Source organism: Pseudoxanthomonas sp. J35 (genome assembly GCF_000513995.1).
Classification (GTDB): Bacteria; Pseudomonadota; Gammaproteobacteria; order Xanthomonadales; family Xanthomonadaceae; genus Pseudoxanthomonas.
Map to the genome: position 1 here is coordinate 1 of NZ_AZVB01000003.1, position 55,861 is coordinate 55,861.

Genomic DNA, 55,861 nt, shown 5'->3' on the forward strand with positions numbered 1-55,861 from the left:
GCGGCTTGACCATATAACCTCAAGTGGCCTTGGACTCGACGATCACGTCGATAGCCATCCGCCGCTCCCTACATCACAAGTCCCTATGCGAGACGGTGCGGTACCTGTCACAGGCCACCTGCACGCTCCAACCGTCTCCCTGGTGAAATTAGCGTTGTGGAACCACCCGATCCCATCCCGAACTCGGAAGTGAAACGCAACAGCGCCGATGGTAGTGTGGGCTTCCCATGCGAGAGTAGGTCATCGCCAGGGGCTTTACCCCGAACCCCCAGCCCGCAAGGCTGGGGGTTCTTCTTTGCGCGGAAGAAAAGCGTGGCACGGCGGCCGGGGGGGGGCTGAGGTACACAGGCCTCGCCCCACGCCCCACACCCCACGCAAGTGCGTGATGCACAACGCGGCCGACGGCCTGCAGGCGACGCGAATCTTCGGGGAAAACCCGCATCCACGGCGCGCGCATGCCCTTCGCACTATCCCCGCTCCGGAAAATGTCGAACAATCGACGGTCCGTTCGATGGGGGTAATGCATGAAAACTGCCGTACGTGTGTTGGCCTGCTGCGTGGCGCTGGCCTGTGCCGTCCCGGGCCTGGCCGCCGAAGTCAGCGAGCAGGCCAGGGCGCTGCATGAGCGCCTGCTGGTCCTGGACACCCATCTGGATACGCCGGCGAACCTGCCGCGCCCCGGCTGGAACGTCCTCGACGACCACACCGCCGAACGCGACTTCTCGCAGGTCGACCTGCCGCGCATGCGCAAGGGTGGCCTGGACGGCGGCTTCTGGGCGATCTACACCGGCCAGGGCGACCGTTCGCCGGAGGCCAACCTCGCCGCGCGCGACCACGGGCTGGTGCGCCTGGCGGCGATCCGCGAGATGGTCGCCGCGAATCCGCAGCACTTCGAGCTGGCGCTGACCGCCGACGATGCGCAGCGCATCGCGGCGGCCGGCAAGCGCGTGGTCTACATCAGCATGGAGAACGCCACGCCGCTGGCCACCGATCCGGGCCTGCTGACCGCGTACTACCGTCTTGGCCTGCGCATGCTGGGCATCACCCACCTGCGCAACAACGAATTCGGCGACTCGGCGAACACGCCGCCGGAGTGGAACGGCCTGAGCCCGGCGGGCAAGGCGCTGGTCGCCGAGGCCAACCGCCTGGGCATCGTGCTCGACGCCTCGCACGCCAGCGACCTGGTGTTCGACGACCTGCTGCAACTGTCGCGCGCGCCGATCGTGCTCTCGCACAGCGGTGCCGACGCGATCTACGAACATCCGCGCAACATCGACGACGAACGCCTGCGCAAGCTGGCGGCCAAGGGCGGCGTCATCCAGGTCAACGCCTACGGCGGATACCTGAAGGACACCAGCACCACGCCGGAGCGCAGCAAGGCGCTGGAGGCGCTGGAAGAGAAGTACGGCGACCAGGAACACATGGATGCGGCCACCGTCGCCCGCTTCCTGGCAGAGCGCGACGCGATCGACGCGCGCTTCCCGCCGGTGCGCGCGGACTTCGACGACTTCCTCAAGCACCTGCTGCACATCATCGAAGTGGCCGGTCCGGAGCACGTCGGCATCGGCGCCGACTGGGACGGCGGCGGCGGCGTCGACGGGATGGAAGACATCACCGACCTGCCGCGGATCACCCAGGCCCTGCTCGATGCCGGTTACGACGAACAGCAGATCGCCGGCATCTGGGGCGGCAACGTACTGCGGGTGCTGCGCGAGGCCGAGCGGGTCGCGGCCTCCCTGGACGGCGGTGCGAAGAAGGACGTCCCGGCGCACGCGCACTGAAATCGCGCTGCGCTGCCGGCAATCGCCCAGGAGAAAGGGCCGGCGCCTCGCGGCGACCGGCCCTTTCATTGCTCCACGGCCCGGAGCGGGTTACGGCGTGGCCGGAGCCGCTGCCTTGTCCGCCATCATCGTGTCGCGGGCCGCCTTGAACGCGTTGCCTTCGCGCCAGTTCGGCCAGCGGTCGCCGGCGGCCAGGTCGCGGCCCACGCCGTACAGCGCGGTGAGGTCCTCGACGATGCCGTCGTAGCGCCAGCCCTCGTGGATCTCGTCGCTGGGCTGGTGGTAGCGCTTGGCGTACTCGGCGCTGGCGGCCTTGCCGGCGGCGGTGCCGCCCTCGACCAGGTCGCTGCCGCCGCTGGCGTAAAGCGCCGGCACGCCGGCCTTGGCGAAGTTGAAGTGGTCGCTGCGGAAGTAGTAGCCGGCGGCGGTATTGCCTTCCTCCTTCAGCACGCGGCCCTGCTGGTCGGCGTAGACCTTCAGCATGTCGTCCAGCTCGGAGCTGCCCAGGCCGGTAACCACCAGGTCCTTGGAGCGGCCGGCGACGCTCATCGCGTCGAGGTTGATCACGCCGGCGATCTTGTCCAGCGGGAAGGTCGGATGGGCGACGTAGTACTTGGAACCGAGCAGGCCCGATTCCTCCAGCGTCACCGCGACGAACACCACCGAACGCTCCGGCTTCGGATCCTGGTTGGCGAAAGCCTCGGCGATCTCGAGGATGCCGGCCACGCCGGTCGCGTTGTCGACGGCGCCGTTGTAGATCTGGTCGCCTTCGCCTTCGTGCTTGCCCAGGTGGTCCCAGTGGGCCATGTACAGCACCGCTTCATCGGCGCGGCCGGCGCCCGGCAGCACGCCGATCACGTTGCGCGAGGTCTTGCGCGCGGTAGTGCTGGCCAGGTCGACCGAAAGCGTGGCGTCGAGCGGGACCGGCCTGAAGCCCGGCTTGTTGGCCTGCTTGTAGGCGTCTTCGAGCGAGATGCCCGCGCCGGCGAACAGCTTGCGCGCCGCGTCGGCGGTCAACCAGCCCTGCACCGGGATGCGCGGCTCCGGATCGTCGCTGGCCGGCAGGTCGTACTGCGCGCCGGACCAGGAGTTCTTCACCACGTCCCAGCCGTAGCTGGCGCCGGCGTCGTCGTGCACGATCAGCGCGGCCTTGGCGCCGCGGCGCGCGGCCTCCTCGAACTTGTAGGTCCAGCGCCCGTAGTAGGTCATCTTCTTGCCGTCGAACAGCTTCGGATCGTCGACATGGAAGCCCGGGTCGTTGACGAACATGACCACGGTCTTGCCGGTCCAGTCCTCGTCGCCGTAATCGTCCCAGCCGCGCTCCGGCGCCTTCACGCCGTAGCCGACGAACACGACCGGGCTGTCCTTGACGCTGACCAGCGATTCGCCGGTGCGGGTGCCGACCACCATGTCGGTGCCGAAGCCCAGCTCCACCGGCTCGCCGCCGATGGTCAGGACCAGCTTCGTATTCGGATCGGCCGTGGTTTCCACCATCGGCACTTCCTGGAAGAAGCTGTCGCCGTTGCCCGGCTGCAGGCCGATGCGCTGCATCTGCGCGCGCAGGTATTCGACCGTGCGTTCCTCGCCGGCCGACCCGGGGCCGCGGCCCTCGAACTCGTCGGAAGCGAGCCTGCCGACCAGCTCGGCGAAATCACCGGCATCGATCGCGGGCTGGAACTCGTGGTTGCTGGCCGGCAGCGAGCTGCTGGCCGCTTCGGGCGCGGCCGCGGCGGCGGGCGCGTCGGCTTCCTTCTTGCAGCCGGCCAGCGCGATTGCGCCGGCTGCAAGGCCGATCAGGATCTTGCGGGACATCGGGACTCCATAGTTGACGGCGGACGTCCCGATTCTAGCCAAGCCCCGCCGCTCAGTCCTTGGGCGCGGTATCGGTTTCGAACCGCACCGGCTCGGCACCCTTCACCTCGCCGATGCGGGCGGTACGGTGCACGTACAGGCTGACCTCGCGGCCGAACTCCAGCTTGCCTTCCACCACCGCGTCCGGACCGATCACCACGCGCGGCTTGCGCCGGGTGCTGTTGAACCAGCCCTGCGGGCGTTCGATCACGATGCCGCCGCGCACATGCGAGCCGATGCCCACGGTGACGTCGCCGTTCACGGTCTCGATCCCGCCGCTGAGCTGGGTGCGGACCAGGCCGATGCCGCCGTTCACGGTCTCGATGCCGCCGCCGATGACGCTGCCCTGGTCGACGAACACGCTGCCGTTCACGGTCTCGATGCCCTTTCCGACCTGGACGTTGCGGCCGACGCGGATCCCGCCGTTCACGGTTTCCAGGCTGCGGACGATCGCGCCGTCGCCCACGGTAATGCTGCCGTTGACGGTGGAGGCGTCGTCGGCGCGGGTGTTCTCGGCGATGCGGACCGCGCCGTTCACCGTTTCCAGGTCACCGTAGGTGCTGCCGGCGGTGGTCTCGATGCTGCCGTTGACCTTGCTGATGTCGTCCGCCGCGGTCGCCGCCAGCGGGCAGGCCAGGGCCAGCGCCAGGACAAGGCGGGTGGAGATACGTTCGTTCATGGTGGGCGCCTGTTTCCGGGACCAGACAGCATACGATCACCGTTGGCTACAATCCGCCACTGTCTGAAGTCATTGGGATGACCGGGCGTGCCCCCATGCCGTGAGCACCAGCCGCGCTGGCCAGCCGTTCCTGCCGGATTCCGGGTGCGGGCGGCGCTGGCGCTGGGGCTGGCCGCCGGACTTGGCCTGGCGCTGCCGGCGGAGGCCCCGGCGCAGTCGCAGAAGGCCACCGAGCAGCAGCTGCGCAAGGCCCGCGCCGAGCTGGAACAGATCGCCCGCGAACGCCGCAAGCTGGAAAGCCAGCGTGGCGAGGCCGCGCGCAAGCTGCGCGAGGCCGAGGAGCGCCTGGGTCGTTCCAGCCGCGCCCTCGCCGAAACCGAGGCCCAACTGCGCAGCCAGCGCGAAGCCCTGGCGGCGCTGGAACAGCAGCGCAGGACGCTGCAGGCCGACCTGGGCAAGCGCCGCGAACGCCTGGCCACCCTGTTGCGCAGTGCCTACACCCAGGGCGCCCAGGCGCCGCTGAAGCTGCTGCTGGCGCAGGACCGGATCACCGACGCGCAACGCGCCATGGCGTACTACCGCTACGCCCAGCGCAGCCAGACCACCGAGGTCCGCGAGCTGACCGCCGCGCTGGAGGCACTGGCCGCCAACGAGGCGGAAATCGCCGCGCGCACGCAGGAACTGGAAGCGCTGCAGGCGCGCCAGCAGGAAGAGCTGGCCGCGATCCGCCGCGACCGCGGCGCGCGCGCCGCGCTGGTAAGCGACCTGGAGCAGCGCTACGGCGACCGCGAGTCGCGGGAGAAAGCCCTGGGCCAGGACGTGAAATCGCTCGAGACCCTGCTCGCCAACCTGCGCGCGGCTGCCGCCCGCGCCGCCGCCGAGCGCCGTGCCGCCGCCGCCCGCGAGGCGCAGGAAAAGCGCGACGCCGCCAAGGCCGGTACGGCCACGCCCGGCAAGGTCCCGCCGAAAGTGGCCTCGGTGGCGCCGCCGCCGAAGGTCGGCGGCCTCGGCTGGCCGGCCACCGGCGAACTGCTGGCGCGCTACGGCGGGCGCCTGCCGGACGGGCGCACCAGCAACGGCGTGCTGATCGGCGCCGCGCTCGGCAGCCCGGTCACCGCGGTGGCCGATGGCACCGTGGTGTTCTCCGAGTGGATGACCGGCTACGGCCTGATCCTGATCATCGACCACGGCAACGGCTACATGAGCCTGTATGCGCACAACGAAAGCCTGCTCCGCGACGCCGGCGCGCGCGTGCGCCGCGGCGAGGCGGTGGCGAAGGTCGGCAGTTCCGGCGGCCACGGCCGCCCGGCGCTGTACTTCGAACTGCGACGCAACGGCCAGCCGGTCGACCCCTCGACCTGGCTGCAGCGGCGCTGAAGCGGGCGTCGCGCGCGGCGGGCCGGGTTCAAGCGGCATTGGGCCGGCCTTGACGCATAATCGGGACAAACGCGCCCAGAGCGCTCCCGGAGTCCTGCATGCGTCGTCTTCCGCTCCTGCTGTCGCCGGCCCTGGCGCTGGCCCTGCTGCCGGCCGCGTCCGTCCTTGCCCGGCAGCCTGAGCCCGGACAGCCCCCGGCACCGGCGGAAGAGCCGGCGCAGGTGCCTGCGGACGAGGCCGTGCCCGGCGACGGCGCGCCGGGCGCCGCCGCCGGAGCCCCGGCTGGCGAGCCGCCGGCCACGGCTCCCGCCGAGGCGCCGGTCCCGGCCAGCGACGATCCCGATGCGAACGAATCCGCCGCGGCGGCCAGCTCGCGCGTGCCGCTGGCGGAGATCCGCCGCTACGTGGCGGTCTACAACGCGGTCAAGGAGGTGTACGTCGACCCGGTCGAGGACCGCGAGCTGATGCAGTCGGCGATCCGCGGCCTGCTGATGGACCTGGACCCGCACAGCGCCTACCTCGACAAGGCTGCCGCCGAATCCTTCGACGAGCAGACCAGCGGCGCCTACGACGGCATCGGCGTGGAACTGCTGCAGCAGCAGGACAACACCCTCAAGGTGATCGCACCGATCGACGAGACCCCGGCCGCACGCGCCGGCATCCTCGCCGGCGACACCATCATCGCCATCGACGGCAAGCCGATCGCCGAGGTCGAGGGCATGGAACCGCTGCGCGGCGCGCCCGGCAGCAAGGTCACCATCACCCTGGTGCGCGAAGGCCGCGACAAGCCGTTCGACGTGACCCTGCAGCGCGAGACCATCAAGGTCACCAGCGTGCGCAGCCGCATGCTCGAACCGGGTTACGGCTACGTGCGCATCAGCACCTTCCAGGCCGACACCGGCGCCGATTTCCAGAAGCACGTCGACCAGCTGCAGGCCAAGGCCGGCGGCAACCTGCGCGGCCTGGTCCTGGACCTGCGCAGCAATCCCGGCGGCCTGCTCACCGCCGCGGTGCAGGTGGCCGACGACCTGCTCGATCGTGGCGGCATCGTCAGCACGCGCGGCCGCATCCCGATCAGCGACACACGCTTCGACGCGACCCCGGGCGATCGCCTCAAGGGCGCGCCGGTGGTAGTGCTGGTCGACGCCGGTTCGGCCAGCGCGGCCGAGGTGCTGGCCGGCGCGCTGCGCGACAACGGACGCGCGCGCATCGTCGGCAGCCGCACCTTCGGCAAGGGCTCGGTGCAGACCGTGCTGCCGCTGGACAACGGCGATTCGGTGAAGCTGACCACCGCGCGCTACTACACGCCCAGCGGACGCTCGATCCAGGCCAGCGGCATCGTCCCGGATACCGAGCTGGCGCCGGATCCGGCGCTGGTGCAGGCGCCCGACGTGCCGGCGAGCATCGCCAGCATCAGCGAGGCCAAGCTGCCGGGCCACCTGCGCGGCGACGACGAGGACGCGCCCGACTACCGGCCCGGCCTGCCGCTGCCCGGCGACCAGCCGATCACCGCCGCGCTGGCGGAACTGAAGAAGCTGGCCAAGGGCGCGCCGGTGGCGGCGTCGAAGGCGCGCGCGCAGGCGCGCTGAACCCGGCTGCGGGCGCCGCGGTCGTGGCGGCCGGAGGAAGCGGATGCGTGGTCGCCGGGTGGCGGGCGTTCGTCCGCTACCTGCCGGCAGAAACAACCGGCCTCAGCGCGGCGGCTTGGCCGGCAGCGGGAACGGGGTGACGACCTTTTCGCCGGTGGCCGCATCGCGGATCGCCGACTGGCCTTTGCGCTCCACTTCCTCGACCCGGACGATGCTCTGCATCGGCAGGTGCAGCATCTTCGTGTTGCCGAACTCGTCGCGCAGCCGCTCCTCGGTCGGGTCGACCACCAGACCTTCGTGCAGGTCGAACACCAGCTCGCCGACCTCGGTGAATCCCCACAGCGAACTGCCGGCCACGTGCCGGGCGTAGAGCTCGTACACCTTGCCGTGGTTGAGGAAGGTCACCTTGTACAGCGGCTTGGCCATGGGCAGGACGATCTCCGGAGGGGACGCAAAGATGGGGCACGGCCGCCCCGAATCCAAGGGCAGGCCTCAGTAGCCACGTTGCCGCCGCAGGCGCCGGGCGATGCCGGCGCGCACCACCAGGGCGAACACCACCCCGAACAGGAAGCCGGCCACGTGCGCCGCCCAGGCTACCGCGCCGAAGGCCGGGCCGATGTAGGCGAACAGCACCTGCAGCGCCGCCCAGATCCCGATCAGCAGGAAGGCCGGGGCGCGGACGAACTCCAGGAACAGCCCCAGCGGCAGTACCACCCCCAACCGGGCAGACGGGAACAGCGCCAGATAGGCGCCGATCACCGCCGAAACCGCGCCGCTGGCGCCGATCACCACCTGGTCCGGGTTGCCGATCGCCATCACCGCGGCCAGGTTGGCCACCGCCCCGCCGAGCAGGAACAGCAGCAGGAAGCGCCAGGCCCCCATGGTCCGCTCGGCCGGCAGGCCGAAGATCAGCAGGAACACCAGGTTGCCCAGCAGGTGGGCCCAGTCGGCGTGCAGGAACAGGGCGGTGAACAGGCGCGAGACGCTGCCGTCCTGCAGCGCCGCCAGCCAGGCGACCCCGCCGCCCAGGCCCCGTCCCAGGGCTCCCCAGGCCAGCCAGAGGGCGTGCCGGGCCTCGTCCGGGCGGCCCAGCGACCACAGGAAGGCCAGCCACAGGGCGGCGAACAGCAGGGGGGTGGCCCAGCGCGGGGAAGGTTTGCGTCGTGACGGCAGCGATACAAACATGCCGCCAATATCGCCGATCAGCGGCAAGCTTGTCCGCTGCAGTGCGGCAACTTTTACTGCACTGCAGCGTTATTTCTGGGTTAAAAGCATGCTTATATTCCAGTACGGCGTCGTATGTCGGGGGAAAGGGCTCCGATGATGGGGGCCCGGAAGGGCGATCCGCCGACGCTGGCGACAACAACAAACACGTATCCCGGAGAGAGAGCGCAACATGCATTACGCCCACAGCTTCACCCGCTTTTCCGTGCTGGCCCTCGGCATCGCCGGTGCGCTGGCATGCGGCCACGCCCACGCCGCCGCCTTCCAGCTGAAGGAAAACAGCGCCAAGGGCCTGGGCCGCGCGTTCGCCGGTTCCACCACCGCCCCCGGCGACGCCTCGGTCGTGGCCACCAACCCCGCCTCGATGCGCCTGCTCGACGGCCGCCAGCTGCAGGCCGACCTGAGCGCGATCAGCTTCTCGGCCGAGTTCGAGAAGTTCGGCGCCCGCCACGTCGGCGCCACCGGTCCCGGCACCGGCACCCCGGTCTCCGGCGGCAACGGCGGCGACGCCGGCATGATCGCCCCGGTCCCGGCGGCGTACTTCCACGTGCCGTTCGGCGCCGAGGACAACATGCACTTCGGCATGTCGCTGACCGCCCCGTTCGGCTTCAAGACCGAATACGACAGCGACTGGGTCGGCCGCTATCACGGCATCAAGACCGACCTGAAGGTGGTCGACCTGGGCGCGGCCTTCTCGTACGACGTCAATCCGTACGTCTCGTTCGGCGCCAGCGTGTTCGTCGAGCACCTGACCATCGAGCTGAGCAGCGCGATCGACTTCGGCACCGCGATCTACGCCCGTCCGGGCGGCGCGCAGCTGGGCTTCCGCCCGGGCAACGCCGACGGCACCATGACCATCGAAGGCGACAACAACGCCTGGGGCTTCCTGCTGGGCACGACGCTGACCCCGGTCGAAGGCACCAACCTGGCCTTCACCTACCGCTCCAAGGTCGAGCACAAGATCACCGGCGGCAAGGCCAACTTCGACGTCCCGGCCAATGCCGCGGCCGTGCTGGGCCTGGTCGCTCCGGGCCAGTACGTCGACACCAGCGGTCGCGCCACCCTGACCCTGCCGGCGGTGTTCCACTTCAGCATCACCCATGCGGTCAACGACCGCTGGTCGGTCATGGCCGACCTGTCGCGCACCGCATGGAGCCCGGCCTTCGACCAGGTCACCGTCGACTTCGCCTCCAACCAGCCCGACGCGGTGCTGGAGTTCAACTACAACGACACCACCTTCGGCTCGATCGGCACCGAGTACAAGCTGTCCGACACGGTGACCCTGCGTGCCGGCGTGGCCTACGACGAGACCCCGACCAGCTACGCGCACCGCGACGTCCGCGTCCCGGACGTGACCCGCAAGTGGTTGTCGTTCGGCCTGGGCTGGACCCCGTCGGAGAAGGTCGAATACAACTTCGGCTATACCCATCTGTTCACCAACGATCCGGCGGTGAACCTGGTGTCGCCGACCGGCAGCACGCTGCAGGGTCGTTACGACGTCGGTGGCGACATCCTGGCGGCTTCGATCAACTACAAGTTCTGATCGGATCCCCAGCGCACCACGGAAAAGCCCCGCTCCGGCGGGGCTTTTTCTTGCGCCGTCGGCGGCGTCCGGCGTGCACGCCGCGCGTGCGTGACGGATGCAGCGTCAGTACGGCAGCCCGGCGACGTCCAGCTCGATCGACCACACCGAGCCGGCCCCGGTGAGGTACAGCGTGCGCCGGTCCTCGCCGCCGAAGGTGGCGTTGGTGAGGTTGGCATCGACCACGATCGTCGCCAGTGCCTCGCCCTGCGGCGAGACCACGCGCACGCGCCGGCGCGTGTGCTCGGTGAGATAGATGTTGCCGAGGCAGTCCACGGCCAGGCCGTCGGGAATCACCGCATCGCTGACCAGGGCGCGATGGCTGCCGTCGGGCCTGCCGTCCACCAGCGGATACGCACGCAGCACGCCGTTCTCTTCCCCGCCGGCTACGTAGAGGGTGCGGCCATCCGGCGACAGGGCGATGCCATTGGGGTTGCGCAGCGTGTCGTCGACCACCGAGACCACGCCGTCGGTGCCGACGCGGTAGACGCGGGTGCGTTCCTGCCCGCCCGGCGCGGCCGCGCGCTGGAAGTCCGGATCGGTGAACCAGATCGTGCCGTCGGCGCTGGCGACCAGGTCGTTGGGCGAGTTGAACGGCTGGCCTTCGAATTCGCCGACGATGCGGATGCGCGAACCGTCGACCAGGTCGAAGCGGGAGAGCTCCTTGCGGTCGTGGGTGGCGGCCAGCAGCGCGCCATCGTCGCCCAGGGCCAGGCCGTTGCTGCCGCTGGGGTCGATCGCCGTCTCCAGGCGGCCGTCGGCGGTGAGCCGGCGGATCCTCGAGGGGAAGCCCTCGTCGAAGGTGAAATCGGAGAAGTACAGCGTGCCGCCGGTCCACACCGGGCCCTCGTACAGGCCCTTGCTGCCATCGCCATCGGCTGCGGCGATGCGGGTGGCGACCAGTTCGCCGCGTGGCGCGGTGCCGGGTTCGGCCGGGCATTGCGGATGGGTGGCAGGTGCCGTGCCGGTGGTGGCTGGCGCTTCCGGGGCCGCAGGGGCAGCCGGGGCGGCGGGTTCCTCGGGCGCGCGCTGGCAGGCGCACAGCAGGAGGGTGGCAAGCGCGGCGGACAGCACGGTGCGGGACGACGGCGTCATCAGGGGCTCCCGGTATGGACCGGGCCATCCTAGCGCGCCGCGCCGTGCGCGGCCGGGCGGCCTCAGCCAGCCAGCAGCGTGCGCAGGGTGGCCTTGAGCCGCCGGCCTTCGCGGTGGAAGTAGGCGCGCTCGTCGCGCCAGTCCGGGAAGCGCGCCTCGACCTCGGCCCAGAACGCCGGCGAATGGTTGGCCTGCAGCAGGTGGCACAGCTCGTGCACCAGCACGTACTCGAAGGCCGAAGGCCGGGCCAGGACCAGCGCCAGGTCCAGGGCGAGGCTGCCGTCCGGCGCCAGCGAACCCCACTGCGAGGACATCACCTTCAAGCGCAGCTGGCGCGGCGCGCGCGGCAGCCCGGCCAGGTAACGCGGCAGCCAGCGGCCGACGTCGGCGCGCGCCTCGGCCTCGTAGAACGCGCGCAGCGCACGGCGCAGGCTGGCGTCGGTGGTGCGTGCGGTGAGCTGGACATGGATGCTGGCGTCATCGCGGGCGATGCGCAGGCAGCGGCCCTCGCTCCAGTGCACGGGAACCTCGCCGCCTCGCAGCGGCAGTGAGGCGGTTTCGTAGGGCACCAGCGCGACCGCGCTGCCGTCCGCCGGCAGGTGGCGATCCAGCTGCAAGGCCAGCCAGTCGCGGTGTTCGTGCAGGAAGCGGTCGCCGGACACCAGGCTGGCGCGCATCGGCAGGGTCAGCCGTGCGCCGCGTTCGTCCACGCTCAGGCGCAGCCGGCGTGCGCGCGGATCGCGCACGCGCTGCACCTCGATGCGGCGGCCGTCGTCGAGCTGCAGTTCCAGCGTGTCGCGCTGCACGCGTTGCGGCGTGCGGGCGAACAGGCGGGAGAGCGGCGAAGGCATGCGCAGATTCTAGGCGCAAAGCGCCTCCGCGCCGTGCCTCCGCGCGAACTGGCCGCGCCGGCCCGGCTCAACGGTTCCGGGAGGGCGGCTGCGGCGCCGGATGCGCGGCAACCTTCGGGAACATGTGCGAGAACCGCAGTGCATTCCGGTCGGGGATCGGTGGGACGGAGGCGCCGACGGGATGCTCGCGGAGGGCGGCTTCGCGGTGCCAGAGGCCCAGCAGGCGCTCGCACTGCCCGGCCAGGCCTTCCGGGTAGCGCGTCCTGGCGAACGCTTCGTCGTCTCAGCGCGCGATGAACTGGCGACCGGAGCGGGTGATGATCGGGGGGGAATACAGCGCCGGGATGACATGGACCGAAGCGTCGGCGGCGGGCGACTGTGGTTCCGAGCCGTGCGCGGGCGATGCGAAAGCGGCGGCGAGCACGACGGACAGCGACAGCGTCTTCATCGGTGCCTCCCTGGCAGGGTGTGGCCCCAGCCTAGTCCCTGCCCGCGGTGGCCGCAAACAAGGCCGTTCCCGGCGAGCGGCCTTGCGTATTCAGCCCTCGGCCCTGCTCAGCTTCAGCGCCGACTCCAGCACCAGGAACAGGCGGCGCACCTCGCCGGCCAGCAGCGCGAAGCGCGCGTCGAGTTCCTGGCGCAGGTCGTCGCGCTCGGTGCTCTCCAGCTGGTCGACCGCGCCTTCGAGGAACTTCAGCTTGCGCACGCCCAGGTCCTCGCCGAGGACGAAGGAGACGTGGTCGTCGAGGTTCAGCGCCAGCTTGGTCACCTGCTTGCCGGACTCCAGGTGCTTGGCGATCTCGTCGCTGATCAGTTCCTGGTTCTGCGCCTTCACCACCGCGCCGCCGTCCATCGCGTCCTTCAGCTCGCACTCCTCGCCCAGCGACAGGCCTTCCGGCAGCGGCTCGCCGGCGATCCAGCCGGTCAGCACGCTGCGCGGCGCCACTTCCGCGTTCGGCGGGATCGCCGGGAAGCTGCCCATCGCGCGGCGGATTTCCGAGGCCACCGCCTCGGCGGTCTTGCGCGAGGAGGTGTCGACGGCGAGGAAACCGTGCTCCAGGTCCAGCAGCGCGTCGGTGCGCGAGCTCTTCACGAAGGCGCGCGGCAGCAGCTCGTGCAGCAGGTCGTCCTTGAGCCGCTTGCGCGCCTTGCCGCCGAGCTTGCGGCCTTCCTTCTCCTCGATCTCGGCGACCTTCTGCGCGAGCAGGTCGTTGACCACCGAGCCGGGCAGGAGCTTGTTCTCGCTGCCGACGGCCAGCCAGATCGAGTTGCCGATGCGGTGCGACAGCGCCTCGTCGCCGCGGCCGAACGGGGAGATGAAGCCGCTGGAGGACAGCTCCAGCGGACCGACCGGCCTGAGCGCGGCCTCCGGGAGCAGTTCGTCGAGCCGGGAGAAATCGTGGGCGGGGGGGAAGCGGAAGAAGGTCAGGTTGCGGAAGAACATTCGGTATCCAGGATCGAAAGCGGGGCAGGCGCCGCACGGCGCCGTGCATCAGGTCAGGAAGCGGTCGCAGGGTTCGCGACGCGCGGTCAGGCGGGCGTGGGCGGCTCGTCCTCGTGCGGCGTGCCGGCCAGCCAGGCGTGGGCATCGGCGCGCGCGGCGCCTTCGCGGTGGCCCAGGCCGAGGAAGTCGAACAGCTTCGGGTCGGCCAGCTGCGAGGGACGGATGTCGCCCAGCGCCCTGGCGATCGTCTCGACGCGCCCGGGCGACTCGCGTTCCCACTGCTGCAGCATCAGCCCGACCTGCTTGCGCTGCAGGTTCTCCTGGCTGCCGCACAGGTTGCACGGGATGATCGGGAACTGGCGCGCGGCCGCGTACTCGACGATGTCCGCCTCGCGCACGTAGGCCAGCGGCCGGATCACCACGTGGCGGCCGTCGTCGGACAGCAGCTTCGGCGGCATGCCCGACAGCTTGGCGTGGTGGAACAGGTTCAGGAAGAAGGTGGCGACCATGTCGTCGCGGTGGTGGCCCAGGGCGATCTTGGTGAAGCCGTGCTCGGCCGCGTACGCGTACAGCGCGCCGCGGCGCATGCGCGAGCACAGCGAGCACATGGTCTTCCCTTCCGGCACCACCCGGCTGACCACCGAATAGGTGTCCTGCTCGATGATGTGGAACGGCACGCCGATCGAGGACAGGTAGTCCGGCAGCACGTGTTCGGGGAAGCCCGGCTGCTTCTGGTCCAGGTTCACCGCGACCAGCTCGAACGGTACCGGCGCCTTGCGCTGCAGCTGCAGCAGGATGTCGAGCAGGGTGTAGCTGTCCTTGCCCCCGGACAGGCAGACCATGACCTTGTCGCCGGCCTCGATCATGCCGAAGTTGGCGATGGCCTGGCCGACCTGGCGGCGCAGGCGCTTGGCCAGCTTGGTCTGTTCGCGGTGGGCCACGCGCGGATCGACGCGGCGGGTCGGGGGTTCGGGGAGGGGCAGGACGGCGGCGTTCATTGTCGCGCCATTCTACCGGGGGGCGTCCGCGGGTGCCGGGCGGGCCACCCCGCCGCGACCGGCGAAAGCGCGCGCGGGGCCGGTGTAAGCTTTGCGCGTGGATACCCTCGAGCCCAGCGCCATCGCCGCCCGCATCGCCGAGTTGCGCCGCGAGCACCGCGCGCTGGACGAACGCATCGACCAGCTGGCGGCCAATCCGGTCGACGAACTGGAAGCCAAGCGCCTGAAGCGGCGCAAGCTGCAGATCAAGGACTGCATCGCCCGCCTGGAAAGCATGCTGATCCCGGACCAGCCGGCCTGAGCGGCCGGCTGCGGCCGGAACGGGAGCTAGGCAGGCAGGCTGGGGCGCCACGCATGGCGCCCTCCCGCAGCGAAGCCACGACCTGCCGGAGGGCGGGTCAGGCCTCCGGGGACGTCTCGGTCGCTTCCGGCCGCGCCGCCTCGGGGCTGACGCGTTCGATCGTGTGCCGCAGTTCGCGGCCGAGGATCATCTTCGCGTCCTTGGCCCACACGTTCAGCCGCTCGTCGAACAGCAGCTTGCTGTTCTGGTCCGGCCACACCAGCTTCATCTCGCGCAGCTTCTGGATGAAGCCGCGGAACAGGCTCCTGTCGAAGAACTCCGGCGCGGCCTCGGCGTAGAGCAGGCTCAGGCGCTGCGCGGCCAGCTGGCACAGGCTTTCCAGCTCGGCGGCGCCGAGCGTGCCAGGACCGTTCTTCACCAGCACCGAGATGGCGATGTAGTAGCGCTCGAACGCCTGCTGCAGGGTGTGGCCGATCGCGCGCAGGCGGAACACCTCGTCGCTCTGGCCCTGCTTGCGCTGCAGGATGCCGTCTTCATCGTCGTTGACCTGCTGCAGCAGCCCCTCGCGCACGAACACGTCGGTGATCCGCTCCAGGCGCCCGGCGAACTCCTCCTCGGTCCACGGCAGGAACAGCTCGGCCTGCAGGAACGGGTACACGGTGCGGCCCAGGCGCACCAGGGTGCGCCGGCTCATGCGCCGGTTGTGCTGGAAGCACACCGCGATCCACGACGAGGCGGTGAACAGGTGCGCGACGTTGTTGCGGAAATACGACAGCAGCACCGCGGTGTCGTCGTCCACGCTCAGCACGTCGCCCAGCGGGTGCGGGATGCGCCGCAGCACGCCGATCTCCTCGCCGTGGGCGACGATCTCCTCCGGCGTGTGCGGGGTGACGGTGAAGCGCGCCGAGTACGGGATCTCCGACAGCAGGGTCTTGGACAGGGCGATCTGTGCCAGCAGGTCGGCCTCGCCCATTGCGTGCTTGGGCGTGGACAGGATCGCCAGCGCCAGCAGGTTGATCGGATTGACGTCGGCGGCGCTGTTGACGTGCACCTGGATCTTCTGCGCCAGCGCGTCGACGGTATCGGCCAGCCAGCCCGGCTTCTCGTCCTCCGGCAGCGGGCGGCCGTCCCAGGACGGCGCGTGCTCGGCCAGCACCTTGCCCAGCTCGATCGGCTCGCCGAAGTTCACCACCACCTGGCCGTAGTTGCTGCGCAGCACCTTGGGGATGCCCATCAGCAGCTGCCAGATCGATTCCTTCTCCTTGGGCTTGCCGGACAGCTCGTCGAGGTAGCTGTTGCCCTCCATCAGCTTCTCGTAGCCGATGTACACCGGCTGGAACAGCACCGGGCGGGTCGGCTGGCGCAGGTAGGCGCGCACGGTCATGGCGATCATGCCGCCCTTGGGCTGCAGCAGCCGGCCGGTGCGCGAGCGCCCGCCCTCGATGAAGTATTCCAGCGAGTAGCCGCCGGACACCAGCTGCGCCACGTACTCGGTGAACACCGCCGAATACAGCGGGTTGCCACGGAAGCTGCGGCGCATGAAGAACGCGCCGCCCTTGCGCAGGATGGTGCCGACCACCGGCAGGTTGAGGTTGATGCCGGCGGCGATGTGCGGCGGCACGATGCCGCGTTCGTACAGCAGGTACGACAGCAGCAGGTAGTCCATGTGGCTGCGGTGGCAGGGCACGTAGACCACTTCGTGGCCGGGCGCGACCTCCTTCAGGCGGTCCAGGTGGTGGACCAGCACGCCGCGGTAGATCTTGTTCCAGACGGGAGTGAGGATGAAGCTGGCCGAGCGCACCACCGGGTGCGAGTAGTCGGCGGCGATTTCCCAGGCGTAGGCGTGGGCCTTCTTCCAGGCCTCGGCGGGCCGGGTGTTGTCGCGCCTGGCCTGGTCGGCGATCGCCTCGCGCACGGTGTCGGCGGCCAGCACCTTGTCGACCAGCAGGCGCCGGGTCGACAGGTCCGGGCCGATGACCGCGGCGCGGATCCGGCGGAAGTGCGCGCGCAGCACGCGCTGCAGCTTGCGCACGGTGCGCTCCGGCGACAGGCCCTCGTCCACGCTCTCGCGCAGCGAGACCGGTTCGGCGAAGCGGACCAGGGTGTCGCGGCCGTTGATCAGGATCGCCAGCAGGCGGCGGAAGCGGCCGACCAGCGCCCAGTTCTCCGAGAACAGCACCGAGAACCAGCCGCTCTGCCGCTCCGGTGCGCGGCCGACGAAGATCGACACCGGCACCAGCCGCACGTCCAGCGCCGGGTCGGCGCGGTGTGCCTGCAACAGGCGGGCCATCGAATCGGAATGGGTGCGTTTGGCCGGGCGCTGGTCCGGGATCAGCGGCGCGGCGTTGCGCCGCGACAGCGCCACGTAGGCGCGCTTGCGCCCGGTCGGGTCGCGCGGCAGCGGCACCAGCGGCGAGGGCAGGCCGGCCTCGCGGCAGGCCTTGTCCAGGATCAGCGCGTTGGACAGGCCGTAGCTCTCGAGCACGTAGCAGATCGGCCGCGGGTCTCCGGTGTACTCGCCCAGGTCGGCCGGTTCCAGCTTCAGGTCCAGCCAGGGACTGGCCAGCCAGCCCATGAAGCGGGCCCACAGCGGGCGCCGCGCCGGGGGCGTCGGGCGCTGCGCGGGGGGTGTCGGCACCACGGCTTCGGCGCCCGCGCCGGCGGGGGTCTTGGCCGCCCCGCTGTCCGCCGGCGGGTGGCCTTCGGACTCGGGGAACGGCAGGGGATTCTGTTCTGGCATGGCGGGATTATCGCCCAGCGGCCGGCCCGTCCGGTGGCTGGGCCGGCGGCGGCGCCGGCAGGCCGGGCAGGGCGGCGCCCACGGCGGGTGCTCCGGCCGGTTCGGCCAGCAGCGAGGCGGCGTGTTCGAGGTAGTCGGTCAGGTACCAGCGGCCGTTGCGGCGGGTCAGGCTGACCGTGGTGTCGATCTCGGCGCCGGCCAGCGGGTAGTGCACCCGCACCGTGGCGTGCTCGCCGTCCTCCTCGACCAGGCCGGTGCGCAGGTCGGCCAGGCTCTGGTCCAGGTCCAGGCCGTAGTCGGCCAGCACTTCCTTGAGGGCGGCGGCGAACGGCCCCAGCCGGCGCAGGCTCTCCTCCATCCCGGCCGCGACCAGTGCCTCGTCGCCGGGCAGGCCGGTGGCGCGGGCGGCGGCGGCGAGCCGGTCGATGGCGGCATGGCCGCGGTCGCGGCTGCCCAGCGGGGCGGTGGTCGACCACGCCGACAGGGCGGCCACCACCTGCACGTAGTGGGCGCGCTCCTCGTCGCTGTAGTCGCCCGGGGTCTTGATGTACTGGGTGCCGAACAGGGCCAGGCTGCGCGCGGCGTCGCGCAGCGCCGCGTCCTGGCCGGCGAGCTGGCGGTCGAAGGCCAGGCGCAGCTCCTGCTCCGAGCCGGGCGCCGACAGGGCCGCCAGCATCGGCCCGAGCTGCTCGTCCAGCGGCAGCTCGGTCAGCGGCCAGCGGCTGCGGCCCTCGGTCCAGGCCCGGGCGAGGCCGGCGTGCTCCTCCGCCGGCAGGGCATCGCGGGCGAAGGCCTGCAGGTCGTTGCGGCGCACGTGCTCGGCCAGCAGCTTCACCGCACCGGCCGGTTCGCTGGCCGCGCCGGGCAGTTCCTCCGGCACCGGCTCGCGCCGGCATCCGCCCAGCAGCAGCGCCAGCAGCAACGGCGGAGCCCACAACAAGGCGGCGTGCCGGTGCAGGCGATGCGGTCGGGACATGGGTGGCCTCCGGTGGTCCGCGCCGAGTGTGGCGGCAGCCGCGGGGCCCGGGCAAGGCGGGGGGGCAATAAAAAAGGGAGGCCCGAAGCCTCCCTCAAGCCGGCCGGGGGCCGGTGGACATCGTGTTGTGGCACGGTTCCGGCACTGCCGGATGGCGGCCATCCTAGCGTCGCCGCGAACCTTCGGCAACACTTGAAATTTCACAATGTAACTGGTTGATCCTAAACGCCGAGTGCCTGGGCGATCTCGCGCTGCATCGCCGCCGCCGCCGCCGCCGGGTCTGGCGCCTGGCGGATCGGGCGGCCGACCACGATGGCGTCGGCGCCGTCGCGGAAGGCCTGGGCCACGCCGACGCTCCGCTTCTGGTCGTCGCCGGCCGGGCCGCCGGGGCGGATGCCGGGGCAGACGATCGAGAAGCCCGGGCCGGTGGCGGCGCGGATCGGCGCGGCTTCGAGGCCTGAGGCGATCACGCCGTCGATGCCGGCGGCCTGCGCCGCGAGCGCACGTTCAACGACGATCTTTTCCGGTTCGCCGGAGATGCCCATCGAACGCAGGTCGTTGCCGTCCATCGAGGTCAGCACGGTGACCGCCAGCAGGCGCATGTCGCCGGTGTTGGCTTCGGCGGCGGCCTGCATCATCGCCGGGTGCCAGCCGTGGATCGTGCAGTAGCTGACCGGCCAGCGGCCGAGGCCGCGGATGACCCCGGCCACGGTGGCCGGGATGTCGAAGAACTTCAGGTCGACGAACACGCGCTTGCCGCGGTTGGCCAGCGTGTCCAGCACCTGGAAGTACTCGCCCGAGGCCAGCAGCTCCATGCCGATCTTGTAGAAGCGCACGGAGTCGCCGAAGCGGTCGATCCATTCCAGCGCCTCGGCGCGGCCGGGCACGTCCAGGGCGAAGATCAGGCGCTCCTCCGGCGCCAGCGGCAGCGGCGGGCGGCTCATGGCGCCACGTCCAGGGCGGCGCGCTTGGCCGCGCGACGGGTTTCGCGGGGCAGCTTCCAGCTGTTGCCGAACGCCGCCGGCTCCCAGCTGCCGTAGGTCGGGTTGGGCAGCATCCACCAGCGCTCGCCGAACCAGTCGTCGTATTCCTCCAGCAGGCGCTGGCGGCCTTCGAAGGTGTTGGCGTCGATGTGGACGAAGTCGCCGAGCTGGTCGCCGAACTGCATCAGCACCCTGTACTTGCGCCCGGCCAGGCGGCGGCGGCAGTCCTTCTCGCTGCCGTGCTGCTCGCAGCCTTCCACCACCGTGCCCAGGCCCAGGAACACGCTGTCGTCGGCGACCGGCAGGCCGACCGCACGCAGGTTGTCCAGGGTGGCCTGCTTCAGGTGCACGGCGCGGTTGGAGATGTAGACCATGGTGACCCCCCGTTCGCTGGCGGCGCGGGCGAACTCCAGCACGCCCGGCACCGGCCTGGCCTTGCGTTCCTCGACCCAGGCGTCCCAGGTCGGGTCGCTGTACTCGAGGCCGTCGCGGACCAGGCGCGCCTGGTAGGGCGAGTTGTCCAGCACGGTCTCGTCGATGTCCAGGACGACGGCGGGCTTGAGGCCGTGGCCGGCATTGTCGCGCTCGGACGGGACCAGCGCGTCCCAGTGCGGTTCGGCCAGGGCGCGGTCCAGCAGCGCCGCGGCGGCACGGTACGTCTGCATGGCGGCGGCCTGGTACTCGGCCGTGCGCTGCACCCACAGCACAGCGTTGAGGTTGTCGTCGGCCGGGACGGCCGCTTCTGCGGTCGCGGCCACCGGGGTGGCGGCCGGCGCGACCGGGCGCACGGGCTGGCAGGCGGCCAGCAGGGCCACGGCCAGCGCGGCGCAGGACAGGGGAAGACGCATGGAGCGCGGTCTCGCGGGAGTTACGAAGGCCCGCAAGTTTACCGGGTCGGGCGGCCGGGGCCGCGCCGGCGCGCTCACGGCGCGGCCGGGATCCGCAGCAGCAGGTCGGTCGGGCCCACGTCCACGCCGGCCTGGCTGAACAGCGTGGTGGCCTGGCCGCGGTGGTGGGTCTGGTGGTTGAAGAAGTGCAGCAGCAGGTGGGCCAGGCGCTTGCGGTGGGGATCGCCGCGCATGGTGCTGTAGGCGATGGTGCGGTCGAGGTCGGCCGCGTCGAGCTGGCCGATCCAGTCGACGATCCGCGCGTCCAGCGCCTGGCGCCGGGTCCACCACCCCTCCAGGTCCGCGCACGGTTGCGCATCGAGGCTGGCCGGCATCGGCGCGTCGTGCATCGGCCGCAGCGCGCTCCAGCGGCCGGTTTCGTCGGCGGCGGCGAAGCGCTTGAGCCAGATGGTGTCCGCCACGACCAGGTGGTTGAGGGTGCCGAGGATCGAGCCGAAGAACGCGCCACGCGGCGCGGCCAGCTCTTCCGCCGGCATGCCCGAGGCGGCGCGGTGGAGGTTGCCGTTCATCCACTGGTTGTAGCAGGCGTGCAGGACGAAGTGGTCGAGCATGGTCAGCCTCCGGGCGTTTCGAACAGCAGCAGCGGGTCATCCGAATGCGGCGCGACGACGGTGCCGGCCTCGCGCATCCCCAGCCGGTGCAGCAGGCCGGTGGAACGCGCGTTGCCAGGCGAGACGATCGCCAGCACCCGGCCGATGCCGCGCACGCGCGCATCCTCCAGCATCGCTTCGGCCGCCTCGCGGGCATAGCCGCGGCCGTACCAGGCCGGCAGGTAGGCGAAACCGATGTCGGGCGCCGGCAGCCAGTCGCGTTGCAGCAGGCCGCAGATGCCGATCGCAGCGCCGGTCCCGCGCAGTTCCACCGCATGCAGCCCGGAGCCGTCGCGCGCGTAGCTGGCCAGCGGCCCGCTGCGCAACCAGCCGTTGGCCTGGTGCTCGTCGCGCACGCCGCGGTCGCCGATGCAACGCAGGAAGTCGGGCTGGTTGAGCAGATCGACGATGAAGCCGGCATCGGCCGGGGTGAGCCGGCGGATCCGCAGGCGCGGGGCGAGCAGTTCCGCGCCCTCCATCCTCAATCCCCCAGCAGCGCCTGGATCGCGGCGAAGCCGGCGTTGGCGCGCTCCTTCTTCGCCACCGCGTCGGCCACCGGGTCGGCGCCGTCGCGCTGCAGCTCGCTGGCCGGCAGCTCGTCGAGGAAGCGGCTGGGCTTGAGCCGGACCTTCTCGCGGAAGCGCCGGGTCTCGCGGCTGTAGCTGAGCCACAGGCGCTGCTTGGCGCGGGTGATGCCGACGTACATCAGCCGGCGCTCCTCCTCCAGCGAGCCTTCCTCCAGCGCCGCGTCGTGCGGCAGGGTGCCGTCCTCGCAGCCGATGATGAAGACGTAGCCGAACTCCAGGCCCTTGGCCGCGTGCAGGCTCATCAGCCGCACCTGGTTGCCGCCGTCGTCCTTGTCGTTGCGCGAGAGCAGCGCCAGCTGCGCGGCGAGGTCGCCGGCGCTGGCGCCGCGCGGGCCGCCTTCGAACCATTCGGCCAGCTCGTCCAGGTTGGCCTTGCGGCGCTGGAACGAGGCCTCGTCCTTGCACTGCGCGCGCAGTTCGGTGAGCAGGCCGGACTTCTCGGCCAGGCGCCGTACCAGGTCGGCCGCGCTCAGCTTCGTCGCGTGTTCGCGCAGGTCGGCGATGGCGTCGTTGAATGCGCCCAGGCCGTTGGCCGCGCGCGGCGGCAGCTGCGCCAGCGCGCCCATCGACTGGGCTGCGCGCGACAGCGGCATGTGCTTGCTGGAGGCCAGTTCGGCCAGCCGCGCCAGCGAGGTGGCGCCGACTTCGCGCCTGGGCGACTGCACCGCGCGCAGGAAGGCCGCGTCGTCGTCCGGGTTGGCGATCACCCGCAGCCAGGACAGCGCATCCTTCACTTCCTGCCGTTCCAGGAAGGCGGTGCCGCCGGTGAGGTGGTAGGGAACGCGCAGCAGCTGCAGCGTCTTCTCCAGCGGCCGCGACTGGTGGTTGCTGCGGAACAGGATGCAGAAGTCGCTCCACGGCACCTGCTTGGCTTCATGGAGGAAGGAGATCTCGGCGGCGACCCTCTCCGCCTCGTGCTCGCTGTCGCGGCATTCCCACACGCGGATGCGCTCGCCGTCGGCCTGGTCGGACCACAGGGTCTTGAGGTGCTTGTGCGGGTTGCGTGCGATCAGCGCGTTGGCCGCGCGCAGCACGCGGTTGGAGCAGCGGTAGTTCTGCTCCAGCTTGATGACCTGCAGGTTCGGGTAGTCCCGTGCCATCTGGTCGAGGTTCTCCGGGTTGGCGCCGCGCCAGGCGTAGATGCTCTGGTCGTCGTCGCCCACGCAGGTGAAGTTGCCCTTCGGCCCGGCGATGGCCTTGAGCAGGCGGTACTGGGCGTCGTTGGTGTCCTGGCATTCGTCGACCAGCAGGTAGCCGATGCGCTCGCGCCAGGCGACCACGACCTCCGGGTTCTCCTCGAGGATCTGCACCGGCAGGCGGATCAGGTCGTCGAAGTCGACCGCGTTGAACGCGGCCAGCCGCGCCTGGTAGCGCGCATAGAGCTTCGCCGCCTCCATCTCGCGGGTGGAGCGGGCCAGGGCCAGCGCCTGTTCCGGGGACAGGCCGGAGTTCTTGGCGCGCGAGATCAGGTTCTTAGCGTCCTCGATCGCGTCGGGCTTGGCGCCGGGCATCAGGTCCTTGACCTGGGCGGCGCTGTCGTCGGGGTCGAAGATCGAGAAGCCGCGCTTGAGGCCGGCGGCGGCGTGCTCGATCTGCAGGAACTTCAGGCCCAGGGCGTGGAAGGTGCAGATGGTCAGCTCGCCGGCGGCCTCGCCCCTGATGCGCTTGGCCACGCGCTCGCGCATTTCCTTCGCCGACTTGTTGGTGAAGGTGATCGCGGCGATGCGCCGCGCCGGATAGCGGCCGGTGCCGACCAGGTGGGCGATCTTCTCGACGATGACGCGGGTCTTGCCGCTGCCGGCGCCGGCCAGCACCAGCAGCGGGCCTTCGTCGTGCAGGACCGCGGCGCGTTGGGGAGGATTGAGCAAGGTCGCGTTGGGGATGGAGCAGGGGCCGCGCATTCTACCGCCCCGGCCGGACCGGGCCGGGCACCGGCAGGCCATGACCCCTGGCCTGCGACGTTCCGGCCCGGCCCGACGTATGGTTCAGGCACCTTCGCGCGCGGAGAACCCGACATGGACAGCCCGGCCCCGGACGCCTCAGGGACATCGCCCCTCCGACCCCGGCTTCGCCTGGCCCTCGCCGCAGCCCTGCTCGCGGCCGGCGCGGCCGCCACGGCGGCGCCTTCCGGCGCGGTGCGCCTGCTGCAATGGGAAGGCCCGGTCGACCGGCCGGTGTTCGGGTCGTACGTCGGCGAGCCGGACATCGCCCCGGAACTGCTGACCGAGGGTTTCCTTGCCGCCCACCCGGACATCCGCTGGCGCCGCGAAGGGCTGCACGCCTTCCACCACAAACGCTACGACGAAGCGCTGGACTACTTCCGCCGCGCCGCCAGCTACGCCGACAAGGCCTCGATGGCGATGCTGGCGGAAATGCACTGGGAGGGCCTGGGCGTGGCGCGCGACCGGCCCATCGCCTATGCCTGGATGGACCTGGCTGCCGAGCGCATGTACCCGAACTTCACCATCCTGCGCGAACGCTACTGGCGCGAGCTGTCGAAGGAGGAGCAGGAGGCGGCGATCGAGCGCGGCCAGGCGCTGCTGGCCGGGTTCGGCGACGCGGCGGCCAAGCCGCGCCTGGCGCGGATCCTGCGCACGGAAGGGCGCAAGGTCACCGGCAGCCGCACCGGTTCGGTCGGCTTCGTCCGGATCGTGCCGATGACCGGGCCGATGGCCGGCAAGGGCCAGGTGATGCGCGCCGACGACTACTACCGCCGCGACTACTGGGAGCCGCAGCGCTACTGGGCCTGGCAGGACGAGGTGTGGAAGGCGCCGCGCAGGGAGAACGTCGACGTGGGCGACGTCGAGCAGGTGCCGGCGAAGCCGTGAGCCGGGACGCGCCCGCGCCCGGGACGGAACGCGCGCCGCGCCGGCGCCGCGCGCAGGCCTGGCCGGCGCTCCTGCTGCTGCCGCTGCCGCTGCTGGCGGGCGAGCTGCCGTCCCGCTGGCACTCCTCGGCCTTCACCGCGGCCCCGGGCGCGGTGATCACACCCGAAGCCGCGCAGGCCCAGGGCGACCTGCAGGGCGACGAACCGCTGGCCCGCTACCTGATCCTGCGCTTCATGCAGGGCCATCCGGACCTGTTCTGGCGCCTGCGCGGGCGTGGCTACCTGGAACAGGGCGACTACGCCCGCGCCCGCGAATGCTTCGAGCGCGCCGCCAGATTCGCCGACAAGCCCTCGCAGGCGATGCTCGGCGAGATGTACTGGAACGGCCAGGGCGTGGCCGTGGACCGCGCGCTGGGCTATGCGTGGATGGACCTGGCCGCCGAGCGCATGTACGAGGACTTCCTGCTGCTGCGCGAGCGCTACTGGTCGCAGCTCGACGCGACCGCGCGCGAGGACGCCCTGGCCCGCGGCCAGCCGCTGCTGCGCCGCTATGGCGACGTCAAGGCCAGGCCGCGCCTGGCCAAGGCAATGAAACGGATGCGCCCGCGCGGGATCGATGCCGCCGGCTTCTTCGGCAACCTGCCGATCCTGCCCACGGTCGATGGCCGACCGGGCACGATCACCCTGCGCGGCACCGAATGCTTCGACGACACCTATTGGGAACCGGAGGCGTACTTCGCCTGGCAGGACGCGGTGTGGGAACGCCGCCACGCGGACGCCACGCCCCCGGCCACGCCGCCGGAAAAGTGAGCGTGGGAGGCCGGCGTGCACGGCGCCCGGGCCTGTTGCAGACTGCCCGTGGCCGCGGCGAACCGGGGGCTGGCGGGCGCCGGCGGCAGACCCGCGCGCCGCAGGGGACGGCAAGCGGCGCGGCAAGGAGCGGTTCGACAAGGAGGAACGGGAATGGACGTACGTCGTATGTCCCGCACGCGCATGTCGCGCGGGATCGTGTCGTTGTTGCTTGTGTTGCTGCCGGCTGCATCGCTGCAGGCCGAACCCTCGAGGGCGGAGCGCCGCTTCGCCGAACTGTCCGGGACCTCCGGGTTCCAGGCCTACCACCCCGACCTGCGCTTCCGCCAGCTGGGCATCGAGGCCTATGCCCGCGGCGACCACGGGGAGGCGCTGCGCCGTTTCCTGCGCGCGGCGCGCTTCGCCGACAAGCCCTCCCAGGCGATGGTGGCCGAGGCGTACTGGCACGGCCGCGGCGTCGAGGCGGACCGTGCCCTGGGCTACGTCTGGATGGACCTGGCTGCCGAGCGCGGCTACCCGGATTTCATCCAGTTCCGCGAGCGCTACTGGGCGGCGCTGACCGGCGCCGAGCGCGAGCGCGCGCTGGCGATCGGCCCGGCCGTGTTCGACGAGTACGCCGACGCGGTGGCGCAGCCGCGCATGGCCGCCTGGCTGTTGCGCGGCCGCTCGAAGGCCGCCGGCAGCCGCACCGGCTTCGTCGGCTCGCTCGTGGTCCAGGTGATGGACGGCGACGCCCCGGGCGGGGTACGCACCTACAACGGCCGCGACTACTACGCCGAGGAGTACTGGAAGCCGCGCGAGTACTGGCGCCTGCAGGACGAGATCTGGCGCGCGCCGGTGCGCGAGCGGGTGGACGTGGGCGATCCGGAGACGGTGCCGCCGCCGGAGCAATAGGGCGCCGGCGCGGCATGGGCTTCCGCCACCGCGGTGTGGGTGGCGGAAGCGTCTGGCCGTAGAATCCGCCGATGGCCAAGCTCTACTTCTACTACTCGGCGATGAACGCCGGGAAGACCACCACCCTGCTGCAGTCCGCGTACAACTACCAGGAACGCGGCATGCGCACCCTGATCCTCACCCCGCGTTTCGACGACCGCGGCGGTCGCGGCGGGGTGGTCGCTTCGCGCATCGGCCTGCGCGCCGAAGGCACGCCGTTCGATCGCGACACCGACCTGGAACGGCTGGTCGAATCCGACGTGCTCGCACACGGCAAGCTCGGCTGCGTGCTGGTCGACGAGGCGCAGTTCCTCAGCCGCAGCCAGGTGTGGCAGCTGAGCGAGGTGGTCGACCGCCTGCGCATCCCGGTGTTGTGCTACGGCCTGCGCACCGACTTCCGCGGCGAGCTGTTCGAGGGCAGCCGGTACCTGCTGGCCTGGGCCGACGAGCTGGAGGAGATCAAGACGATCTGCCACAGCGGCAAGAAGGCGACGATGAACGTGCGCGTGGACGCGCAGGGCCGCGCCGTGCAGGACGGCCCGCAGGTGGAGATCGGCGGCAACGAACGCTACGTCTCGGTGAGCCGCCAGGAATTCAAGAAGGTCATGCGCGGCGAAGGCACGATCGAGCCGATGCAGGCGCCGCTGCTGTAGGCGCGGCGGCGGCTCAGTACAGCACCCGCTCGCCCGGCGGCGGTGGGTTCCACTGGTACAGCCAGGTCTCGGTGAGCGCGCGGCCTTCGTGGCGCAGGTACAGGCGCAGGTCGATCTGGGTGGTGGAATCGTCCGGAGGGACCACGTCGAACATGGCGCGGTAGCCCTCGATCGCATGCAGCGGCCGCGCGGAGATGGTTTCCAGCGTGCCGCGGCTGCTTTCCACCACCGCTTCGACCACGGCGTTGCGCCTGCCCAGCTCCGCCAGCTCGCCGCCGGCGAAATCCACCGCGAAGCGCCAGGAGAAACGCTCGCGCTTCCTGCCGATCACCCCGCCCAGGCCGGTGCGGGTGGCCACGGTCTTCGCCAGCGCCGGCTGCACCGGCGGCTGTTCGCCCCAGAACAGGCGGTAGCCGAACAGCAGCTCCTGGCCCGGCTGCGGCTTCGCTTCCGGGTTCCAGAAGGCGACGATGTTGTCGAAGGTCTCGTCGACGGTGGGTATCTCCACCAGCTGCACCGAGCCGCGGCCCCAGCCGTGCTTGGGTTCCACCCACAGGCTCGGGCGCTTCTCGTAGAACACGCCGTCGTCCTGGTAGTGGTCGAAGTTGCGATCGCGCTGCAGCAGGCCGAAGCCGCGCGGGTTGTCGTCGGCGAAGGCGTTGAAGCGCAGGTGCGCCGGGTTGCCCAGCGGCCGCCAGATCCATTCGCCGGCGCCGGTGTGCATGGCCAGGCCGTCGCTGTCGTGGATCTCCGCGCGCCAGTCCCAGTCCATGCGCCGGTCGTTCTCGCCGACCTGGAACATGCTCGTCGCCGGGGCGATGCCGAGGCGTTCGATTTCCCTGCGCGGGTACAGCGCCGCGTCCACGTCCATCACCAGCGGCTCGCCCCTGGTGATGGCGAAGCGGTAGGCGCCGGCGACGCTGGGCGAATCCAGCAGCGCGTACACCACCACCGTTTCCGAACCCGGCGCCGGGCGTTCCAGCCAGAAGGCGACGAAGTCGGGGAACTCCTCCGGCCGCGGCATGCCGGTGTCGATCGCCAGGCCGCGCGCGGACAGGCCATACTGCATGCTCGAACCGACCGCGCGGAAATAGCTGGCGCCGAGGAACGCGGCCCAGTCGCGGCGGGTGTCGTCGGGCGAATTGAGGCGGAAGCCGGCGAAGCCCAGGTCCTTCGGCAGGCGCCTGCCGTCCAGGCCGCTGCGGCCGTAGTCGAACATGCCCGGGTCGTAGGCCAGCTCCTGCGCCTGCCCGCCGGCGACCTCGAACATTCGCACCGGGCGCTTGAAGAACAGGCCCAGGTGGAAGAACTTGGCCTGGAACTTCGAGCCGGGCAGGTCGCCCCACAGCGCGTGGTCCTGGCGGAAGCCGATCGACTGGTACTGGTCCCAGTCCAGCGCCGCCACCGCCGGGGGCAGCTTCTCGCTGCGCGGCACGAACGGCTGGGCGGCCATGGCCCGCGCGTGGCCCTTGAGCCAGGCGTAGTCGAACGGATGGCGCTGGCCGAGCGGGACCGGCGCGGCGAAGGCTTGCAGCAGCGGCAGGGGCAGGCCGGCGGCGGCGAAGGCCGCGGCGGCGCGGGTCAGGAACTGGCGTCGTTGCATGATGCGGATCGACGGCGTGGGGAGCGCGCCATCTTAAGCAAAGCCCTCAGCGCGAGGCGGTGGCGCGCAGGCTGCCGTTCAGCCGGCCGTCGCACGCGGCCGCCATCCGTGCCACCTCGCGGACCAGGCTGCCCCCCTCGGGCCGGGCGCCACGCAGTTCCCGGTCCAGCGCCTGCAGTTGCCGGCCGGCGCCCGGATCGCCCTCGCCGCACGCGACCTCGGCGGCCAGTGCCCGCGCTTGCCAGCGCAGCCTTGCCAGGGCCGGGGCGGCCGGCAGTTCGGCGGCGATGCGGCCCAGGCGCGAGGCAGTGCCTGCGTCCACGCCGGACCCGTCCGGCTGCACCCGGGCCAGCGCCAGGCGCGCGCGCAGGGTGCGCGGATCGTCCGGTCCGTAGCCGACGCGGGTCAGCTGCGCGGCGCGCTGCAGCCACGGGCGCGCCGCTTCGGCCTGGCCGGCTTCCAGCAACAGTTCGCCCATGCGCCGGTCCAGGTCGCCGACCGCGGGGTGGCTGGCACCCAGGCGCGCGGCGCGGACCTGGCGGGCCTCGGCCAGCGTCTTCCGCGCCGCGTCCAGGTCGCCGTGCGCGCGCTGGGCTTCGGCCAGGTCAGCCAGGCCGTAGCCGAGCAGGTGGCGACCATCGGGCTGGCGCCAGATCTCCACGGCCCGGGTGAAGTCCGCCAGTGCGGTTTCGGTATCGCCGTGCTCCAGCGCCAGCCGGCCCAGCGCGACCAGGCTCAGCGCGGTCTCGCGGTGGGCCGGGCCGAGCAGCGCCTCGGTCGGCCCGTGCTGCTGCTCGAGGAGCCGGGCCGCCTCGTCCAGCCGGCCCAGCTGCATGCAGGCCAGGCCGAGCTGGCGCTGCACCGCCAGCGTGGAGGGATGCAGCGGGCCATGCAGCTCCTGGGACAACGCCAGGGCCCGGCGCAGCACCTGTTCGGCCTCGACGGCATCCTCCCGGTCCATGTACAGCACGCCGAGGCTGCGCTGGATGTCGACCAGCAGCGGATGGCGGTCGCCCAGCCGCTCGCGCAGCCGGCGCTGCGCGGCGAGGAACTGGTCGATCGCCGCGCCGGTGCGCGCCGCGTCGGCTTCCAGCGCGGCCAGGTCGATCATCGCCTCGGCGACGCCGACGTCGTCGTCGAGCACGCCGCGGCGCAGGGCGATGGCGCGTTCGAACCACTGCCGCGCCGCGATCGGCTCGCCGAGCATGCGCCTGCAGCGGCCGTACTGGACGTAGAACTCGGCGGCCTCGCGCGCCAGCGCGTCCTGCCGGCGCTGCGCCTCGGTGGCCAGTGGCTGCATCCGCGCCACGCAGTCCTGCGAACGGCTGAGCAGGCGCAGCACGCGGCCGTGCTGGCTGGCCGCATCCAGGCGCAGGCCCGCCGGCGCGCCAGGATCGCCGGCCAGCAGCGCCTGCTGGCGTTCGGACAGGGCCAGCGCCTCGCGGTAGTCGCCCAGGCCGATGTACACCCGCGCCAGCACGCCGAGCAGTTCGGCGCGGGCGCGCGGCTGGCGTTCCAGTTCGCTTTCGCTGCGCCGCGCCCCGGCCGAGAGCAGTTCGCGCATGGCCAGGCCCTGGCTGCGCTGGGCGCCGCCGGCATGGTCGAACAGGCCCAGCACCAGCCGCTGCATCGCCTGCGCGCGCGCCGCCTCGTGCCGCGCCTCGTGCGCCTGCCACAGGGCCACGCCCAGCGCCGACAGCAGCGCCAGCACCGCCACCGAACCCAGGCCCACGCCCCAGGTGTGGCGCTGCACGTACTTCTGCAGCTGGTAGCCGATCCGCGGCGGACGCGCCTCCACCGGGCGGCCTTCGAGATGGCGCTGGATGTCGCGGGCCAGCGCCTCGACCGAGCCGTAGCGCCGCGCCGGCAACTTGTTGAGCGCCTTCAGCGCGATGTTGTCCAGGTCGCCGCGCAGGCGCTGCGCCAGCCTGCGTGCCTGCGCGGTGTCCAGCTGCCCGGTCTCGGCCAGGCGCTGCACGGCGATAGCCGGGCGCGGCGGCGACACGTCCAGGATCGCCCGCTCCCACTCGGCGTCGCTCTGCCGGCGCAGGCGGTAGGGTTTGTCGCCGACCAGCAGTTCGTACAGCACCACGCCCAGCGAATAGACGTCGGTCAGCGTGCTCACCGGTTCGCCGCGGACCTGCTCGGGCGCGGCGTAGTGCAGGGTGAACGCGCGCACCTCGGTGCGCGGATGGGCGCCCTCGCCGTCCTCGCGGTCGAGCAGCTTGGCGATGCCGAAGTCGAGCAGGCGCACGTCGCCGGAGGGCGTGACCAGCATGTTCGACGGCTTCAGGTCGCGGTGCACGATGAGGTTGGCGTGGGCATGGCTGACCGCGTCGCAGACCTGCAGGAACAGGCGCAGCCGCGCTTCCACCGGCAGCGCGTGCTGGCGGCAGTAGTCGGTCAGCGGGATGCCTTCGACGTACTCGAGCACCAGGTACGGCTGGTCGCCCTCGCCGATGCCGGCGTCGAGCAGGCGGGCGATGTTCGGGTGCTGCAGCCGCGCCAGGATCTCGCGCTCGCGGGAGAAGCGCAGGCGCAGGTTGGGATCGGCGTAGCCGGGGCGCAGCAGCTTCAGCGCCAGGCGGCGCCGGTACAGGCCGTCGGCGCGATCGGCCAGCCAGACCTGGCCCATGCCGCCTTCGCCGAGCAGACGTTCCAGCCGATAGGCGCCGAGCACGCTGCCTTCGCGCGAGGCGGGGCGCGCGTCGTGCAGGGGTTCGTGGAGGAAGTCGTCTTCCTCCTCGGTGCCGGCCAGCAGCGCTTCCAGCTCGCGCGCCAGTTCCGGATCGGTGGCGCGGTGGCGTTCGAGCTCGATGGCGCGTTCGCCCGGCGGCAGGTCGAGCAACGCGTCGAGCAACGGCGACAGGCGCTGCCAGCGCTCGGCGTCCATCGCCGCGCCCTCAGTCCTCGCGCATCGCCGCGAGCAGGAACAGGCGCGCCTTCTGCCAGTCGCGGCGCACGCTGCGTTCGGACCGCTGCAGCAGCTCGGCGATCTCCTGCTCGGAGAGGCCGGCGAAGTAGCGCAGTTCGACCACCCGCGCGAGCCTGGGATCGAGCGCGACCAGGCGCTCCAGCGCGGTGTCCAGCGCCAGCAGGTTCTCGTCCAGGCGCAGGCTGCTTTCGCTTTCCTCGGGGATTTCCGCCACGCGCTTGAGGTCGCCGCCGCGCTTGCGGGCCATGCGGTTGCGCGCGTAGTCGACGACCACGCTGCGCATCGCCGAGGCCGCGTAGGCGAAGAAATGGGCGCGGTCCTCGAAGCGCGCGCCGCCGCTGGCGCCGATCAGCTTGAGGTAGGACTCGTGGACCAGCGAGGTCGGGTCCAGGGTGTTGTTCTGCTGGCCGGACAGCTGGCGGCGGGCGAGGGTGTGCAGCTCCTGGTAGAGCGTACCCAGCACGCGGTCCAGCGCTTCGCGGTCTCCGCCGCGCGCGGCATCCAGCCACACGGTGATCTCGAGGGAACTCTCGGGGGCGTCGGCCATCGTCGTCTCCACGACTGAGGCAGTGGGGCCGAATATAGCGGCTTTTCAGCCCCCGGGCGGGATCGGCCCCGCCCGGCTCAGCGCTGGCAGCGCGGGCACCAGACGCTGGCGCGCTGGCCGATGCTGGCCTCGCGCAGGGCCGTGCCGCAGGCCGGGCAGGGCAGGCCGCCGCGGCCGTACACGGCCAGCTCCTGCTCGAAGTAGCCCGGCGCCCCGTCCGGATCGAGGAAGTCGCGCAAGGTGGTGCCGCCGCGGGTGATGGCGTAGGCCAGGATCTCGCGGACCGCCCCGGCCAGGGCGACGTAGCGTTCCCGCGAGACCTTCCCGGCCGCCCGCAGCGGCGAGATGCCGGCGCGGAACAGGCTCTCGGCGGCGTAGATGTTGCCCACCCCGACCACGATCCGCTGGTCCATCAGGAAGGTCTTCACCGGGGCGCTGCGGCCGCGGCTGAGGCGGTACAGGCGGTCGCCGTCGAAGTCGCCGGACAGCGGCTCCGGGCCCAGGCCCTGCAGCAGTTCGTGGGTGGTGCCGGCCGGCTGCCAGAGCAGGCAGCCGAAGCGGCGCGGATCGGTGAAGCGCAGCACCCGCCCCGAATCCAGGGCCAGGTCGACGTGGTCGTGGGTCCCGACCGGGGTGTCCGCCGGCAGCACCCGCAGCATCCCGGACATGCCCAGGTGCAGCAGGGCGCTGTCGCCGGCGTCGGTGTCCAGCAGCAGGTACTTGGCGCGGCGGCGCACGGCTTCGATGCGGCGGCCGGGCAGGTCGCGGCCCACCTCGGCCGGGATCGGCCAGCGCAGGTCAGGGCGGCGCAGGACCACTCCGGTGACCCGCCGGCCCTCGAGGTGCGGGGCCAGGCCGCGGCGGGTGGTCTCGACCTCGGGCAGCTCGGGCACGCTCAGCTCCCGGCCGCGGCCAGGTAGTGGACGTCGCCCTGCGGGTCGCGTTCCTGCCAGACCCGCACCGGGCCACCGAAGGCCTGCGACAGCAGGGCGCCGTCGAGCATGGTGCTGCGCGTGCCGTCGGCCAGCACGCGGCCGCCCTGCAGCACCACCACCCGGCCGATCTCCGGAACGATCTCCTCGATATGGTGGGTTACCAGCACCAGGGTCACGCCGTCGCGGGCCAGGGTGCGCAACATGGCCAGCAGGTGGCCGCGCGCGACCAGGTCCAGGCCGGTGCCCGGTTCGTCCAGCAGCAGCGCGTGCGGCCGGTTGACCAGTGCGCGCGCGATCAGCACCCGCCGCGCCTCGCCGGTGGACAGCTCGGCATAGAGCCGGTGACGCAGCGGCAGGGCGTGGGCACGGGCCAGGGCCTCGGCCGCCCGTTCACGCATGTCGTCGGTGATCTCACGGAACGGGGGGACGACGAAACTGGCGAACAGGCCGCTGAGCACCGCGTTCTCCGCGGTCAGGCCGGGCTGGTCCGCGAGGTTGGCGCCGAAATCGCCGGTGACGATGCCCAGCTGCGAGCGCAGCCGGTCCACCTGCCAGCGGGCCTGGCCCAGCACCTGCACCGGCGGGGTGTCGCCGGTGCGGGCCAGCGGATACAGCTCGCGGGTGATCAGCTTGATCAGCGTCGACTTGCCGCAGCCGTTGGCGCCGAGGATGGCGGTGTGCTGGCCCTGGTCGATGCGCAGGCTCAGTTCATGGAGGACGCGGACCTGGCCGCGGATGACGCTGGCGCGGTCCAGTTCGATCAGTGTCGGGCGTGACGTTTCCGTCACGGCGAGGGCGGCAGGGGAGGAGATCGGCACGGAACTTCCTGGCTGGCGGGGCCGCGAGCCTGAACAACATACGCGGCCGACAGGTGAAGTTTGCCGGAACAGGGCCCATCATGTCCCTCGCACGGGCCGCATTCCAGGCCCCACCACCGAGGGTCCCCGCACGACATGTCCGACACGCTGATCCAGTTCCTCACTTCCGGCGTGGCCGGCCTCGGCTGGGTAGGCCTGCTGGTGGTGCTGCTGGTCTTCACCCAGCTGACCATCTTCTCCGTCACCCTCTACCTGCACCGCAGCCAGGCGCACCGCGGCGTGGACTTCCACCCGGCGATCGCGCACTTCTTCCGCTTCTGGACCTGGCTGACCACCTCGATGATCACCCGCGAGTGGGTGGCCATCCATCGCAAGCACCACGCCAAGGTGGAAACCGAGGAAGACCCGCACAGCCCGCAGACCCGCGGCATCCGCAAGGTGTTCTGGGAAGGCGTGGAGCTGTACCGCGAGGCGCGCGCCGACCGCGCGTCGATCGAGCAGTACGGCAAGGGTGCGCCGGACGACTGGATCGAGCGCCGCCTCTATACCCCGCACGCGAACCTCGGCCCGACGGTGCTGCTGTTCGTCAACTTCGCCCTGTTCGGCCTGCCGGGCATCGCGGTGTGGGCAATCCAGATGGCGTGGATCCCGTTCTGGGCCGCCGGCGTGGTCAACGGCCTCGGCCACTGGTGGGGCTACCGCAACTTCGAGTCGTCCGACACCTCGACCAACCTCACTCCGTGGGGCGTGTGGATCGGCGGCGAGGAGCTGCACAACAACCACCACGCGTTCCCGAGCTCGGCGCGCTTCTCGATGCGCCGCTGGGAGTTCGATATCGGTTGGGCCGTGATCAAGGGCCTGGAGAAGCTGCGCCTGGCCAGGGTGCTGCGCGTGGCGCCGAGCCTGGACATCCGCCCGAACATCGCGGTGCCGGATACCGAGACGGTGCGCGCGCTGCTGTCGCACCGCTTCCAGGCGATGACCGACTACCAGCGCAACGTGATCAAGCCGGTGCTGCGCGAGGAAGCGGCGGCTGCCGGTGCGCGCCTGCGCGAGCTGCTGCCGCGGCGCATGCGCCGCGGCCTGGTCGACGACGGCCGCTGGCTCAAGCCGGACGCGCGCGAGCAGCTGCAGCAGTGGGTGCAGCAGCGCCCGCGGATCAAGGCGCTGGTCGAGCACCGGGCGCGCCTGGCGGCGGTGCTGGAGGCGCGCAGCCACGATGCGGCCGAGCGCCTGCACCAGCTGCAGGCCTGGTGCCAGGAGGCCGAGGCCAGCGGCATCCGCGCGCTGCAGGAATACTCGATGCGGCTCAAGGGTTACGCGCTGGCGCACTGATGCGCGTCGTCCGCCGCCATCGCGTCGACCACAGGCCCGGGCGCATGCGTCCGGGCCTGCTGCTTTGTGCGGGCCTGCTGGCCTGGGCGGGTGCGTCGGCGCAGGTCGAGCGTACCGCCGACTACCTGTCGAGGATGGATACCGACGGCGACGGCCGGGTCTCGCAGGAGGAGTACGTGGCCTGGATGGGCTACGCCTTCGAGCGCATGGACACCGATGGCGACGGGGTGCTGTCCACGGCGGAGCTGCCGGGCGGCAAGGGCAAGCCGGTGACGCTGGAATCGCACCGGCGGCGCCTCGCGGAGCGCTTCAGGCGCCAGGACGCGAACGGCGACGGCTACCTCGACGCGAAGGAGCTGGCGGCGCCGCCGCTGTAGGGCCCGCTCCGGGCATCCGCCTCGTCACGTCGGGGATCGCGCGCTGACGTGACTGCCGGGTTGTTGCAGTTGCCGCAACGGCACCTGCAACGAGGGTGGACCGCAACCGCAACCGCAACCGCAACCGCAACCGCAAGGGCATGGGCATGGGGTTCGCAGGCTCCGGACGGAGCCGCGGCAGTGCGGGGGTATGGCGCATCGCGCGGCTCCGCGTCCTGCTCCAACGTGCGACCGCGGCACATCCATGTGCCGCTTGCGCCGCGCCGGGAATGAACCCGGGCGCTGGCCACGCCTGGCGCGTCGCCACGCGCTGGCCTTCTAACCGCATCGTCCAGCCCCCCGCCTTTGCATACCCCCGCACTACCGCGTCTTCGGGGGGGGCGTTGGGGGTGTGGCTTCGTTCCGCTCTCCCTCCGGGAGAGGGGCGGGGAGACGGTCGGGGCCGGCGAATGGTTCCGTGCCGGGGCATCGGCTTGCCGTCGTGGCATGTAGAGCGGGGCTTGCCCCGCTGCTGCTGCTTTTCAGGCGCGTTGGGACATCCGGCGTGGGAGTCGGGCGAGCCCGACTCTACAGGTGGGCTCGGTCAGGCCTCGGGGCGGGGCGGATCGACCAGCGGCTGCCCGTGCTGCAACAGCCACAGCATGATGGTCTTCTGGCGCACGTAGTTGGCACTGACGAAGGACTCGATCAGGCCGGGCCAGCCGTCGAGGAAGCCGGCCTTGAGCACGTAGCCGCGGAAGAAGCGCCACGCCGGGGCCAGCACCAGCTTGCCGAGGGTCGCGCGCTTGCCGCGGGCGAAATCGTGCTCGGCCATCATCCGCGCGTAGCGCTGCTTCTTGTCGAGCAGCTGCATGAAGGATCGATAGGGGTGGTGCAGCAGGTCGCCGGGGAGCAACGCAACGGGGCCGTCCACCGACACCGCCTCGTGGATCTCGCGGGCGCCGCGCCAGCCGCCGCGGCGGCGGTCGAACAGGCGCAGCACGCGGTCGGGGTAGGCGGTGCCGTGGCGCAGGAAGCGGCCGTAGTACTCGGACATGCGCGCGAAGCGGTAGCCGGCGGCGCGGCTGAAACCGGCGTCGCGTTCGGCCTCGATCGCCGTGCGCAGGCGCACGTCCACGCGTTCGTCGGCGTCCAGGCTCAGCACCCAGTCGTGCGCGCACTGGTCCACCGCGAACTGCTTCTGGCTGCGGAAACCGTCGAACGGGCGCTCCAGCACGCGCGCACCGGCCGCGCGCGCGACCTCGCGGGTACCGTCGGTCGAACCGGAATCGACCACCACGATCTCGTCGCAGAACGCCAGCGAGGCCAGGCAGTCGCCGATCCGGTCCGCCTCGTTGAAGGCGATGATGCAGGCCGACAGCGGCACGCGACCGGGACCGGCAGTGGTGGAAGCGCGGGCGGGACGGGCAGGCATGCGGCGGTGGCCGGGCGGAGGGTGGTGAAAGCGTAGCAGGCGTCGGGCCGCGGCCTGCGGTGCGATAATCGCGCACCCCCAGCGCCCGGAGGGCGACGTGCCGAAACATTACCTGCTGTACGGGTCGGAGCGTTACGCGCTGGCCATCCTGCGTCCGATCCAGGACGCGATCCGCGCGCGTGGCGACGAGACGGCCTGGTTCTTCGACGGCCCCGGTGCCGCCGACCTGCGTCCCGACGAGAAGCTGCTGAGCGTCGACGAGGTCCGCGCGTGGAAGCCGTACGCGGTGATCACCTCGTCCAACGCCGTGCCGCACTTCTTCCCGGGGGTGAAGGTCGAGACCTTCCACGGCTTCGACGCCGGCAAGCCGCGCCATATCTACATCCGCGGGTTCTTCGACCTGTACTGCACCACCGGCCCGCGCGACACCGCGGCCTTCGGCGCGCTGGCGGAGAAGATGGGCCACTTCTCGGTGGCCGAGACCGGCTTCCCGAAGATCGATCCGTTCATGGCCGCGCTCGGCGACGAGCCGGAGCCGGTGCGGCAGCCACCGGTGGTCCTCTACCACTCCACCTTCTCGCCGTCGTGGAGCGCCGCGCCGATCCTTTACGACGAGGTCGCGCGGCTGTCGCGCACCGGCGAATGGCGCTGGATCGTCACCTTCCACCCGAAGATGGATCCGGCGATGGTGGCGAAGTACAAGGCCCTGCAGAACGAGTACCTGACCTTCGCCGAGAACGACAACATCCTCGAACTGTTCCCGCAGGCCGACGTGATGTGCTCGGACACCTCCTCGGCGCTCAACGAGTTCCTGCTGACCTACAAGCCGGTGGTGACGTTCAAGAACCGTCGCCCCGGCCCGCATCTGATCGACATCGACGACCCGGCGCAGTTCGAGCCGGCGATCCGCCGCGCGCTGTCGCGGCCGCCGGAGCTGATGGCCGCAGTCCGTGGGTTCGCCGACCAGCTGCATCCGTACCGCGACGGCCGCTCGGCCGAGCGCGTGCTCGATGCGATCGACGCGTTCGTCGCCAGGGGCGGGCGCAACCGCAAGCCCAAGCCGATGAACCTGTGGCGCAAGCTCAAGATCCGCAAGCGGATCGGCTACTGGGGCCCGGCCGGCTGGTAACGGCCGGGCGGTCCGCTCACCAGCGCAGGCGGCGCGTGGCCAGCGCCCTGCCCAGCCGCGCGTGGAGCGCGCGCGCCTCGGCCTCGGGCAGGAAGCGGATCTGCAGCGGCGGCGACATGTTGCCGGCGCCGGCGGTATCCAGGGCCAGCGTCGCCGTGCCCAGCCAGCGGTCCAGCGGCGAGCGGCGCAGGCGCAGCGCCTGCACCTTGTCGATCTCGGCGAAGCGCCACCAGCGCGACCACCAGCCGCCGCGCACCGCCACCAGCGAGGCGTCGACCGAATAGCCCATGCGTCCGGCCTGGCGCCACGCGGCGTAGGCCTGCCACGGCAGCCACAGCAGCACCAGCAGGCCGCCCGGGCCTAGCTTCCAGGCCAGGCCGCCGGCGATCAGCAGCGTCCACGGCGCGGCGCCGGCGAACAGCCGCCACCAGGCGCGGCGCGGCAGCGGCTGCCATTGCGGCGGCGGCCACGTGCCTTCGGGCAGCAGCCGCGCGGCGAGGGCGTCGCAGCTTTCCGGCGTGGCGATCGGGGCCAGTTCGCGCAGCTTGCGCGGGTCGTCGTGGTGGCCGCCGGTGGCGGTGTCGATGCGCAGGGTGCGGCGCCTGAACCAGCGGTGCAGCAGGGTTTCCTGCAGGTGCCAGGCCTGGATCCGGCGCGGCGCCACGCTGCTGCGCATGCGTACGAACACGCCGCGCTCGACGGTCAGGCGGCGCCCGGCTTCGGTCAGGCGGAAACCGTAGTACTGGGTCAGCGCCAGCGCCACCGACAGCAGCCGCACCAGCGCCACGAACACGCCCAGTACGGTGCCGGCCAGGGCGATGTAGCCGGTCCAGCCCAGGTGCAGGGCGGTGGCATAGCCGGCGGCCTGCTCGAACGAATCCTGGGCCAGGCGCGCCATCCAGCGCTCGTCCGGGAACAGCTGCCACAGCAGGCCGAAGGCCGCGGCCACCACGATCATGCCGCGGTTGGAGACCAGGCCCAGGCGCACGACCTCGGACACCGGCAGCGCCAGCAGGACCTCGTCCGCTTCTTCCTCGGCCGTCGGCGGCGCGGTGTCGCCCGGCGCGGTCGCGGCCGCCGCCGGCGCGCTGGCGCGATGGCGGACCAGCCGCTCCAGCGCCAGCGCGTCGTCCAGGCCCAGCACCCGCATCTGCGCCTCGGGCTTCTCGCCGCCGGCCGCCTCCAGCCGCACCTCGGCGACCTTGAAGATCCGGTGCAGCAGCGACTGGTGCAGGGCGACGTTGTGGATGCGCGAGAACGGGATCTCGCGCTGCGAGCGCTGCAGCAGGCCGCTGCGGATGGTGATGGCGTCGCCGCCGATCCGGTAGCGGTAGGTGAAGTACTGCAGCACCGAGATCGCCACCAGCACGCCCACGCCGATCAGCGGGCCCAGGTCCGCCCAGTCGGTGCCGGTGCTGCGGCGGCCCGCCACCAGCAGTACCAGCAGCGGGACCACGAACTGGCGGAGCTGCTGCAGCAGCACGAACAGCCACGACCAGGGATGGAGCCGTCGCTCGGCCGGGATCGCCGGTGCGTCCACGCTGCTCACAAGGCGTCGTCGGTTTCGACCTGGCGGGCCAGGCGCGCGCGCAGCGCCTCGGCATCCTCCAGGGCCAGCAGCGGCAGCTTCACCGCGGCCATGCGCGTGCCGGCGGTATGCACCACCAGCGTGGCCAGGCCCAGCTGGCGTTCCAGCGGCCCGCGTTCCACGTCCAGGTGCTGCACGCGCGACACCGGGACCAGGGTTTCGGTGCGCCAGATCCCGCCGCGGCGGGTGGCGAAGCCGTCGCGGTCCAGCTTCCAGCCGATGCGGCGGTGGCGCAGCAGGCCGATGGCCGTGCCCAGCGCCAGGCCGAGCACGCCGAGGACGATCGAGCTGCCCACTCGCGGCAGTCCCGCCACGCTCGCCAGCAACTGGCCTAACGCCAGTGCCGAGGGAATCGCGATGGCGATCGCCAGGCCGCTGGCGTACAGCAGCGCGCCGCGCCGCGGCAGCGGCTGCCAGTCGGTGGCCGGCGGAAGCTCGGGCGCGTCCCGCGGCGGGAGCGGGACGTCTGGCGAGTCGGTCACGGAGCGGTTCCCCTGTCGTCTGCGATGACAGGATCGTAAGCGTTCACGGCCCAGCTTGAGTACACCGGCACTCCGCAAGGGCAACGGCGGCGCTCACGCCGGCCGCTTGGCCCACTCACGGGTCTCGTACGGATTGACCTCGCCGCTGCCGGGCGGGCGCAGGGTGTAGCGCTTGTAGGTCCACTGGTACTGCGCCGGCGCGCGGCGGGCGATGCGCTCGACCTCGGCATTGAGGCATCCCACCGCCACCTTCGGATCCGCGTCGGCGATCGCCGCCGGCGCCGGTTCCACGTGCAGGGCGAACTGCGGGCCATCGCCGATGCGTTCGCACCAGGCCAGCAGCACCGGCGCGCCGGTACGTTCGGCCAGCCGCGACAGCAACGTCATGGTCAGCGCCTCCACGCCGAAGAACGGCGAGAACTCGCCGTCGCCGGCCTTGGGCTGCTGGTCCGGCAGGATGCCGACCGCGCCGCCGTCCTTCAGCACCTTCCACAACTGGCGCACGGCCGGGCCTTCGGCGCGGACCTGGCGCACGTTGTCGACCCCGCGCACCAGCTGCAGGAACTCGTCGCCCACCGCCGACTCCGGCGGGCGGTAGACGATGGCGATCTGCCCGCGCGAGGCCAGCCACTGGTTGAGCAGTTCCCAGTTGCCGAAGTGCGGGGCGGCGACGATCACGCCCTTCCCGGCGGCCAAGGCTGCGTCGTACAGCGCTTCGCCGTGGCGTTCGCGCAGCAGGTGGTCGAGGTTGTGCGCCGGCGGCCGGGTCCACAGCTTGAGCGTCTCCAGCGCCTGGCGGGCGGTGGTGCGCAGCACCTGGCGGCGCAAGGTCTCGCGGGCGTCCGCGGAAAGTTCGGGGAAGGCCAGCTCGAGGTTGCGTCGCGCCACCCGGGCTTCGCGCACGTCGCCCCGGCGCCAGCTCCAGGCCACCAGGTCGCCCAGCCGGTACACCACCGGCCAGGGGAGACGGCCCAGCAGGCTGGCCAGGAAGACAAGGAATCGGGCGCGGGATCGTGTGGACATCCGCCAAGTTTAGCCGCGGCGGGCAACCCGCCCCCGCGAGGGCGCCCCAAAGGGGATGACAGGGTGCCGGCCAGGGCCCGATGCTGGTGCGCGTCCCGCCAGGAGTCCGTACCCGATGCTTGCCCTGATCCAGCGTGTCACCCGTGCCTCGGTCCAGGTCGACGGCCAGACCGTCGGCGAGATCGACGGGGGACTGCTGGCCCTGGTCGGGGTGCAGCCGGGCGACGGGCCGGCGCAGCTTGAACGGATGGCCCAGCGCCTGCTCGGTTACCGCGTTTTCGCCGACGATGCCGGCAGGATGAACCGTTCGCTGGCCGATACCGGGGGTGGACTGCTGCTCGTCAGCCAGTTCACCCTGGCCGCCGACACCAGTTCCGGGATGCGCCCGGGCTTCAGCACCGCGGCCCCGCCCGAGGAGGCTGAACGCGTCTTCAACCAGCTGGTCGAACGCTGCCGGTCAGCCCACCCCGGAAGGGTGGAAACCGGGCGCTTCGGCGCCCATATGGCGGTCAGCCTGGTAAACGACGGCCCGGTCACCTTCCTCCTCAGGGCCTGAAACGGCTGAATGGAAGCTGCCGCAAGTCGTTGATGTGAAAGGCCGGAAGGGTCCAGTGCCCCTCGGCCTGTTATAATGCTAGGTTCACTTCACCCCTTCGAGACCGGTGGCGCCGCACATGGCCAACGAACGTCCAGCCCAGCAATCCGAAATCAAGCAGCTCATCAGCAAGGGCCTGGAGCAGGGTTATCTGACCTACGCCGAGGTCAATGACCACCTGCCCGACGACCTGGTCGATCCGGAGCAGATCGAAGACATCATCGGCATGATCAACGGCATGGGCATCGATGTCCATGAGGTTGCGCCCGATGCCGAGACCCTGCTGCTCAACGACGGCAACACCGGCAACCGCGAGATCGACGATACCGCCGCCGAGGAGGCCGCCGCCGCGCTGACCGCGCTCGACTCCGAAGGCGGCCGCACCACCGACCCGGTGCGCATGTACATGCGCGAGATGGGCACGGTCGAGCTGCTGACCCGCGAAGGCGAGATCGCCATCGCCAAGCGCATCGAGGAAGGCCTCGGCCAGGTCCAGGCCGCGCTGGGCAGCTTCCCGTGGTCGATCGAGCTGCTGCTCGAGGAATACGAACTGCACAAGGCCGGCAAGAAGCGCTTGGCCGAAGTCGTCGTGGGCTTCAACGACCTGGTCGAGGAAACCCCGGAGCCGGCACCGCTGCCGGTCGAGGACGTCGCCGACGCCGATGCCGACGATGACGACGAGGAAGAGGTCGCCACCGACGACGAGGCCGATGCCGGCCCGACCGGTCCGGACCCGGCCGAGGTCGCGCGCCGCATGGAAGCGCTGGCCGCCGAGTACGCCAAGTTCAAGAAGGCCCACGCCAAGGGCGGCGCCCGGGACAAGAAGGTGATCAGGCTGCGCGCCGACATGGCCGAGCTGTTCTCCACCTTCAAGCTGCCGCTGCCGCTGACCGACACGCTGGTGCGGAAGCTGCGCGAGGTGATGGGCGAGATCAAGGAGCACGAGCGCCGCGTCCTGCACCTGGCCACCAACGTGGCGAAGATGCCGCGCAAGGACTTCATCCGCGCCTGGGAAGGCAACCAGACCAACCTGGAGTGGGTGGACGAGGTCCTCAAGCGCAAGCAGAAGTGGTCGTCGGCGCTGCGCGAGGTCAAGGACCAGATCGTCGCCGAGCAGCAGGCCACCATCGCCATCGAGCAGGCCATGTGCCTGGACCTGGCCGACATCAAGGAGATCAGCCGGCAGATGGCCTATGGCGAGGCCAAGGCGCGCAAGGCCAAGAAGGAGATGGTCGAGGCCAACCTCCGCCTGGTGATCTCCATCGCCAAGAAGTACACCAACCGCGGCCTGCAGTTCCTGGACCTGATCCAGGAGGGCAACATCGGCCTGATGAAGGCGGTCGACAAGTTCGAGTACCGCCGCGGCTACAAGTTCTCGACCTACGCCACCTGGTGGATCCGCCAGGCGATCACCCGCTCGATCGCCGACCAGGCGCGCACCATCCGCATCCCGGTGCACATGATCGAGACGATCAACAAGCTCAACCGCATTTCCCGCCAGATGCTCCAGCAGTACGGCCGCGAGGCCACGCCGGAGGAGCTGGCCAAGGAAATGGACATGCCCGAGGACAAGATCCGCAAGGTCATGAAGATCGCCAAGGAGCCGATCTCCATGGAGACCCCGATCGGCGACGACGAGGACTCCCACCTGGGCGACTTCATCGAGGACACCAACGTGGAGTCCCCGATCGATACGACCACCAACATCAACCTGTCGGAAACCGTCCGCGACGTGCTGGCCGGCCTGACCCCGCGGGAAGCCAAGGTGCTGCGCATGCGCTTCGGCATCGACATGAACACCGACCACACCCTCGAGGAAGTGGGCAAGCAGTTCGACGTCACCCGCGAGCGCATCCGCCAGATCGAGGCCAAGGCCCTGCGCAAGCTGCGCCACCCGAGCCGTTCGGAGCAGCTGCGCTCGTTCCTCGACATCGACTGAGGCAGCGCAGCACGCGTCACCCGGAAGGTCCCGCAGCGCGGGGCCTTCTTTTTGCCCGGATGTGTTGCCGCCGGCCCGGCTCCACTAAACTCAGCACCCTAGCACCGGGCCTATAGCTCAACGGTTAGAGCAGGGGACTCATAATCCCTTGGTTCCAGGTTCGAATCCTGGTGGGCCCACCACGTGGCCTTGGCGTCACTGACAGGCGTCATGCCTACGTTGGATACAACAAGGTTCCGCTTCCCGCATCACCCTGTTCCATGCCGCGCCGCCGGCGCCGCAGCCCTGCGTGGGCGTGGGCGCGGTGGCCTCCGCCGACGCGGCGCGCGCGATTGCAGGGCAGCAAGCCGACGCCAGCCGCGGCGTGCTGGATCCGGCGCAGGCGCGGGTCGAGGCCCATGGCGTGGCCTGCACGCGGGTGGCGCGCAGCGGCGACGAGCCGTGGTCGCAGATCATCGCCGCGGCGCAGGACCATGGCTGCGACCTCGTGTTCATGGCCTCGCACGGCCGCCGCGGCGTGCAGGCGTTGCTGCTGGGCAGCCAGGCGAAGAAGGTGCTGACGCACTCGTCCATCCCGGTGCTGGTGTACCGCCCGCCCGTGGCTTTCGCCGAAGGGACGACCCACTGACGGGACGTCCCGGAGGCACGCCGCCCTAATGGCCGGGCGTGCAGGTCGCCACCAGCACCGGCCGCTCGCCGAGCAGGCGCATCTCGATGGACGTGTCGGCGTCGTGGATGTCGGCCTGCACCGAGGCGATCACGCGCGCCGTGCGCATGGCCTGGTCGTAGCTGGGGAACCAGCACAGGGGATTCTCGCCCTGGAACACGCGCCAGCCTTGGGCGCATTCGCGCAGGGAAATGACGGGCTCGGCCATGACGGGCCTCCTAGGGAGGAGCCTTACCTGTGTGAGGCCAGCTGCCCCGCATCCTTGCGGGACACGCGTCGGGAAGTTCTGCCTGGGCCAATGGCCGGCGCCGCGCGTTGCTGGCGACACAGTATCAGCCGGAACCATCGGCCGAGCCTATCGGATCACTGCGCGCGCTGGGGTAAGAAAATTCTGACCACTGCCCGGCGCCGCAGGGCGGCGGGGTGGCCTGGCCTCAGAACCACCAGCGCACGCCGACCACCCAGCGGCTGTCGCGCACCGGTTCGCCTTCGCTGCGCCGGTGCCCGGCGGTGCCGCCGAAGGCGCGTTCGTGGACCAGGCCCAGGTAGGGGGCAAAGCGGCGGTCGAGCTCGTAGCGCAGGCGCAGGCCGGCCTCCGCCGTGGACAGGCCCGAGCCGATGCCGCGCCGCGGATCGTTGCGGCCGTGCAGTTCCACCTCCACCAGCGGCTGCAGCACCAGGCGGCGGGTCAGCGGCAGTTCGTACTCGACCTCGGCGCGCAGCGCGCTGTGCGCGTGCTCGCCCAGGTAGGCGGTGACGCTGACCTCGAACTTGTACGGCGCCATGCCCTGCACGCCAATCGCCGCCCAGCTTTGCGAGGGGCCCGGCTTGAAGTCGTGGCGCACGCCCACCAGCAGGTCCCACCAGGCGCTGACGCCGTGCCCGTACAGCACTTCCAGGTCGGCCGAGCCGGTGCGGCCGTGCTCGCGCTCGCCCTCGCTGCGCAACCATAGCCGGTCCACGTCGCCGCCGATCCAGGCCTTGCCTTCCCAGGCCTGGCCGCGCCCGGGATCGGCGTCCCAGGCCTCGAAGCGGTTGAAGCGGACCAGGCTGTGGATGCCGCCGTGGGCGTGCGCGTGCGCCAGCGGCGGGAACGCGGCGGCGCGGTCGGCGTCGGTGGGTACCGGGATCGGCTCGGACGGCTCGAGCGGCGCGGCCTGCGGCATGGGGTGGCCGGCGTGCGGATCCGTCGTGTCCGGACGGTCCGCGGCGTCCATGGCATGGCCGGCATTCGCGTCGCGCGCAGCGTGCGATGCCTGCGCGCCATGCAAACCGTGCGACTCATGCACGCCATGTGGGTCGTGCGCGTCGTGTGGGTCGTGCGCGTCCGCTGCCGACGCGGCCTGCGTTCCGTGGCCGGCATGCGGATCATGGCCGGCGTGGTCGTCCTGCACGTTCCGTCCTGCGTTTCCGGCGTGCGCCTCGTGGCCCGCGTGGGGGGTGTCGGTGTCGCCGCGGGACGCCGTCGTCTCCTCGCCTTCGCCGTGGTGCCGGTGGTGCGCATGTGTTTCCTGCGCCATCGCGGCCGCCGGCGCGAGCGCCAGCGCAATGGCCAGGGCGAGCGTGGTGCCGGCGCGGCTCATGCCCGCTCCTCCACGCGCACCTCGCGCATCATCCCCGCTTCCATGTGATAGAGCAGGTGGCAGTGGTAGGCCCAGCGGCCGAGCGCATCGGCGCGCACGCGGTAGCTGCGGCGCGTGCCCGGCGGCATGTCCACGGTGTGCTTGCGCACCTGGAACGCGCCCTCGGCGTCCTCCACGTCGCTCCACAGGCCGTGCAGGTGGATGGGGTGGTGCATCATCGTGTCGTTGACCAGGACGATGCGCAGGCGCTCCCCGTAGTTGAGCCGCAACGGCTCGGCCGACGCGAAGGGGATGCCGTTGAACGACCAGGCGAACTTCTCCATGTGCCCGGTCAGGTGCAGCTCGACCTCGCGCCCCGGATCGCGCCCGTCGGGATCGCCGGACAGGCTGCGCAGGTCGGCATAGGTGAGGACGCGGCGGCCGTTGTCGCGCAGGCCGATGCCCGGATCGTCCAGGCGCGGACCGGTGGGCGAGGACTGCATGTCCACCAGCGGGTTGCCGGCCTCGCTGGCCGGATGCACCACCGGCTTCGCCGCGGCATGCCCGGCATGCGCGCCGTGCATGGCCGCGCCGCAGCCGCCCTCGGCCATCATCGCGCCGCAACCGCCTTCCATGCCCTTGCCATCGTGGCTGCCAGGGTCGCCATGCGCCATGTCCTCCATCGTCAGCAGGGGCCGCGGATCGGGCACGGGCACGGGTGCCGACAGGCCCGGCTGCACGGCAAGGGTGCCGCGGGCGAAGCCGGTGCGGCCCATGTCCTGGGCGAAGATGGTGTAGGCGTCCTGGCCGGAGGGCTCGACGATCACGTCGTAGGTTTCGGCCGCGGCGATGCGCAGCTCGTCCACGGTCACCGGGTGCACGTACTGGCCGTCGGCGGCGACCACGGTCATCTTCAGCCCGGGGATGCGCACGTCGAAGTAGCTCATCGCGCCGGCGTTGATGAGGCGCAGCAGCACCTTCTCGCCGGGGCGGAACAGGCCGGTCCAGTTGCCGGCCGGCGGCAGGCCGTTGAGCAGGTAGGTGTAGGTGTGGCCGTTGACGTCGGACAGGTCGCTGGGCGTCATCCGCATCCGTCCCCACATGCCGCGGTCGGCGAGGGTGGCGCGCCAGCCGTCCTCGCGCACGTCGCGCAGGAAATCGCCGGCGGTGCGCTTGTAGTGGTTGTCGAACGACGGCGCCTTCTTCAGGCGGCGGAACAGCGCCGTCGGCTCCAGGTCGGTCCAGTCCGACAGCAGCAGCACGTGTTCGCGGTCGTAACGGTACGGCGGCGGCTGCAGCGGGTCGACGATGATCGCGCCATACAGGCCGGCCTGTTCCTGGAACAGCGAATGGCTGTGGTACCAGTACGTGCCCGACTGCCTGAGGGTGAACCGGTACAGCCAGGACTCGCCCGGCGCGATGCCGTCGAAGCTCATGCCCGGCACGCCGTCCATGTTCGCCGGCAGCAGGATGCCGTGCCAGTGCACCGAGGTGGGGGCATCGGCCAGGTGGTTGGCCACGCGCACGGTGACCGTGTCGCCTTCGCGCCAGCGCAGGATCGGCGCCGGCAGGCTGCCGTTGACGGTGATCGCCTGGCGGGCGCGGCCGGTGATGTTGACCGGGCTGGCGCCGATGCCCAAGTCGAAGGCGGTGCCGCGCAGCTCGGCCGGCGCGGCCGCGCCGGCGGCGTGCGCCGGCAGGCGCAGCAGGCCGCTGCCGGCCAGCCCGGCGAAGGCCAGGCCCTGCACGAAGCGGCGCCGGCCGGGCGAGGCCGGGCCGGGAAGGGGGGGGATGGACGGGCGTGGGGGACGGGTCATGCCGGACAGGATGGGCGAGGGGGCGTGAGGGCGCCAGCGATAAGCGGGCAGCCGGCGCGCGACGGACGCGCCGGCCCATTGCAAACCCTGAAGCGACCCCAGGGTCAAGCGCGCCGGTTCAGGCGCCGGCGTCCGCCCGTTCCGAGGCGACCGCCTGCGCCGCCAGCCAGGCGCGCAGGGAGGCCGGCTTCACCGGCTTGGTCAGCAGGCGGTAGCCGCGCTGGCGCGCCTGCCGCTTGAGCTCGTCGCGGCCGTCGGCGGTGAGCAGCGCGCCGGGGATGCGCCCGCCGGCGGCGCGCAACGCATCCAGCGTGTCGAGGCCGTCGAGGCGGTCGTGCAGGTGGTAGTCGACCAGCATGGCCTGCGGCGCGCTGTCGGCCATGCGCGCCAGCGCCTCGTCCACCGTGCTGGCGGTGATCGCCACCGCCTGCCAGCGCGACAGCAGCACGCGCATGCCGTCGAGGATCTCGCTGTCGTTGTCCACGCACAGCACGCGCAGCCCGGCCAGCGAGCCGGACGCGGGCAGGCCGCCGGGCGGGCGCACCGGCGGGGCAGGCAGCGCGTCCACGCGCGGCACGGTGATCGAGAACATGCTGCCGCGGCCGACCACGCTGTGCGCGTCCAGGCCGTGCCCGAGCAGGCGCGAGATGCGCTGGCAGATCGACAGGCCCAGGCCGAGGCCGCGCTCGCCCCAGTCGAACGGTTGCTGGTAGCGGTGGAACTCGTCGTAGATCTGGCGCATGTGCTGCTCGGGGATGCCCGGGCCGGTGTCCCAGACCTGCAGCACCGCGGCGCTGCCGCGCACGCGCATGCCCATCACGATCCGGCCCTGGCGGGTGTAGCGCAGGGCGTTGGCGAGGAAGTTCTGCAGCACGCGGCGCAGCAAGCGGCGGTCGCTGCGCACCGGGCAGCTGCGCGCATGCACGCGCAGGTCCAGGCCGCGGCCGGCGGCGACCGGGGCGTACTGCGCGGCGAGGTCGCGCAGCAGTTCGGCGGCGTCGAACACGGTGATCTCGGCCTGCAGCGCGCCGGTGTCCAGGCGAGAGACGTCGAGCAGGCCGTCGAGCAGTTCCTCGGCCGCGCGCAGCGAGGCGTCGACGCGCTCGGCGAGGTGGCGCTGTTCCTCCGGATCCTGGCGACCATCGCGCAGCGCCGAGGCGAACAGGCGCGCGGCGTTGAGCGGCTGCAGCACGTCGTGGCTGATCGCCGCCAGGAAGCGGGTGCGCGACTGCTGCGCATGCTCGGCCTCGCGGGTGCGTTCGGCCACGCGCTGTTCCAGGGTCTCGTTGGCTTCGCGCAGCGCCTGCTCGGCGTGCTTGTAGGCGGTGATGTCGTTGTAGCTGGTGACGTAGCCGCCGCCGGGCAGGGCCTGGCCGCGCATCTCGATCACCGTGCCGTCGCTGCGCACGCGTTCGAACACGTGCGGGGTGCCGGCGCGCATGTGCTCGATGCGCTTGCGGATGTGCTGTTCGATGTCGCCTTCGCCCAGTTCGCCGCGCTCGGCGTTGTAGCGGATCAGGTCGGCGACCGGGCGGCCGACGTAGAGCATGCCCGGCGGGTAGCCGAACATCGACTGGTAGCGGCCGTTCCAGGCGACCAGGCGCATGTCCGGGTCGACCACGCTGACCCCGGCGCTGATGTTCTCCAGCGTGGTGGAGAGGATCTCGCGGTTGAAGCGCAGCTCCTGGCCGGCCTCGTCCAGCAGCGCCATCACCTCGCTCAGGTGCATGCCCGAGCCGCGCAGCACGCTGGTCAGCACCAGGCGCGCCGAGGCGGCGCCGATCGAGGCGGCCAGCAGGCGCTCGGTGAACTGTATCCAGGCGCGGTCGGCGGCCGCGGTCGGCTGCAGTTCGCGGCCGAGGGTCACGGCCTGGTCGGCGAAGGCACGGCGGGCGTGGCGTTCGCCGACGATGCGGATCGCCAGCGCCTGCAGGTCGCCGATGCTGACCGTGCCCGGCCACTCCACCGGCGCCAGGGTCTGGCGCTCGGCGTACGGGTCCAGGAACGGAGCGATGCGCAGGCGCTCGTCGACACCCGGGCGCCAGCGCGCCGAGACCACCATCATCACGCCGCTGTTGAGCAGCAGCGACCAGAACGTGCCGTGCGTCAGCGGATCCCAGCCGCTGAGCCCGAACAGCTGCTGCGGCCGCAGCCACTGCAGGCCGAACGGACCGGTCTCGATCCAGGAGGGATCGAGGTGGCCGGAGTTGGAGAGCGCCGGCAGCAGCAGCGTGTAGATCCAGGTGGCGAAGCCGGCGAGCAGGCCGAACTCCACGCCGCGGCGGCTGGCGCCGCGCCAGTACAGGCCACCGATCAGGCCCGGCGCGAACTGCGCCACCGCGGCGAAGGCCATCAGGCCATAGGCGGCCAGGGTGGTGTCGCCACCGACCCAGCGGTAGTAGCCGTAGGCGCACAGCGCCAGCAGCAGGATCGCCAGGCGGCGCACCCACAGCACCAGCGAGGCCACGTCCGCGGCGGCGTGGCGTTCGCCCCAGCCGCGGCGCAGCAGCAGCGGCATGACCAGGTCGTTGCTGACCATCGTCGCCAGCGCGATGCTGGCCACGATCACCATGCCGGTGGCCGCCGAGAACCCGCCGACATAGGCGGCCAGCGCCAGCGCGTCGCGGCCTTCGGCCAGCGGCAGTGCCAGCACGAAGGTGTCGCTCGAGACGTGCCCGGCCGGGCCGAACAGCACGACGCCGGCGGCGGCGATCGGCACCACCATCACCGAGATCAGCAGCAGGTAGCCGCTGAACATCCAGCGCGCCTTGCGGATGTCGGCCACGTCGCCGCATTCGACCACCGCCACCTGGAACTGGCGCGGCAGGCAGACGATGGCCAGGAAGCTCAGCAGGGTCTGCCCGACGAAGCCCACCGGCGGCGCCTCCTGGAACAGCGTGCGCGCCGACTCGGCGATATGCAGCCGGTTGCCGCCCAGCCAGTTCCAGGCGAACACGCCCACCGCCACCATCGCCACCAGCTTGACCAGCGACTCCAGCGCGATGGCCAGCATCATGCCGTGGTGGTGCTCGGTCGCGTCGACCTGGCGGGTGCCGAACAGCGCGGCGAACAGCGCCATCAGCAGGGCCACGTACAGCGCCGGGTCGGCGGCGATGTCGACCTGCTCGGCGTCCTGGCCCGACAGCACGGTCAGGCTCATCGCCACCGCCTTGAACTGCAGGGCCACGTACGGGATCACGCCGACCAGCGCGATCACCGTGACCAGCGCCGCCAGCCGCCGCGAGCGGCCGTAGCGGGCGGAGATGAAGTCGGCGATGGAGACGGTGTTCTGGCTGCGCGCGATCAGTGCCAGGCGTTCGATGATCCGCCAGCCGAACAGGAGCAGCAGCACCGGCCCCAGGTAGATCGGCAGGTAGCCGATGCCGTTGCGCACCGCGCTGCCGACCGCGCCGTAGAAGGTCCACGAGGAGCAGTACACGGCCAGCGCGAGACTGTAGACCACCGGCCGCAGCCACGGCCGGTCGGGGTACATCGGTCGGCGGTCGCCCCACCACGCCACCGTGAACAGCAGCGCGGCGTACCCGACCGACACCAGCAGCAGGGTCCAGCTCGGAACCAACGGGCGCCTCCTCCCTTGAACGCCCGAGTGTACTGCGGCGCATGGCCGGAGTGCGGCGCACGCCCTTGCCTGCGGGCCCCCGGGCCGGCAATCTCGACAACGCTGTCAGGCAGACGAGGGTACGGGCGGGCGATGGTCCCCGCCGCCGGCCGTCGCCACTCCAGGGCGAGGGACCATGGGCCACGAACGGACCGGGACGGACGCGGGCGGCACCGATGTGCGTCTGCCGCTGCGCGAGAAGATCGGCTACGGCATCGGCGATTTCGGCTTCAACCTCTACTGGGCCAACATCTCGGCCTTCCTGCTGATCTTCTACACCGACGTGATGGGCCTGGCCGCGGCCGCGGTCGGCACGATGATGCTGGTCACCAAGGTGGTCGACGCGGTCACCGACCCGGTGATGGGCGCGATTGCCGACCGCACGCGCAGCCGCTGGGGCCGGTTCCGCCCCTGGCTGCTGTTCGGCGCGCTGCCGCTGGCCTGCGCTGGCGTGCTCACCTGGACGGTGCCCGACTTCGGCCCGGGCGGGCGCCTGGCCTGGGCGTACGCGACCTTCACCCTGATGATGCTGGCCTACACCGTGCTGGCGATGCCTTACTCGGCGCTGTCCGGGGTGATGACCGCCGACAGCCAGCAGCGCACCACGCTGATCAGCTTCCGCTTCATCGCCGCCTTCGCCGGCACCACCGTGGTCAACTGGCTGACCCCGGACCTGGTGCGCTGGCTTGGTGGCGGCGACGAAGCGCTGGGCTGGCAGCTGACCCTGGGCCTGTACGGCGTGGTCGCGGTGGCCTGCTTCGCCACCGTGTTCGGCACGACCCGCGAACGGATCCAGCCGGTGGCGGTGGCCAGGCATGCCGTGCGCCAGGACATCGCCGACCTGCTGCGCAACCGGCCGTGGCTGGTGCTGTTCGTGCTGGCGCTGGTCATCATGGTCACCATCGTCATGCGCAGCGGCACGCTGGTGTACTACCTCAAGTACCACGTGGAGCGGCCGGAGCTGACCGGGCTGTTCCTCGGCACCTATTCGGTGGCGCTGGCGGTGGGTGCGGCGTCGACGCCGCTGATGACCCGCTTCGTCGACAAGAAGCACCTGCTGATGTGGCTGATGGCCGGGGTCGGCGTGCTCAGCTGCGCGATGTACCTGGTACCGCCTTCGTCGGTATGGGCGATGCTGGCGATGAACATCGCCATCGGCCTGCTGGTGGGGCCGAAGTCGCCGCTGGCGTTCTCGATGTACGCCGACTGCGCCGACTACACCGAGTGGAAGACCGGGCGCCGCGCCACCGCGATGACCTTCGCCGCGGCGACGTTCTCGCAGAAGCTGGGCGGCGCGCTGGCCTCGGCGATGATCGCCTGGGTGCTGGCGGGCATGGGCTACGTCGCCAACCAGGCGCAGACCGACGCCTCGCGGCTGGGCATCGCGCTGCTGCTGACCGTTATCCCCGGCGTGGTCGCGCTGCTGGCGGCGGCCGTGATGCTGGCCTATCCACTGGACGACCGCACGCTGGCGCGGATCCAGGGCGAGCTGGACGCGCGGCGGGAGGCGACGGCATGAGCGCGCCGCCGGCGATCCGGGCGCCGTGCCGCTTCGAGGAGGGCGGCCGCCGGGTGGTGCTGGACAGCCCCACCGCCATGCCGGACGCGTCCACCTTCCTGTGGAACCGGCACATGCTGCTGCAGCTCAACTGCCGTGGCTACGCCACCGCGCAGTTCATGCAGCCGGAGCCGGCCAAGTACGCGCACGCGCCGGTGCTGGAGGCGAAGACCTTCATGCAGCCGGAGCAGCCGTACTACGCGCACCATCCCGGCCGCTTCTGCTACGTGCGCGACGAGGAGAACGGCGCGCTGTTCTCCGCGCCGCACGCGCCGGTGAACCGCACGCCGGAGTCCTTCGCCTTCTCCGCAGGCCTGGCCGACGTGCGCTGGACCGTGCGCTGCGGCGGCATCGAGGTGGAGCTGCGCGTGTCGCTGCCGCCGGACGAGGTGGCCGAGCTGTGGACGCTGCGCGTGCGCAACGTCTCCGGCCGCCGCCGCCGGCTGAGCCTGTATCCGTACTTCCCGGTCGGCTACATGTCGTGGATGAACCAGTCCGGCGCCTACCGCCCGGACCTGGGCGGGATCGTGTGCAGCAGCGTCACCCCGTACCAGAAGGTTGCCGACTGGTTCCGCCAGCGCGATTTCAAGGACCTGACCGTGCTGTTGCACGAGCGCGTGCCCGACGCCTGGGAAGCCAACCAGGCCGCGTTCGAGGGCGAGGGCGGGCTGCACGCGCCGGATGCCATCGTCGTGCGCGAGACCCTGGCCGGCGGCGACGCGCTTTACGAGACGCCGGCGGCGATCCTGCAGTACCGGGTGTTCCTCGAGGCCGAAGGCGTGGAGGAGTTCCGCTTCCTGTTCGCGCCCGCGCACGATGAGGCGGAGGTGGCGGTGTTGCGCGCGCGCTGCCTGTCGGCGCAGGGCTTCGCCGCCGCGGCCAAGGCCTGCGACGAGTACCTGCACGACGCCCGCGGCTGCCTGCGCATCGCCACGCCGGATCCGTGGCTGGACGCGTTCGCCAACCACTGGCTGCCGCGGCAGGTCTTCTACCACGGCGATTCCAATCGCCTCACCACCGATCCGCAGACCCGCAACTTCCTGCAGGACCACATGGGCATGGCCTATCTGCGCCCGGCCACGGCGCGCGCCGCGTTCCTGCACGCGCTGGCGCAGCAGGAACCGGGCGGGGCGATGCCCGACGGCATCCTGCTGGTGGAAGGCGCCGAGCTGAAGTACATCAACCAGGTCCCGCACACCGACCATTGCGTGTGGCTGCCGGTGTTCCTGCAGGCCTACCTCGACGAGACCGGCGACGCCGGCCTGCTGCGCGAGGTCGTGCGCGACCGCACCGGCGAGGACGCCGACGTGGCCACGCGCCTGGACCGGGCGATGCGCTGGTTGCTGGCCCAGCGCGACGAACGCGGGCTGAGCTGGATCGCGCAGGGCGACTGGTGCGACCCGATGAACATGGTCGGCTGGAAGGGGCGCGGCGTTTCCGGCTGGCTGTCGCTGGCCAGCGCATACGCGCTGCGGCTGTGGGCCGGGATCTGCGCGCGCCACGGCCGCGTCGCCGAGGCGGCGGCGTTCGAGGCCGGCGCCGAGGGCTTCAACGCGGCGATGAACCGGCACCTGTGGGACGGCGACTGGTACGGCCGCGGCATCACCGACGACGGCGTGGCCTTCGGCGTGCGCGCCGACAGCGAAGGCCGCATCTACCTCAACCCGCAGAGCTGGGCGATGCTCAGCGGCGCCGCCGACGAGGCCAGGCGCGCGCGCCTGCTCGAGGCGGTGGACGCGCAGCTGGTCTCGCCCTGGGGCGTGGCGATGCTGGATCCGCCCTACACCGGCATGCGCGAGGACGTGGGCCGGCTGACCCAGAAGTTCCCGGGCTCGGCCGAGAACGGCGCGGTCTACAACCACGCCGCGGCGTTCTACCTGCACAGCCTCTACCACGTCGGCGAAGCCGACCGCGCCTGGCGCACGCTGCGCGCGATGCTGGCCGGCCCCGATCCGCAGGACTGCGTGCAGCGCGGGCAGCTGCCGGTGTTCGTGCCCAACTATTACCGCGGCGCCTGGCGCCTGCATCCGCGCACCGCCGGGCGTTCCAGCCAGCTGTTCAACACCGGCACCGCGGCCTGGCTGTACCGCTGCCTGGTCGAAGGCCTGTTCGGTCTGCGCGGCGAAGGCGACGGCCTGCGCATCGCCCCGCAGCTGCCTTCGCACTGGCCGCGCGCGCAGGTGCTGCGCCGGTTCCGCGGCGCCGGGTTCGAGGTGGAGATCGAGCGCGTGGCGGGCGTGGCCGCGCCCCGCGTCACGGTGGACGGCCAGCTGCTGGAGGATGGCCTGCTGCCGGCGGTGGAAGCCGGGCGCCGCTACGCGGTGCGGGTGGAGCTGCCTGCATGACGCCGCAGGTGGCGATCGTGATGGGCGTGTCCGGCAGCGGCAAGACCACGCTGGCGCAGGCCATCGCCGCGGAATGGCCGGCGACCTTCCTCGACGCCGATGACTTCCACAGCGCGCGCGCGAAGGCGCGGATGGCCTCCGGGTTGCCGCTGACCGACCGCATGCGCGCGCCGTGGGTGGCGCGCATCGCCGCGGACCTGGGGCGGCGCGTGGCTACCGGCGAGCGCGTGGCGTTGGCGTTCTCCGGCCTGCGCCGGCGCCACCGCGACCGCCTGCGCGCCACCGGCCTGCCGCTGCGCTTCCTGTTCCTGCAGGGCGACGCGTCGCTGATCGCCACGCGCATGTCGGCGCGGCGGGGCCATTACATGCCGGTGTCGCTGCTGGACAGCCAGTTCGCCACGCTGGAACCGCCGCTGGACGAGGCGGACGTGGTGGCGATCCCGGTGGAGCTGGCGACGGACGAACAACTGCGCCGGGCGCTGGCCGCGCTCGACCGTCCGGATTGAGCGCGGCGTGTCGTGGCGCCGCGGGCGCTCAGGCCGCGGCGGCCTGCGCCGTGGTGAACGCGCGCGCGATGGCCTGCGCCTGCACGCGCAGTTCGGGCACGGCGATGGTTTCCCAGGCCTCGCCGATGCGCAGGCTGCCGATCACGCGCAGGTCCTCGTGCGGGCGGCCGTCGGCGTCGAGCAGCCGGCCCTCGGCATCGATGTCCAGGCCGATGCCGTGCGGACCCGGGCGCGCGTGGCCTTCGCCCAGCAGCTGTTCCAGCAGCGGGTTGCGCATGGCCTGGACGC

At 71.5% G+C, this 55,861-nt stretch carries 48 protein-coding genes, 1 tRNA gene, 1 rRNA gene and 1 pseudogene (1 of these 51 cut by a window edge); 21 read left to right on the top strand and 30 right to left on the bottom strand.

Annotated features, from left to right (window positions below; translation table 11 throughout):
* The first annotated feature begins 138 nt into the window (after positions 1-138).
* A 5S ribosomal RNA gene (gene rrf / locus PSEJ35_RS0103065) occupies positions 139-252 on the top strand.
* Between the two features lie 272 nt (positions 253-524).
* On the top strand, positions 525-1,781 hold the full coding sequence (locus PSEJ35_RS0103070; RefSeq protein WP_037082250.1) for a dipeptidase: 1,257 nt from the start codon (positions 525-527) through the stop codon (positions 1,779-1,781).
* Positions 1,782-1,871: 90 nt separating this feature from the next.
* Here the strand turns inward: PSEJ35_RS0103070 and PSEJ35_RS0103075 are convergent, their stop codons facing one another.
* Positions 1,872-3,593 (bottom strand): M28 family metallopeptidase, encoded by a 1,722-nt coding sequence (locus tag PSEJ35_RS0103075; protein WP_028916513.1) that lies wholly within the window; start codon positions 3,591-3,593, stop codon positions 1,872-1,874.
* A 52-nt stretch (positions 3,594-3,645) separates the two neighbouring features.
* Positions 3,646-4,311 carry a hypothetical protein gene (locus PSEJ35_RS0103080; RefSeq protein WP_028916514.1) on the bottom strand — a complete coding sequence of 222 codons (666 nt, stop codon included), beginning with the start codon at positions 4,309-4,311 and terminating at the stop codon, positions 3,646-3,648.
* Between the two features lie 144 nt (positions 4,312-4,455).
* Here PSEJ35_RS0103080 and PSEJ35_RS0103085 point away from each other — a divergent pair, with 144 nt between their 5' ends.
* Both PSEJ35_RS0103085 and PSEJ35_RS0103090 read left to right on the top strand, forming a co-directional pair.
* Positions 4,456-5,688, top strand: a complete 1,233-nt coding sequence (locus PSEJ35_RS0103085; RefSeq protein ID WP_156924712.1) for a peptidoglycan DD-metalloendopeptidase family protein — start codon at positions 4,456-4,458, stop codon at positions 5,686-5,688.
* A 98-nt stretch (positions 5,689-5,786) separates the two neighbouring features.
* A pseudogene (locus PSEJ35_RS0103090) lies at positions 5,787-7,274 on the top strand (S41 family peptidase); the annotation flags it as partial.
* 105 nt (positions 7,275-7,379) lie between these two features.
* Here the strand turns inward: PSEJ35_RS0103090 and PSEJ35_RS0103095 are convergent.
* Both PSEJ35_RS0103095 and PSEJ35_RS0103100 read right to left on the bottom strand, forming a co-directional pair.
* Positions 7,380-7,703 carry a DUF1820 family protein gene (locus tag PSEJ35_RS0103095; RefSeq protein ID WP_028916517.1) on the bottom strand — a complete coding sequence of 108 codons (324 nt, stop codon included), beginning with the start codon at positions 7,701-7,703 and terminating at the stop codon, positions 7,380-7,382.
* A 66-nt stretch (positions 7,704-7,769) separates the two neighbouring features.
* Positions 7,770-8,462 (bottom strand): rhomboid family intramembrane serine protease, encoded by a 693-nt coding sequence (locus PSEJ35_RS0103100; RefSeq protein ID WP_028916518.1) that lies wholly within the window; start codon positions 8,460-8,462, stop codon positions 7,770-7,772.
* A gap of 211 nt (positions 8,463-8,673) precedes the next feature.
* Here PSEJ35_RS0103100 and PSEJ35_RS0103105 point away from each other — a divergent pair, with 211 nt between their 5' ends.
* The gene (locus PSEJ35_RS0103105; protein WP_028916519.1) at positions 8,674-10,044 is read left to right on the top strand and encodes an outer membrane protein transport protein; all 1,371 of its coding nucleotides are present in this window, start codon (positions 8,674-8,676) and stop codon (positions 10,042-10,044) included.
* 105 nt (positions 10,045-10,149) lie between these two features.
* Here PSEJ35_RS0103105 and PSEJ35_RS0103110 read toward each other — a convergent pair whose 3' ends face one another.
* The 5 genes from PSEJ35_RS0103110 to ttcA form a co-directional block, all read right to left on the bottom strand.
* Positions 10,150-11,178 carry an SMP-30/gluconolactonase/LRE family protein gene (locus PSEJ35_RS0103110; protein WP_028916520.1) on the bottom strand — a complete coding sequence of 343 codons (1,029 nt, stop codon included), beginning with the start codon at positions 11,176-11,178 and terminating at the stop codon, positions 10,150-10,152.
* A gap of 62 nt (positions 11,179-11,240) precedes the next feature.
* The gene (locus PSEJ35_RS0103115; RefSeq protein ID WP_028916521.1) at positions 11,241-12,029 is read right to left on the bottom strand and encodes a SprT family zinc-dependent metalloprotease; all 789 of its coding nucleotides are present in this window, start codon (positions 12,027-12,029) and stop codon (positions 11,241-11,243) included.
* 283 nt (positions 12,030-12,312) lie between these two features.
* A complete protein-coding gene (locus PSEJ35_RS17110) occupies positions 12,313-12,477 on the bottom strand; it encodes a hypothetical protein (protein ID WP_156924713.1) in 165 nt (54 codons plus the stop codon).
* A gap of 90 nt (positions 12,478-12,567) precedes the next feature.
* Positions 12,568-13,473: a recombination-associated protein RdgC gene (locus PSEJ35_RS0103125; protein WP_028916522.1), complete on the bottom strand. Its 906-nt coding sequence runs from the start codon at positions 13,471-13,473 to the stop codon at positions 12,568-12,570.
* An 86-nt stretch (positions 13,474-13,559) separates the two neighbouring features.
* Positions 13,560-14,471 carry a tRNA 2-thiocytidine(32) synthetase TtcA gene (gene ttcA, locus PSEJ35_RS0103130; protein WP_028916523.1) on the bottom strand — a complete coding sequence of 304 codons (912 nt, stop codon included), beginning with the start codon at positions 14,469-14,471 and terminating at the stop codon, positions 13,560-13,562.
* 97 nt (positions 14,472-14,568) lie between these two features.
* Between ttcA and PSEJ35_RS0103135 the strand changes: the two genes are divergently transcribed.
* A complete protein-coding gene (locus tag PSEJ35_RS0103135; RefSeq protein ID WP_028916524.1) occupies positions 14,569-14,772 on the top strand; it encodes a YdcH family protein in 204 nt (67 codons plus the stop codon).
* 97 nt (positions 14,773-14,869) lie between these two features.
* On the opposite strand, the gene plsB is transcribed toward PSEJ35_RS0103135, so the two are convergent.
* From plsB to PSEJ35_RS0103170, 7 genes are all read right to left on the bottom strand, one after another.
* Positions 14,870-17,512: a glycerol-3-phosphate 1-O-acyltransferase PlsB gene (gene plsB / locus PSEJ35_RS0103140; protein WP_028916525.1), complete on the bottom strand. Its 2,643-nt coding sequence runs from the start codon at positions 17,510-17,512 to the stop codon at positions 14,870-14,872.
* A gap of 7 nt (positions 17,513-17,519) precedes the next feature.
* Positions 17,520-18,488: a hypothetical protein gene (locus PSEJ35_RS0103145; protein WP_051412450.1), complete on the bottom strand. Its 969-nt coding sequence runs from the start codon at positions 18,486-18,488 to the stop codon at positions 17,520-17,522.
* Between the two features lie 221 nt (positions 18,489-18,709).
* Entirely contained in the window at positions 18,710-19,432 is a 723-nt protein-coding gene (gene pyrF / locus PSEJ35_RS0103150; protein ID WP_028916527.1) for an orotidine-5'-phosphate decarboxylase, read from the bottom strand.
* The gene (locus PSEJ35_RS0103155; RefSeq protein WP_028916528.1) at positions 19,429-20,319 is read right to left on the bottom strand and encodes a 5'-nucleotidase, lipoprotein e(P4) family; all 891 of its coding nucleotides are present in this window, start codon (positions 20,317-20,319) and stop codon (positions 19,429-19,431) included. The genes pyrF and PSEJ35_RS0103155 overlap by 4 nt, the downstream gene beginning before the upstream one ends.
* Positions 20,320-20,393: 74 nt before the next feature.
* Positions 20,394-20,930, bottom strand: a complete 537-nt coding sequence (locus tag PSEJ35_RS0103160; protein ID WP_028916529.1) for a DinB family protein — start codon at positions 20,928-20,930, stop codon at positions 20,394-20,396.
* Positions 20,931-20,932: 2 nt separating this feature from the next.
* Positions 20,933-21,448 (bottom strand): GNAT family N-acetyltransferase, encoded by a 516-nt coding sequence (locus tag PSEJ35_RS15235; RefSeq protein WP_051412451.1) that lies wholly within the window; start codon positions 21,446-21,448, stop codon positions 20,933-20,935.
* A gap of 2 nt (positions 21,449-21,450) precedes the next feature.
* Positions 21,451-23,424 (bottom strand): UvrD-helicase domain-containing protein, encoded by a 1,974-nt coding sequence (locus tag PSEJ35_RS0103170; RefSeq protein ID WP_028916530.1) that lies wholly within the window; start codon positions 23,422-23,424, stop codon positions 21,451-21,453.
* 147 nt (positions 23,425-23,571) lie between these two features.
* Here PSEJ35_RS0103170 and PSEJ35_RS0103175 point away from each other — a divergent pair, with 147 nt between their 5' ends.
* The 4 genes from PSEJ35_RS0103175 (at position 23,572) to PSEJ35_RS0103190 (ending at position 26,779) form a co-directional block, all read left to right on the top strand.
* Entirely contained in the window at positions 23,572-24,384 is an 813-nt protein-coding gene (locus PSEJ35_RS0103175; RefSeq protein ID WP_156924714.1) for a hypothetical protein, read from the top strand.
* Complete coding sequence (locus tag PSEJ35_RS17115) at positions 24,381-25,193, top strand: tetratricopeptide repeat protein (protein ID WP_051412453.1); 813 nt, start codon at positions 24,381-24,383, stop codon at positions 25,191-25,193. Before PSEJ35_RS0103175 ends, PSEJ35_RS17115 begins: the two co-directional genes overlap by 4 nt.
* Before the next feature lie 153 nt (positions 25,194-25,346).
* Entirely contained in the window at positions 25,347-26,087 is a 741-nt protein-coding gene (locus PSEJ35_RS0103185) for a hypothetical protein (RefSeq protein WP_156924715.1), read from the top strand.
* A gap of 71 nt (positions 26,088-26,158) precedes the next feature.
* On the top strand, positions 26,159-26,779 hold the full coding sequence (locus PSEJ35_RS0103190; protein WP_028916533.1) for a thymidine kinase: 621 nt from the start codon (positions 26,159-26,161) through the stop codon (positions 26,777-26,779).
* 13 nt (positions 26,780-26,792) lie between these two features.
* Here the strand turns inward: PSEJ35_RS0103190 and PSEJ35_RS0103195 are convergent, their stop codons facing one another.
* From PSEJ35_RS0103195 to PSEJ35_RS0103215, 5 genes are all read right to left on the bottom strand, one after another.
* On the bottom strand, positions 26,793-28,382 hold the full coding sequence (locus PSEJ35_RS0103195) for a glucan biosynthesis protein D (protein WP_028916534.1): 1,590 nt from the start codon (positions 28,380-28,382) through the stop codon (positions 26,793-26,795).
* Positions 28,383-28,428: 46 nt separating this feature from the next.
* The gene (locus PSEJ35_RS0103200; RefSeq protein WP_028916535.1) at positions 28,429-31,275 is read right to left on the bottom strand and encodes a tetratricopeptide repeat protein; all 2,847 of its coding nucleotides are present in this window, start codon (positions 31,273-31,275) and stop codon (positions 28,429-28,431) included.
* Positions 31,276-31,285: 10 nt separating this feature from the next.
* A complete protein-coding gene (locus PSEJ35_RS0103205) occupies positions 31,286-31,864 on the bottom strand; it encodes an ECF-type sigma factor (protein ID WP_028916536.1) in 579 nt (192 codons plus the stop codon).
* A gap of 77 nt (positions 31,865-31,941) precedes the next feature.
* A complete protein-coding gene (gene mutM, locus PSEJ35_RS0103210) occupies positions 31,942-32,757 on the bottom strand; it encodes a bifunctional DNA-formamidopyrimidine glycosylase/DNA-(apurinic or apyrimidinic site) lyase (protein ID WP_028916537.1) in 816 nt (271 codons plus the stop codon).
* A 2-nt stretch (positions 32,758-32,759) separates the two neighbouring features.
* Positions 32,760-33,617 (bottom strand): ATP-binding cassette domain-containing protein, encoded by an 858-nt coding sequence (locus tag PSEJ35_RS0103215; protein ID WP_028916538.1) that lies wholly within the window; start codon positions 33,615-33,617, stop codon positions 32,760-32,762.
* 135 nt (positions 33,618-33,752) lie between these two features.
* Between PSEJ35_RS0103215 and PSEJ35_RS0103220 the strand changes: the two genes are divergently transcribed.
* The gene (locus PSEJ35_RS0103220; protein ID WP_028916539.1) at positions 33,753-34,952 is read left to right on the top strand and encodes a fatty acid desaturase; all 1,200 of its coding nucleotides are present in this window, start codon (positions 33,753-33,755) and stop codon (positions 34,950-34,952) included.
* A gap of 44 nt (positions 34,953-34,996) precedes the next feature.
* Entirely contained in the window at positions 34,997-35,329 is a 333-nt protein-coding gene (locus PSEJ35_RS0103225) for an EF-hand domain-containing protein (protein ID WP_028916540.1), read from the top strand.
* A 583-nt stretch (positions 35,330-35,912) separates the two neighbouring features.
* Here the strand turns inward: PSEJ35_RS0103225 and PSEJ35_RS0103230 are convergent.
* The gene (locus PSEJ35_RS0103230; RefSeq protein ID WP_156924717.1) at positions 35,913-36,743 is read right to left on the bottom strand and encodes a glycosyltransferase family 2 protein; all 831 of its coding nucleotides are present in this window, start codon (positions 36,741-36,743) and stop codon (positions 35,913-35,915) included.
* A 97-nt stretch (positions 36,744-36,840) separates the two neighbouring features.
* On the opposite strand from PSEJ35_RS0103230, the gene PSEJ35_RS0103235 reads away from it, so the two are divergent.
* Entirely contained in the window at positions 36,841-37,872 is a 1,032-nt protein-coding gene (locus tag PSEJ35_RS0103235; RefSeq protein ID WP_028916542.1) for a CDP-glycerol glycerophosphotransferase family protein, read from the top strand.
* Positions 37,873-37,888: 16 nt separating this feature from the next.
* Here PSEJ35_RS0103235 and PSEJ35_RS0103240 read toward each other — a convergent pair whose 3' ends face one another.
* The 3 genes from PSEJ35_RS0103240 to PSEJ35_RS0103250 all read right to left on the bottom strand — a co-directional run bounded on the left by PSEJ35_RS0103240 (position 37,889) and on the right by PSEJ35_RS0103250 (position 40,965).
* Positions 37,889-39,421, bottom strand: a complete 1,533-nt coding sequence (locus PSEJ35_RS0103240) for a PH domain-containing protein (protein WP_156924718.1) — start codon at positions 39,419-39,421, stop codon at positions 37,889-37,891.
* Positions 39,418-39,942, bottom strand: coding sequence for a PH domain-containing protein (locus PSEJ35_RS0103245; protein ID WP_028916544.1), 525 nt, complete (start codon positions 39,940-39,942; stop codon positions 39,418-39,420). Before PSEJ35_RS0103245 ends, PSEJ35_RS0103240 begins: the two co-directional genes overlap by 4 nt.
* A gap of 93 nt (positions 39,943-40,035) precedes the next feature.
* The gene (locus tag PSEJ35_RS0103250; RefSeq protein WP_028916545.1) at positions 40,036-40,965 is read right to left on the bottom strand and encodes a lauroyl acyltransferase; all 930 of its coding nucleotides are present in this window, start codon (positions 40,963-40,965) and stop codon (positions 40,036-40,038) included.
* Positions 40,966-41,080: 115 nt separating this feature from the next.
* On the opposite strand from PSEJ35_RS0103250, the gene dtd reads away from it, so the two are divergent.
* The 4 genes from dtd to PSEJ35_RS16800 all read left to right on the top strand — a co-directional run bounded on the left by dtd (position 41,081) and on the right by PSEJ35_RS16800 (position 44,127).
* Entirely contained in the window at positions 41,081-41,521 is a 441-nt protein-coding gene (dtd, locus tag PSEJ35_RS0103255) for a D-aminoacyl-tRNA deacylase (RefSeq protein WP_028916546.1), read from the top strand.
* 118 nt (positions 41,522-41,639) lie between these two features.
* Positions 41,640-43,499: an RNA polymerase sigma factor RpoD gene (gene rpoD, locus PSEJ35_RS0103260; protein ID WP_028916547.1), complete on the top strand. Its 1,860-nt coding sequence runs from the start codon at positions 41,640-41,642 to the stop codon at positions 43,497-43,499.
* 106 nt (positions 43,500-43,605) lie between these two features.
* Positions 43,606-43,681 (top strand) — tRNA-Ile (locus PSEJ35_RS0103265).
* A gap of 65 nt (positions 43,682-43,746) precedes the next feature.
* Complete coding sequence (locus PSEJ35_RS16800; RefSeq protein WP_255326717.1) at positions 43,747-44,127, top strand: universal stress protein; 381 nt, start codon at positions 43,747-43,749, stop codon at positions 44,125-44,127.
* Between the two features lie 25 nt (positions 44,128-44,152).
* Here PSEJ35_RS16800 and PSEJ35_RS0103275 read toward each other — a convergent pair whose 3' ends face one another.
* Positions 44,153-44,374: a hypothetical protein gene (locus tag PSEJ35_RS0103275; RefSeq protein ID WP_028916548.1), complete on the bottom strand. Its 222-nt coding sequence runs from the start codon at positions 44,372-44,374 to the stop codon at positions 44,153-44,155.
* Between the two features lie 226 nt (positions 44,375-44,600).
* Positions 44,601-45,383 (bottom strand): copper resistance protein B, encoded by a 783-nt coding sequence (locus PSEJ35_RS0103280; protein WP_343122507.1) that lies wholly within the window; start codon positions 45,381-45,383, stop codon positions 44,601-44,603.
* A gap of 3 nt (positions 45,384-45,386) precedes the next feature.
* Between PSEJ35_RS0103280 and PSEJ35_RS17835 the strand changes: the two genes are divergently transcribed.
* On the top strand, positions 45,387-45,797 hold the full coding sequence (locus tag PSEJ35_RS17835) for a hypothetical protein (RefSeq protein ID WP_343122508.1): 411 nt from the start codon (positions 45,387-45,389) through the stop codon (positions 45,795-45,797).
* Here PSEJ35_RS17835 and PSEJ35_RS0103285 read toward each other — a convergent pair.
* Together PSEJ35_RS0103285 and PSEJ35_RS0103290 are read right to left on the bottom strand one after the other, a co-directional pair.
* Positions 45,746-47,545, bottom strand: coding sequence for a copper resistance system multicopper oxidase (locus PSEJ35_RS0103285; RefSeq protein ID WP_051412455.1), 1,800 nt, complete (start codon positions 47,543-47,545; stop codon positions 45,746-45,748). The genes PSEJ35_RS17835 and PSEJ35_RS0103285 overlap by 52 nt on opposite strands.
* A gap of 118 nt (positions 47,546-47,663) precedes the next feature.
* Positions 47,664-51,125: a PAS domain-containing hybrid sensor histidine kinase/response regulator gene (locus tag PSEJ35_RS0103290; RefSeq protein ID WP_028916551.1), complete on the bottom strand. Its 3,462-nt coding sequence runs from the start codon at positions 51,123-51,125 to the stop codon at positions 47,664-47,666.
* A 175-nt stretch (positions 51,126-51,300) separates the two neighbouring features.
* Between PSEJ35_RS0103290 and PSEJ35_RS0103295 the strand changes: the two genes are divergently transcribed.
* The 3 genes from PSEJ35_RS0103295 to PSEJ35_RS0103305 all read left to right on the top strand — a co-directional run bounded on the left by PSEJ35_RS0103295 (position 51,301) and on the right by PSEJ35_RS0103305 (position 55,573).
* Complete coding sequence (locus PSEJ35_RS0103295; protein ID WP_051412456.1) at positions 51,301-52,683, top strand: MFS transporter; 1,383 nt, start codon at positions 51,301-51,303, stop codon at positions 52,681-52,683.
* Positions 52,684-52,760: 77 nt separating this feature from the next.
* Positions 52,761-55,067, top strand: coding sequence for an NdvB protein (locus PSEJ35_RS0103300; RefSeq protein WP_232207573.1), 2,307 nt, complete (start codon positions 52,761-52,763; stop codon positions 55,065-55,067).
* Positions 55,064-55,573: a gluconokinase, GntK/IdnK-type gene (locus PSEJ35_RS0103305; RefSeq protein ID WP_232207566.1), complete on the top strand. Its 510-nt coding sequence runs from the start codon at positions 55,064-55,066 to the stop codon at positions 55,571-55,573. The genes PSEJ35_RS0103300 and PSEJ35_RS0103305 overlap by 4 nt, the downstream gene beginning before the upstream one ends.
* 28 nt (positions 55,574-55,601) lie before the next feature.
* Here PSEJ35_RS0103305 and PSEJ35_RS0103310 read toward each other — a convergent pair whose 3' ends face one another.
* Positions 55,602-55,861, bottom strand: the 3' portion of a protein-coding gene (locus PSEJ35_RS0103310) for an FAD/NAD(P)-binding protein (protein WP_028916555.1). 1,126 nt of this gene lie beyond the right edge of the window; only the last 260 of its 1,386 coding nucleotides appear in the window; its start codon lies beyond the right edge, outside the window; it ends in the stop codon at positions 55,602-55,604.

Bases quoted from the DNA above. Each gene is read 5' to 3' on its own strand.
- PSEJ35_RS0103070 (WP_037082250.1), top strand. From the start codon at position 525: ATGAAAACTGCCGTACGTGTGTTGGCCTGCTGCGTGGCGCTGGCCTGT.
- PSEJ35_RS0103075 (WP_028916513.1), bottom strand. From the start codon at position 3,593: ATGTCCCGCAAGATCCTGATCGGCCTTGCAGCCGGCGCAATCGCGCTG.
- PSEJ35_RS0103080 (WP_028916514.1), bottom strand. From the start codon at position 4,311: ATGAACGAACGTATCTCCACCCGCCTTGTCCTGGCGCTGGCCCTGGCC.
- PSEJ35_RS0103095 (WP_028916517.1), bottom strand. From the start codon at position 7,703: ATGGCCAAGCCGCTGTACAAGGTGACCTTCCTCAACCACGGCAAGGTG.
- PSEJ35_RS0103100 (WP_028916518.1), bottom strand. From the start codon at position 8,462: ATGTTTGTATCGCTGCCGTCACGACGCAAACCTTCCCCGCGCTGGGCC.
- PSEJ35_RS0103105 (WP_028916519.1), top strand. From the start codon at position 8,674: ATGCATTACGCCCACAGCTTCACCCGCTTTTCCGTGCTGGCCCTCGGC.
- PSEJ35_RS0103110 (WP_028916520.1), bottom strand. From the start codon at position 11,178: ATGACGCCGTCGTCCCGCACCGTGCTGTCCGCCGCGCTTGCCACCCTC.
- PSEJ35_RS0103115 (WP_028916521.1), bottom strand. From the start codon at position 12,029: ATGCCTTCGCCGCTCTCCCGCCTGTTCGCCCGCACGCCGCAACGCGTG.
- PSEJ35_RS17110 (WP_156924713.1), bottom strand. From the start codon at position 12,477: ATGAAGACGCTGTCGCTGTCCGTCGTGCTCGCCGCCGCTTTCGCATCG.
- PSEJ35_RS0103125 (WP_028916522.1), bottom strand. From the start codon at position 13,473: ATGTTCTTCCGCAACCTGACCTTCTTCCGCTTCCCCCCCGCCCACGAT.
- ttcA (WP_028916523.1), bottom strand. From the start codon at position 14,471: ATGAACGCCGCCGTCCTGCCCCTCCCCGAACCCCCGACCCGCCGCGTC.
- plsB (WP_028916525.1), bottom strand. From the start codon at position 17,512: ATGCCAGAACAGAATCCCCTGCCGTTCCCCGAGTCCGAAGGCCACCCG.
- PSEJ35_RS0103145 (WP_051412450.1), bottom strand. From the start codon at position 18,488: ATGTCCCGACCGCATCGCCTGCACCGGCACGCCGCCTTGTTGTGGGCT.
- pyrF (WP_028916527.1), bottom strand. From the start codon at position 19,432: ATGAGCCGCCCGCCGCTGCCGCTGGCGCCGGAGGAGCGCCTGATCTTC.
- PSEJ35_RS0103155 (WP_028916528.1), bottom strand. From the start codon at position 20,319: ATGCGTCTTCCCCTGTCCTGCGCCGCGCTGGCCGTGGCCCTGCTGGCC.
- PSEJ35_RS0103160 (WP_028916529.1), bottom strand. From the start codon at position 20,930: ATGCTCGACCACTTCGTCCTGCACGCCTGCTACAACCAGTGGATGAAC.
- PSEJ35_RS15235 (WP_051412451.1), bottom strand. From the start codon at position 21,448: ATGGAGGGCGCGGAACTGCTCGCCCCGCGCCTGCGGATCCGCCGGCTC.
- PSEJ35_RS0103175 (WP_156924714.1), top strand. From the start codon at position 23,572: ATGGACAGCCCGGCCCCGGACGCCTCAGGGACATCGCCCCTCCGACCC.
- PSEJ35_RS0103185 (WP_156924715.1), top strand. From the start codon at position 25,347: ATGGACGTACGTCGTATGTCCCGCACGCGCATGTCGCGCGGGATCGTG.
- PSEJ35_RS0103190 (WP_028916533.1), top strand. From the start codon at position 26,159: ATGGCCAAGCTCTACTTCTACTACTCGGCGATGAACGCCGGGAAGACC.
- PSEJ35_RS0103195 (WP_028916534.1), bottom strand. From the start codon at position 28,382: ATGCAACGACGCCAGTTCCTGACCCGCGCCGCCGCGGCCTTCGCCGCC.
- PSEJ35_RS0103200 (WP_028916535.1), bottom strand. From the start codon at position 31,275: ATGGACGCCGAGCGCTGGCAGCGCCTGTCGCCGTTGCTCGACGCGTTG.
- PSEJ35_RS0103205 (WP_028916536.1), bottom strand. From the start codon at position 31,864: ATGGCCGACGCCCCCGAGAGTTCCCTCGAGATCACCGTGTGGCTGGAT.
- PSEJ35_RS0103220 (WP_028916539.1), top strand. From the start codon at position 33,753: ATGTCCGACACGCTGATCCAGTTCCTCACTTCCGGCGTGGCCGGCCTC.
- PSEJ35_RS0103225 (WP_028916540.1), top strand. From the start codon at position 34,997: ATGCGTCCGGGCCTGCTGCTTTGTGCGGGCCTGCTGGCCTGGGCGGGT.
- PSEJ35_RS0103230 (WP_156924717.1), bottom strand. From the start codon at position 36,743: ATGCCTGCCCGTCCCGCCCGCGCTTCCACCACTGCCGGTCCCGGTCGC.
- PSEJ35_RS0103250 (WP_028916545.1), bottom strand. From the start codon at position 40,965: ATGTCCACACGATCCCGCGCCCGATTCCTTGTCTTCCTGGCCAGCCTG.
- dtd (WP_028916546.1), top strand. From the start codon at position 41,081: ATGCTTGCCCTGATCCAGCGTGTCACCCGTGCCTCGGTCCAGGTCGAC.
- rpoD (WP_028916547.1), top strand. From the start codon at position 41,640: ATGGCCAACGAACGTCCAGCCCAGCAATCCGAAATCAAGCAGCTCATC.
- PSEJ35_RS0103275 (WP_028916548.1), bottom strand. From the start codon at position 44,374: ATGGCCGAGCCCGTCATTTCCCTGCGCGAATGCGCCCAAGGCTGGCGC.
- PSEJ35_RS0103280 (WP_343122507.1), bottom strand. From the start codon at position 45,383: ATGGACGCCGCGGACCGTCCGGACACGACGGATCCGCACGCCGGCCAC.
- PSEJ35_RS17835 (WP_343122508.1), top strand. From the start codon at position 45,387: ATGGCCGGCATTCGCGTCGCGCGCAGCGTGCGATGCCTGCGCGCCATG.
- PSEJ35_RS0103285 (WP_051412455.1), bottom strand. From the start codon at position 47,545: ATGACCCGTCCCCCACGCCCGTCCATCCCCCCCCTTCCCGGCCCGGCC.
- PSEJ35_RS0103295 (WP_051412456.1), top strand. From the start codon at position 51,301: ATGGGCCACGAACGGACCGGGACGGACGCGGGCGGCACCGATGTGCGT.
- PSEJ35_RS0103300 (WP_232207573.1), top strand. From the start codon at position 52,761: ATGCCGGACGCGTCCACCTTCCTGTGGAACCGGCACATGCTGCTGCAG.
- PSEJ35_RS0103305 (WP_232207566.1), top strand. From the start codon at position 55,064: ATGACGCCGCAGGTGGCGATCGTGATGGGCGTGTCCGGCAGCGGCAAG.